This window comes from Microbacterium sufflavum, from assembly GCF_023091155.1.
Classification (GTDB): Bacteria; Actinomycetota; Actinomycetes; order Actinomycetales; family Microbacteriaceae; genus Microbacterium; species Microbacterium sufflavum.
Map to the genome: position 1 here is coordinate 1 of NZ_JAHWXK010000004.1, position 46,479 is coordinate 46,479.

At 66.4% G+C, this 46,479-nt stretch carries 43 protein-coding genes and 1 pseudogene; 19 read left to right on the forward strand and 25 right to left on the reverse strand.

All coding sequences use genetic code 11. From position 1 onward, the window contains the following. From KZC56_RS17245 to KZC56_RS17285, 9 genes are all read right to left on the reverse strand, one after another. On the reverse strand, positions 1–652 hold a 652-nt coding region (locus KZC56_RS17245; protein WP_247639114.1), incomplete at its 3' end, for a DUF8175 domain-containg protein. 26 nt (positions 653–678) lie between these two features. Further along, entirely contained in the window at positions 679–951 is a 273-nt protein-coding gene (locus KZC56_RS17250; protein ID WP_247639115.1) for a hypothetical protein, read from the reverse strand. After that, positions 948–1,529: a DUF6668 family protein gene (locus KZC56_RS17255; protein ID WP_247639116.1), complete on the reverse strand. Its 582-nt coding sequence runs from the start codon at positions 1,527–1,529 to the stop codon at positions 948–950. The genes KZC56_RS17250 and KZC56_RS17255 overlap by 4 nt, the downstream gene beginning before the upstream one ends. Beyond that, positions 1,526–2,953: a MinD/ParA family ATP-binding protein gene (locus tag KZC56_RS17260; protein ID WP_247639117.1), complete on the reverse strand. Its 1,428-nt coding sequence runs from the start codon at positions 2,951–2,953 to the stop codon at positions 1,526–1,528. Before KZC56_RS17260 ends, KZC56_RS17255 begins: the two co-directional genes overlap by 4 nt. Next, positions 2,953–4,245: an outer membrane protein assembly factor BamB family protein gene (locus KZC56_RS17265; RefSeq protein ID WP_247639118.1), complete on the reverse strand. Its 1,293-nt coding sequence runs from the start codon at positions 4,243–4,245 to the stop codon at positions 2,953–2,955. Before KZC56_RS17265 ends, KZC56_RS17260 begins: the two co-directional genes overlap by 1 nt. Positions 4,246–4,824: 579 nt before the next feature. Continuing rightward, positions 4,825–5,835, reverse strand: a complete 1,011-nt coding sequence (locus KZC56_RS17270; protein WP_247639119.1) for an alpha/beta hydrolase family protein — start codon at positions 5,833–5,835, stop codon at positions 4,825–4,827. Between the two features lie 83 nt (positions 5,836–5,918). Next, positions 5,919–6,854, reverse strand: coding sequence for a hypothetical protein (locus KZC56_RS17275; RefSeq protein WP_247639120.1), 936 nt, complete (start codon positions 6,852–6,854; stop codon positions 5,919–5,921). Further along, positions 6,854–7,372, reverse strand: a complete 519-nt coding sequence (locus tag KZC56_RS17280; RefSeq protein WP_247639121.1) for a hypothetical protein — start codon at positions 7,370–7,372, stop codon at positions 6,854–6,856. The genes KZC56_RS17275 and KZC56_RS17280 overlap by 1 nt, the downstream gene beginning before the upstream one ends. 27 nt (positions 7,373–7,399) lie before the next feature. Next, positions 7,400–8,089: a helix-turn-helix domain-containing protein gene (locus KZC56_RS17285; protein ID WP_308194381.1), complete on the reverse strand. Its 690-nt coding sequence runs from the start codon at positions 8,087–8,089 to the stop codon at positions 7,400–7,402. 164 nt (positions 8,090–8,253) lie between these two features. On the opposite strand from KZC56_RS17285, the gene KZC56_RS17290 reads away from it, so the two are divergent. Both KZC56_RS17290 and KZC56_RS17295 read left to right on the forward strand, forming a co-directional pair. Next, positions 8,254–8,499 (forward strand): hypothetical protein, encoded by a 246-nt coding sequence (locus KZC56_RS17290; RefSeq protein ID WP_247639123.1) that lies wholly within the window; start codon positions 8,254–8,256, stop codon positions 8,497–8,499. Between the two features lie 961 nt (positions 8,500–9,460). Next, entirely contained in the window at positions 9,461–9,877 is a 417-nt protein-coding gene (locus KZC56_RS17295) for a hypothetical protein (RefSeq protein ID WP_247639124.1), read from the forward strand. Between the two features lie 7 nt (positions 9,878–9,884). Here the strand turns inward: KZC56_RS17295 and KZC56_RS17300 are convergent, their stop codons facing one another. Next, positions 9,885–10,745, reverse strand: a complete 861-nt coding sequence (locus KZC56_RS17300) for a CPBP family intramembrane glutamic endopeptidase (protein ID WP_247639125.1) — start codon at positions 10,743–10,745, stop codon at positions 9,885–9,887. Between the two features lie 435 nt (positions 10,746–11,180). Between KZC56_RS17300 and KZC56_RS17305 the strand changes: the two genes are divergently transcribed. The 9 genes from KZC56_RS17305 (at position 11,181) to KZC56_RS17345 (ending at position 16,763) form a co-directional block, all read left to right on the forward strand. Continuing rightward, positions 11,181–11,543, forward strand: a complete 363-nt coding sequence (locus KZC56_RS17305) for a ParB N-terminal domain-containing protein (RefSeq protein WP_247639126.1) — start codon at positions 11,181–11,183, stop codon at positions 11,541–11,543. A gap of 78 nt (positions 11,544–11,621) precedes the next feature. Next, positions 11,622–12,542: an ArdC-like ssDNA-binding domain-containing protein gene (locus tag KZC56_RS17310; protein WP_247639127.1), complete on the forward strand. Its 921-nt coding sequence runs from the start codon at positions 11,622–11,624 to the stop codon at positions 12,540–12,542. Between the two features lie 632 nt (positions 12,543–13,174). After that, the gene (locus KZC56_RS17315; protein WP_247639128.1) at positions 13,175–13,420 is read left to right on the forward strand and encodes a glutaredoxin family protein; all 246 of its coding nucleotides are present in this window, start codon (positions 13,175–13,177) and stop codon (positions 13,418–13,420) included. A 17-nt stretch (positions 13,421–13,437) separates the two neighbouring features. Next, positions 13,438–13,674, forward strand: coding sequence for a hypothetical protein (locus KZC56_RS17320; protein WP_247639129.1), 237 nt, complete (start codon positions 13,438–13,440; stop codon positions 13,672–13,674). 89 nt (positions 13,675–13,763) lie between these two features. After that, positions 13,764–14,219, forward strand: coding sequence for a single-stranded DNA-binding protein (locus KZC56_RS17325; RefSeq protein WP_247639130.1), 456 nt, complete (start codon positions 13,764–13,766; stop codon positions 14,217–14,219). A gap of 67 nt (positions 14,220–14,286) precedes the next feature. Next, positions 14,287–15,075 carry a ParA family protein gene (locus KZC56_RS17330; protein WP_247639131.1) on the forward strand — a complete coding sequence of 263 codons (789 nt, stop codon included), beginning with the start codon at positions 14,287–14,289 and terminating at the stop codon, positions 15,073–15,075. A 41-nt stretch (positions 15,076–15,116) separates the two neighbouring features. Further along, positions 15,117–15,728, forward strand: coding sequence for a hypothetical protein (locus KZC56_RS17335; protein ID WP_247639132.1), 612 nt, complete (start codon positions 15,117–15,119; stop codon positions 15,726–15,728). A 14-nt stretch (positions 15,729–15,742) separates the two neighbouring features. Beyond that, positions 15,743–16,249 carry a thermonuclease family protein gene (locus KZC56_RS17340; protein ID WP_247639133.1) on the forward strand — a complete coding sequence of 169 codons (507 nt, stop codon included), beginning with the start codon at positions 15,743–15,745 and terminating at the stop codon, positions 16,247–16,249. A gap of 16 nt (positions 16,250–16,265) precedes the next feature. Further along, positions 16,266–16,763, forward strand: a complete 498-nt coding sequence (locus tag KZC56_RS17345) for a hypothetical protein (RefSeq protein WP_247639134.1) — start codon at positions 16,266–16,268, stop codon at positions 16,761–16,763. Positions 16,764–16,771: 8 nt separating this feature from the next. On the opposite strand, the gene KZC56_RS17350 is transcribed toward KZC56_RS17345, so the two are convergent. Together KZC56_RS17350 and KZC56_RS17355 are read right to left on the reverse strand one after the other, a co-directional pair. After that, on the reverse strand, positions 16,772–17,071 hold the full coding sequence (locus KZC56_RS17350; protein ID WP_247639135.1) for a hypothetical protein: 300 nt from the start codon (positions 17,069–17,071) through the stop codon (positions 16,772–16,774). A 30-nt stretch (positions 17,072–17,101) separates the two neighbouring features. Next, positions 17,102–17,353, reverse strand: coding sequence for a hypothetical protein (locus KZC56_RS17355; protein ID WP_247639136.1), 252 nt, complete (start codon positions 17,351–17,353; stop codon positions 17,102–17,104). A gap of 305 nt (positions 17,354–17,658) precedes the next feature. Here KZC56_RS17355 and mobF point away from each other — a divergent pair, with 305 nt between their 5' ends. Further along, the gene (mobF, locus tag KZC56_RS17360) at positions 17,659–20,547 is read left to right on the forward strand and encodes a MobF family relaxase (RefSeq protein WP_247639137.1); all 2,889 of its coding nucleotides are present in this window, start codon (positions 17,659–17,661) and stop codon (positions 20,545–20,547) included. Between the two features lie 43 nt (positions 20,548–20,590). Beyond that, positions 20,591–20,923, forward strand: coding sequence for a hypothetical protein (locus KZC56_RS17365; protein ID WP_247639138.1), 333 nt, complete (start codon positions 20,591–20,593; stop codon positions 20,921–20,923). Positions 20,924–21,539: 616 nt separating this feature from the next. On the opposite strand, the gene KZC56_RS17370 is transcribed toward KZC56_RS17365, so the two are convergent. Together KZC56_RS17370 and KZC56_RS17830 are read right to left on the reverse strand one after the other, a co-directional pair. Further along, positions 21,540–22,085 (reverse strand): hypothetical protein, encoded by a 546-nt coding sequence (locus tag KZC56_RS17370; RefSeq protein WP_247639139.1) that lies wholly within the window; start codon positions 22,083–22,085, stop codon positions 21,540–21,542. Positions 22,086–22,388: 303 nt separating this feature from the next. Continuing rightward, complete coding sequence (locus tag KZC56_RS17830) at positions 22,389–28,589, reverse strand: CLIPPER-2 domain-containing protein (protein ID WP_247639140.1); 6,201 nt, start codon at positions 28,587–28,589, stop codon at positions 22,389–22,391. A gap of 298 nt (positions 28,590–28,887) precedes the next feature. Between KZC56_RS17830 and KZC56_RS17835 the strand changes: the two genes are divergently transcribed. The 3 genes from KZC56_RS17835 (at position 28,888) to KZC56_RS17390 (ending at position 32,519) form a co-directional block, all read left to right on the forward strand. Continuing rightward, positions 28,888–30,528 carry a helix-turn-helix transcriptional regulator gene (locus KZC56_RS17835; protein ID WP_247639141.1) on the forward strand — a complete coding sequence of 547 codons (1,641 nt, stop codon included), beginning with the start codon at positions 28,888–28,890 and terminating at the stop codon, positions 30,526–30,528. Positions 30,529–30,962: 434 nt separating this feature from the next. Next, entirely contained in the window at positions 30,963–31,949 is a 987-nt protein-coding gene (locus KZC56_RS17385; RefSeq protein WP_247639142.1) for a hypothetical protein, read from the forward strand. Positions 31,950–32,075: 126 nt separating this feature from the next. Continuing rightward, complete coding sequence (locus tag KZC56_RS17390; RefSeq protein WP_247639143.1) at positions 32,076–32,519, forward strand: hypothetical protein; 444 nt, start codon at positions 32,076–32,078, stop codon at positions 32,517–32,519. A 223-nt stretch (positions 32,520–32,742) separates the two neighbouring features. Here the strand turns inward: KZC56_RS17390 and KZC56_RS17395 are convergent, their stop codons facing one another. Beyond that, positions 32,743–33,834: a hypothetical protein gene (locus KZC56_RS17395; RefSeq protein WP_247639144.1), complete on the reverse strand. Its 1,092-nt coding sequence runs from the start codon at positions 33,832–33,834 to the stop codon at positions 32,743–32,745. A 147-nt stretch (positions 33,835–33,981) separates the two neighbouring features. On the opposite strand from KZC56_RS17395, the gene KZC56_RS17400 reads away from it, so the two are divergent. Both KZC56_RS17400 and KZC56_RS17405 read left to right on the forward strand, forming a co-directional pair. Then, the gene (locus tag KZC56_RS17400; RefSeq protein WP_247639145.1) at positions 33,982–34,335 is read left to right on the forward strand and encodes a helix-turn-helix domain-containing protein; all 354 of its coding nucleotides are present in this window, start codon (positions 33,982–33,984) and stop codon (positions 34,333–34,335) included. Then, positions 34,332–34,889 carry an RES family NAD+ phosphorylase gene (locus KZC56_RS17405; RefSeq protein WP_247639146.1) on the forward strand — a complete coding sequence of 186 codons (558 nt, stop codon included), beginning with the start codon at positions 34,332–34,334 and terminating at the stop codon, positions 34,887–34,889. The genes KZC56_RS17400 and KZC56_RS17405 overlap by 4 nt, the downstream gene beginning before the upstream one ends. 71 nt (positions 34,890–34,960) lie before the next feature. On the opposite strand, the gene KZC56_RS17410 is transcribed toward KZC56_RS17405, so the two are convergent. Further along, entirely contained in the window at positions 34,961–35,470 is a 510-nt protein-coding gene (locus KZC56_RS17410) for a hypothetical protein (RefSeq protein ID WP_247639147.1), read from the reverse strand. A 963-nt stretch (positions 35,471–36,433) separates the two neighbouring features. On the opposite strand from KZC56_RS17410, the pseudogene KZC56_RS17415 reads away from it, so the two are divergent. After that, a pseudogene (locus KZC56_RS17415) lies at positions 36,434–37,315 on the forward strand (zeta toxin family protein); the annotation flags it as partial. A gap of 149 nt (positions 37,316–37,464) precedes the next feature. On the opposite strand, the gene KZC56_RS17420 reads toward KZC56_RS17415, so the two are convergent. The 9 genes from KZC56_RS17420 to KZC56_RS17460 form a co-directional block, all read right to left on the reverse strand. Next, positions 37,465–37,743: a helix-turn-helix domain-containing protein gene (locus KZC56_RS17420; protein ID WP_247639149.1), complete on the reverse strand. Its 279-nt coding sequence runs from the start codon at positions 37,741–37,743 to the stop codon at positions 37,465–37,467. A 17-nt stretch (positions 37,744–37,760) separates the two neighbouring features. Beyond that, positions 37,761–38,246, reverse strand: a complete 486-nt coding sequence (locus tag KZC56_RS17425) for a hypothetical protein (protein ID WP_247639150.1) — start codon at positions 38,244–38,246, stop codon at positions 37,761–37,763. Positions 38,247–38,254: 8 nt separating this feature from the next. Next, positions 38,255–39,301: a M23 family metallopeptidase gene (locus KZC56_RS17430; protein ID WP_247639151.1), complete on the reverse strand. Its 1,047-nt coding sequence runs from the start codon at positions 39,299–39,301 to the stop codon at positions 38,255–38,257. A gap of 3 nt (positions 39,302–39,304) precedes the next feature. Then, a complete protein-coding gene (locus KZC56_RS17435) occupies positions 39,305–39,994 on the reverse strand; it encodes a DUF4913 domain-containing protein (protein WP_247639152.1) in 690 nt (229 codons plus the stop codon). Next, the gene (locus KZC56_RS17440) at positions 39,991–41,697 is read right to left on the reverse strand and encodes a type IV secretory system conjugative DNA transfer family protein (RefSeq protein ID WP_247639153.1); all 1,707 of its coding nucleotides are present in this window, start codon (positions 41,695–41,697) and stop codon (positions 39,991–39,993) included. The genes KZC56_RS17435 and KZC56_RS17440 overlap by 4 nt, the downstream gene beginning before the upstream one ends. Continuing rightward, positions 41,697–43,298: a putative type IV secretion/conjugal transfer ATPase gene (locus tag KZC56_RS17445; RefSeq protein WP_247639154.1), complete on the reverse strand. Its 1,602-nt coding sequence runs from the start codon at positions 43,296–43,298 to the stop codon at positions 41,697–41,699. Before KZC56_RS17445 ends, KZC56_RS17440 begins: the two co-directional genes overlap by 1 nt. An 11-nt stretch (positions 43,299–43,309) precedes the next feature. Further along, complete coding sequence (locus KZC56_RS17450) at positions 43,310–44,830, reverse strand: SCO6880 family protein (protein ID WP_247639155.1); 1,521 nt, start codon at positions 44,828–44,830, stop codon at positions 43,310–43,312. Then, positions 44,827–46,182, reverse strand: a complete 1,356-nt coding sequence (locus tag KZC56_RS17455; protein ID WP_247639156.1) for a hypothetical protein — start codon at positions 46,180–46,182, stop codon at positions 44,827–44,829. The genes KZC56_RS17450 and KZC56_RS17455 overlap by 4 nt, the downstream gene beginning before the upstream one ends. Before the next feature lies 1 nt (position 46,183). Beyond that, the coding region (locus KZC56_RS17460; protein ID WP_504919224.1) for a DUF8175 domain-containg protein at positions 46,184–46,479 on the reverse strand (296 nt) is incomplete at its 5' end.

The window sequence follows — 46,479 nt, forward strand, 5'->3', positions numbered from 1 at the left end:
CGACCACGGCAGAATCTCCGTCGAACGCGACGATGCGGTAGCCCAAGAACTGGATTTTCGCCAGATCCGAGTCGGGGGTACGGACTTTTGCGCCGTTCTCCACCGCCTCAACATGCTGGAGGGTCTCATCCTTCAGCGGGCCGTCCAACAGCGCATAGTCAAGCAGACCGCGCGTGCCCTTCCCCGGGGCGTCAATGTTCCCGTGCACCACGTAGTGGTAGGTGGCCAGGAGAGCGCCGGTCTGGGTGTGGGCGAAGCCCACGCGATATCCGTCGCGCTCGGTGCAGGGACCGGCGCCGTCGACGACCGGGAGAGGCGCCCAGCGCTCGATGACCCACTGAGTGGCCTCCGGCGGGGTGGTGCTGATGTCTCGGTCTGTGTTGTCGAGGGTGCACGTCCCATCCGGGACGGTCGGGGTCGTCGTCTCGACCGGGGCCGACGAGTTGGAGGGCTGCGGCGCCGGCTCGGCCGTCTGGGACGGCTCGACCCAGAACACCCGCAGTGCCCACACGCCCACGGCCACAATGACGATCAGCGCGAGGAACGCGAGCAAGACCCACGGGGCACGCTTCGCCTGCTCCGGGCTCTGCTCCTCCGGGCGCGCGATCCGGTTTGCGTTGCGGCTCCACCAGCCGGGGTTTTCCTTCGCCATGTCTCGCTCCGTCCTGTCGTGTGCCGTTAGGCGATTGCGTTCCAGATCGTTCCCGATGCCCCGAGGATGATCGCGAGGACCAGGGGCCACACCGGCGCCGAGGCGTCGGCCTGGCCTCCGCGGTTGCGGGCCTGCGCGGCCTGCACGAGGCCAACGATGAAGTAGATGAACAGGACCGCTCCAACGCCCCAGAGAGCCCACGTAACGATCGTGTTGATGTTCTCGACGCCGGGAGGAGCCTCGCCGCCGGACGGCGGGACGTAACCGGTGAGTGCAGTGAATGCCGCGAGGATCTTCATGATTTCTTCCTTTTCTTGGGTGCCAGAGCAGCCAGGACCAGCTGCACACGGACGTTCTTAGGGATCTCGACGGCTCCGGGCTCCCGCCACGCGGGTACGAACGGAACCGTCATCGTGCGCGGGTACACGCCCGCCACCTGCTTCGCGAGCTGCACGGTCGCCCGCGACAGCTTGGGTCGGTCATGCACGAGGATGAGGCCGCGAATGTCGTAGTCGACATCTCCTCGCGCGTTTGCGCGTGCGAGGACGGCCGCCGCTTCCAGCCCTGCGGGGTGGGTGGCTGCGACCACGAACGCGGGAGCCTGCCATGCCGGCGCGTGCACTCCCCCGTCGACGACGGCTTCCCCGGCCAGGCGGGCGAGCGTGCTCACGCCGACTCCGCCGGACGCTCCCACGAGCCACACCGTGTCTGCGGTGATCGTTGGGGCCTGCACCGCGGGCGCCGCCGGGGCGACGTCGCGCGCGAGACGAGGGGCGTCAAGCCCGGTCTGCTCGGCGGCGTTGCCCAGGATCGGATCGGTCTCGATCTCCTCGGGAACCTCGACCGGGGTCGCAGCGGGCAGGAATGGGTTGCTCATAGTCCCCGCCCCACAGCGGCCGCAGCTGCGAGCCATGCGCGTTGCGTGTTCGGCTGCATCGCGTCGAACCGGATGCGGCCGGCCTTCAACGCGTTGTCGAAGGGAACGATGACGACGAAGCGCACCAGAGGCTCGAACAGACCGGCGATGCGCTGCGCCTCAACCATGTCGGCCGGCTTCCAGCAGCTCACCACGACGACGGCGTTCTCCGCCAGGCGCGCCCCGTGCTCATCACGTTCCGCGATAGTCTGCAGGGTGCGTGATCCCAGCTCCGCGCGGTCCTCGCCGGTCGTGGTGGCGATCACGAGCTGGTTCGTCAGCTCGATCATCGCCTTCCAGTTCGCAGCGCGAGCGGTGTTCCCCGAATCCATGACGAGCATGCGGTAGTACCTCGACGCCACGGCGTGGGCTCGGCGCACCTCCTCGGCCTGGATCTCGTGATCTCCGAAGTCGTTCTGATCCGACCAGAGGACGTCGTAGCGATCGGCCGACTGGTGGTGCACGTACCCCGCGATGAGCCCGTGGCTCTGGCCGTCTCGGAGGCGGTCCTCGTCGCGCAGCAGATCGAGGACACTTGCCCCGTGCGGCTCCTGCTCGGTCCTGATGGGGAGCGTGCCCGAGTTCTCGTTGTTGTCCCAGGCGAGAACACCGCCGCCGCCGTAACGGCCGAACACGGCGGAGAGGCCGGCGACGACCGGGGTCTTCGCGCTGCCGCCCTTACGATTCACGACAGCGATCGTGCGCGTGCCTGGCCAGTGCCGAGACACGACAGCGATATCGTCGCGCTCGGCCAGCTCGGCCGCGGACGGCTCCTGCTTGATTCCGATACGAGTCAGGAGCCCGCGGAAGCCTTTCGCCGCGGGATCGTGGCGGGAGTCGTCGACGAGGAACGTCGTGTCGCGAAGGCTGCGCCGAGTGACGGGCCCCTGATCAGCCGGGGGCGCCGTGGTCACGGCCGGCTCCACGGGGTAGTCCGTTCGGTGCTCTTCGACCGGGGTCGAGGGAAGATCCGGCCGCGGGGGCACCGCGAGGTGCGGCGTCGACGACGGGGCGGCCGGTGCAGCTGTGAGCAGAGACGCACCCGTGGGAACGTCCTCGATCAGCGCAGGCTCCGGCGCCGCGGGAGCAGGAGCAGGAGTCGGCGGGGCCACGTCCTGCAGCTCGGCGGCATCGGCCGGGCTCGGGTCTGCAAGCGGGACCAGCGACCCGTCCGGGTGCGCCGCGAACACGTGACGACGCCCGTTGTCGGTGATTTCCAGTCGGCAGACCTCCCCACGCTCGCGCACCGCGTCTTTCGCGGACGCGAGTACCGCGTCTCGAGCAGCTTTCAGATCAGCTCCCGGTGCAGTGAGCTGCACCGACTCTCCACCAGCGCGCACGGTCGCTTTGCCGTCGCGCGTCACCACACCCTCAATGAGTTCCATCACTCTCCCTTTCCGTCAGTCGGGCTCGGTTCGGGGGTGGCAGTCGGGGTCGGCTGCTGCACCTCCAGCACGTAGTAGGCGTTTCCATCAGAGCCGTGAGCTGCGCGCACCACGGCGCGGCCGTCCGGCAAGATCACATCGGGGATCACGGCACCGCTGCGCATCGGCAGCATCGTGCCGTCGGGCGAGATCCGCACACGATCGTCGCCGCCGTGCTCGGTCCAGCCGAACCCGGCGCGGGCGGTCACCGTTCCCCGCTCCGCCTCCGTCACCGTTCCGGTGCCGAGGTCGAGCAGGAGAGATCCGATGCCGACCAGACCGGCGGATGCGTCGACGGTCGCTGTACCCGACGATCGCCCCGTCGCGTCGAACGCGCTCTCACGGGTCAGACGTCCGTCCTCGTCGACGGCATCGACCGTGTAGGTCTTGGGGCCGAACCGATCAGCCCAGGCAAGGATCAACCGGCCGTCGACGAACGCCACGATGCGCGACAGCGACAGCCCCTCAGCCGGCGCCCCCAGCGCCACCGCTTCGGGCAGAACCGGGCTGTCGGAGGTCGTGACCCACAAGCTCGACTGCTCCACGCTCACGCTGACCAGCCCCTCGCCCACGGTCCCGATTGGGACCGACGTCGCCGGCACCTGCCGACGCTCCCACGAGCGATCGACCAGCACCGCCCCGGCCTGCCCAGGAAGCTCAGCGAACGGGACATCACCAAGAACGATGTTCCGCGCCGACGTCTCCCCGTTGGTGAGTACCTTCCCCGTCGAGCGATCGATCACGCTCACTCCCGTGTTGGAGCGGGCGGCGTAGATCACGTCGGAGTCGGCCGGCGCATAAAGCGCGGTGACGTTTCCCGCCGTCCCAGAGCGCCACAGCTGGCGCCCGGTCTTCGCGTCCACCGCGATCACGTCTGCGCCGTCCGCGAGAACCAGCACGTCACGGCCGGCAAGGATCGCGGCCGCGCCCGGCTTCTCCGCCTCGATCACCCAGCGGGCGTACGTGTCCCAGCCGGTTGGGGCCGACACCGGCAGCTGGCCAGGGTCAGGCGCCGGCGCTTCGTCGACGGCGGCCGGCTTGTCGACCACTGGCGTCGGGAGCATCCCGCGCGGGACAACGACCACGGCGATCGCCACGGCTGCGACGACGCCGACGCCGATCACGAGCCACCACTGACGAGGCACTGTGGACAGGCGGCCGCGGAAGAAGCTGGAGCCTCGGGGGGCCTGCTTCTCCGCTCCCCCGGTCTCCAGCTCCTCCAAGGTTTCCTCTTCGGCGTCGACGACCATCATCCACGTGTCGCCGTCAGGTGTGATCCCCTGAACCCGGCAACGGGGGACGTTGAGCCGTCGAGCTGCCGCCGCCGCAGCGGCACCCGCCGCCGTCGCGAGATCCGGGTACGCGGCGACACGGATCGGTTCTCCCACGCCCGCGGCATCCGCGACGGCCATGTCACCGTCGAACGTCAGGCCGATGACGGGCCATGCCGGTACTGCGTTCTTCCTACTCACGCCGCTTCCCCCCGAGGTCTGGGATGCCCGGGCGTCGCGCCCGATACGCATACACGTGAGACGACCTTCCGGCACCCGCCGAAGCCGTCCCCTATTTGGGGGACACGCCCCGTACCGCCGAAGCTCCGGCGACATGATCCCCTGGCTGCTGAGCGGCCGAGAGCTCGGGGGGATCGGGTGGCGGCGTCCCGTGGGGCGAGAACGCCACCACCCGGGCTGAACGGCGCGAGCGCGCCGAAGTCACGGTGTATGGCTTCTTCGAGCCGAGAGTTACGCAGAGTGTCCACGCGAATGCCCCACATTCACAGTCGAATATGGGGCTAACGCTACTTGCCAGATAGCGAGACGTCAAGGACAGTTCTAGTTAATTAACAAGTCTCGCAGTTTCGTGCGGGCCTCGACGTCGGGCACAGTCAGCTCGAAGCCGTGCGGGCACGCGGCTGTCTTCACGAGCGTGACCCTCTGCGCGTTGTTCGCGACGAGTTTCGTGGTGCTGTTCCACGGGACCACTTCGTCATCCTCTGAATGGATCACGAGAGTTCGCACGGGCAGTGACCCGGAGCCGGTCCAGTCCAGCTTCCGCACGTCAACGGGAGCGGGCAGGCCGAGCAGTTTGGCTCCAAGCCGGGACCGGAGGATGAGCCCGGCGAGCAGCGCGGACTGGCGGGGCAACCCTGCCTTGACCGCGCCGTACTCGATTGTGGCCGGCCAGCTCGACACCGGGCACATCAGCACCAGGTCGTCGACGGCGCTCGGCTCCCGTTTCAGCAGCTCGAAGACGAGACCGGCTCCCATGGACCAGGCAACGACTGTCACGCGCTGAGCGCCGTTCTCGCGGGCGTACCTGATCGCGTCGCGCAGCTCGGACCATTCCTGCGAGCCCAGCATCGCGGCTTTGCTCTTCGGGCCGTCTCCGGAGCCGCGGTACGTGATCGTGAGCGACGTTGCACCCGCCTCTCGCGCGGCCGCCACGGTACGAAGGGTGACGCCGCGCGATGTCCTGATCCCCTGGACGTGGATCACCCAGTGATCCGGGTTCCCCGGGAACAGCCAGGCGTCTCGATGCTCACCGCTCGCGAGCGGAACCTCGACGCTCCGGAATTCGCCGACCTCGTCCGGCGAGGCGAACCCGTGCGCGCTCCAGTATCCGGTTGCAATCCCTGTGCGATCTCCTCCGTCGTCAATCAGCTGGCGGTGCACCGTCCCATCGTCGGCGCGCAGCACCTCGCCCACGCGAACGACGGCCGCGTCGTCACCGGTTAGATGCAGGAGGTACTCCCCCGCCGCCATTGTCTTGTCGCTCTTCGGGAGAGCCACTTCAGAAGCGGAGAACTCCACCTGCAGCAGCTTCGGCTGTGCTTCGGCGTTCACTACACGCTTCGCGAGGATGAGGCCGACCCCACCCACCGCGGCGGTCAGAGCAACCGCGCCAGCGGCTCCGATGACTACGCCGATCACTGCGCTGCCGCCGGAGTCGCACTCATCCGGATCACGTGCGGTGCGGGCACCTGCAGGTTGAGCAGGTGCGTCGCAAACCGCAGGGACCACTGCTCGGCACGCGTGAGCTCAACGGCGTTGCCGATGTCGGCGAGTTGCACCGCCAGCCGGTAGGTGCCGTGCGTGATCGTCTCGGCCGAGTGATGCTCGGGGTCGTCGACGAGGGCCGGGTGGGCGGCACTCGCACGCCGCAACATTGCGTTGGCGATCGCCAACGCAATGTGACGGGCACGCCTGGCCAACGGGAACCACGCCAAGCCGAGCGCGATCAGGAGAATGCCGCTGTAGAAAAGCGGGTTGAAGAGATCCCCCACCCACTCAGGGCGGGCGCCGACCACACGGGCCGTGAGGTACACAATCTCGACGATGCTCGCCACACCCATCAGGACCGCCCCTACACGGACGACCGTGTAGGGGCGCGGTTCCCGCTTCCCCAGAGCGAGGAAGATCTGGACCATCAGATACGCGACATAGGCCATGTAGATCGAGGCGTACAGCCACAGCCAGCCGTCAGCGGCGGAGGACCGAATGAACGAGTCGTCCGTCGGGCCTCTGTCCATGATGATGAACGGGATCGTGAAAGCAACGATGACGATGCTCAGCTCCCACACCGCACGACGAGCCGGCCACGACCCGGTCGCCATGTTCGTCGCCGTCATCGTCATGAACCAGATCGCGAGCGTGGCCAACACGTTCTGCAACAGATTCACGACGTTCGTTCCACCGAACCAACTGTCAACGGTCTGCAGCGGCACGACGGTGCCCACCATGAAAAGCGCACCAGCACCCGTCAGCAACGCCAGCTCGCTGAGCGAGCCAGCACCCCCGCGACCGATCGCGGGAAGGCGCAACACTGCGAGCAGCGCCAGGGCGATGAACGCTGCGAATTCCATCAGCCCAACACCGCCTCATCCTCTGGGTGCTTGGGTCCGAGCATCACTTCCGCGATTGCCTGTGACAGTTTCTCCGCCTCGGCCTCCCGGACGGACTCGGGGTCAGAGAAGTCGATATCGGTCTCAAAGTCGGCTTGCCCCGAGCTTCGCGCCAGCAGGGTCTGCCCGGGCCGCGGCGTCACTCCCGTGCGTCGTCCCGACGGCAGCGAGGCGCATCCGGTGTGTTCAAGAACCAGGTGCGACAGCTCGTGAAGGACGCTGTGGAACTGATACCAGCGGGGGTCGGGCTTCCGGATCAGGACTCGTGCCTCGCCTTCGCTCAACACCACCAGCCCGGTCACGGTCTCCCACTCACGCCCGCCGACAGGATCGATCTCGATGCGCCGGCCTGTAACCGTCGCCACGACCGTCAGCAGCGCTTCCAGCGAGGAACCGGGCACGAGTCCCAGGCGCGCAAACGCGGCCGCTGTCCGCTGACGCAGCTCGTCAGCGTTGCGCGAAAGACTCGACTTCGTCATCGTTCCAATCCCCCCCCGGATCGTCTCTCAATCGGATGAGCCCCTATGGGCCGCCCTCAGTGATGCCGCGATCGCTCGAAGGCCGGCGGGGCTTACATCGCCCACAGACCGTGCGAGCACGCTCTCTCCGCCGACCTCGCGGATTGCGCTTCGTAGCTCGAGCTGTGCCTCCGTCGCCTCCGCCAGTCCCTTGTCGTCCAGATCCGTCAGGTAGCCGACGGCCACGCCTGTGTACTCAGCCACGGCGTAGAGAACTCGAACGGGCACCTCTGCGCCTCCAGCGCCCGAGAGCAACTGCGACCACTCCTCGACAGTCAGATCGATCTCTCGCTCCGCCGCGAGGTCGATCAGCACGGCGGCATCGAACTGCGGCCCGGCGGTTCGCGGTGATGACTCCAGCAGCCGGAGACGTCGTCCCAGCTCCACTGGATCCGTACCGATGGTGGGTTCAAGCCCCTCGTCGTCGGCGGCCGCGTACTTGGATGCCAGTCGAGCAATTTCGAGCGGGTGAACGCCGAGGGCCCGGGCGAGGTAGTCCCAGTCGTTGATGTTGAACGGCGCGCTGCCGTTCAAGCGTCCGTACAGGTAGCTCGGATCCTTGTCGATCCGGTCTGCAAGCTGTTGCACGGTCAATCCCGCGCGCCCGCGAAGCTCGGATACCGCACGCGCAACAGCGCGCGCCCACGCCGATGCTTCACCCATCCCACGAACGCCCATACGGCTATCGTACGTTCTCGTCAATTAACGAGAATGCCGCTCCCCTGTCGACGCAAGATCCGCGAAATTTCGGGATTGTTGAGGCTCCCCAACCTTCAAGCCGAGATTGATCCTCGGCGTGTCCCTGCGGATTGAAACTCAAGCTTCGGTTTACTGTCGGGACTATGGCTAGGTCAGAGCGTCCCTATCGGCGTCGGAAGGAACCCCTTCTCGACCCCCAGCAGCTCGGCTACACCGTCAACGGCAAGAGCAAACGAGGCTGGGAAGACCTGGCCGAGTTCCTGAAGGTATCGCCTTCTGAGCTGTTCGACATCATGGTGCAGAACCTGCCACTGGACGACTACGGCCGTCCCACGTGGCTTCCTGAGCCGCCGACCGAGGACGGAGTGCTGCAGATGCCAGCCGCTTAACGAGATGAGGCCCGCCTAGGGCGGGCCTCGAAACTCTAGTGCCTGATCTGAAGAAGTTTGGCGACAGAACCAGATCTAGGCGATGTGAGGAAGAACCGGCCGCGGGCCGGACCTTCGTTGTACCCACTCCCCGAAGGAAGTTGGTGTCTACATGGTAGCTTGTGCTGCCCAAAATTCAAGCGATATCCCCAGGGTTATCGGCGTGTCCCCCTTCCAGGGGACAGCACCCGGCGCCGGCCGGCCGCCGCAGCGGACCGATAGTCGACGCCCGGCACGCGCGACTCGTCGACGGGGTGGGCTGGTGCTCCAGCCCGAGCCTGGTGCCTACGCATGTGTGACGGTCGCGCCCCCGTCCGACTGGCTCACGGCCGCGGAACACGTCATCGGGATGCCCTCCTCCGAGGCCCTGAGACGCCGTCTGCGCGTCGCAGGCGTCTCCACGGTGCTCCGGGCCTGCCGCGAGTGGGCGGCGGCCGCAGACCACCGCACAGGGCGCGGCGTGGCCATTTCGCACCAGACGGTCGCTGAGCGCATCGGATACGCCCCTGCGACCGTGAAGCGCATCATGCGGTTCCTGAGCCGTCTGGGGCTCATCGTGGAGGTCGTACGGGGCGCGAACCGGCTCACCCTGGAGCAGCTGGCCGAGGCCCGCGAGCTCGGCGGGATCTCGCAGCGGTCGGTGGCGTCCACGCGGGCCCTCACGATCCCTCGTTCTGTGGACGGCACCCCCCTACCTTCTCCGCGACCAGTTCACGAAGAATCACCGGTTAAGAGATCCCTGCCAAGGCGCGCAAGCGCGCACACGGCCGGCGCTCCGCGCCGTCGAGCTATGAATGAAGTGTTCGATTTGGACGGTTCCCTGCCTAGCTGGCGGCCCGGAGTCCAAGACTTCGCTGCGGAGCTGGTTCGCCGGCTCCCCCGGCTCCTCTGGACGTCACGCAGCGCACCTCGGCGGGTGCGCGTGCAGCTGCCCGACGGGCGCACGGACCTCCAGTGGGTCGGCGGCCGCCACATCGGCCAGGTGTGCAGCGTGATCGCTCGGGAACGGCTCGTCGAGCGCGGCTGGACCGTCGCCCAGGTGCTCCAGCTCGTCGACGAACACCGCAAGACGCTGCGCGTCGACGTCGACCCCGCCGAGCAACGCGACCCGCTCGCCTGGCTCGTCTGGCTCATCCGCCGCACGATCGGGCAGGATCAACTCTCCCCGAGCCTCCAGGCGCAGCGCGACCGCGACCAGGCCCGCGCGGAGAACGAGAGCCGCCGGGCAGAGGCCGCGCAGCGGCGCCAGGAAATCGAGGCCCAGCGCCCCGAAATCGACCGGATCATCGCAGACATGCACCGCCGATTCCCGAGGCGACCCCGGCCCCGGCGCAGCTGACGGATGCTCAGAGGATGAACACCAGCGCGTTGAACAGCGCGTGAGCGACGATCGCCGCCCACAGACTCCGGGTGGCGATCGCCACGACGCCGAAGATCGCACCGGTCACGCCCGCCGACACCGCGTTCAGCAGCGACCAGTCCAGATGCACGAGACCAAACACCCAGCTCGTGTCGACGAGCGCGGCCGCGGTGACGATCCCGCGAACCCACTGGTTCGACGTCGACGCCCCGACCACGGCGACGGCCACCAGGAGCGCGCCCCGATGGGCGATCTCTTCCGGTGCCGCAGCGTAAGTCGCGAAGAAGACCGCCGGCACCCACGCCGGCGCTCCACCCATCGCCTCGACTCGAGCATCCGTCGCCGGCACGCTCCCCGCGAGCACGGGCACCAGACCAAGCAGGTAGCCGGCCCCGAACGCCGCAAACGCGGCGATGACGCCCAGGCCGACCGCGACGGCCAGACGGCGGCCGCTGATGAACGCGAGGCCGAACACATCACGGAGTAGCCGACGAAACAGCGCCCACGCGCGGGACAGCACCCGCCGAGCGCGGCGCCGCAATGGCGGCTCCCAGACCACCAGATTCAGCATCACCACCGCGATAGCGGCCATGCTCATCCCCAAGACGCCGATCCGCACGAGCACGCTCGGCGACTCGAATGGCGTCACACCGGGTAGTGCATTGGCGATCGCGCCGCACACCGCGGCCGACACCATCCAGAGCGCCGCCCACAGGAGCAGCATCATCATCGCATTCTGTGCTCGGCCCAGCAGCAGCATGCTCCTCCGCGACCGCATCCCCGCGATGAGACCGGGCGCCGGCGCCGAGGGCTCCGGCAAAGATGCAGTGACGTCGGCGGAACTCATGGCAAGCATCCTCCCACCGCCCTTCGACACGAACACGCTGCCCAGACCCCAATGTGCACAGCCAGCTACCGCCCGGCTGCCTGCACACAGTGGGGACGGCCTCGCATGTCACGACCCAGCCGGTGCCGGCTTTTTTGCTGATGACGAGGGGGTTGATCAGGAAAGTGCAACGTCACGAGCCCCAGAACGTCCCAGCCGCGCGGCCGACGTTCGCCCCGAGCCGCCTACCGACGTCGAGCGCGGGAGAGATCCCGAGGTTGTCGCGCTGCGCCACGGGGATACCCAGCTCTACCGAACACCCAGCGGCCCCGGCGCGTACGTTCCCGAGAAAACACGATCAGAACACTAGACAGGATTGACCAACTAGACTAGACTGATAGTAACAACACGGCAGACCACCGGGACTAACCAACCCATATCGACAAGGAGCACAGCATGACTACTGCAACAACATCCGCCGGAGTCCTTGAACTCATCGACCCGCAGACCCTTGACGTGGCGACCAACGTTCGCACGGCGGCGGAGGCGAGCCTCGACAAGGAATTCCTTGACAGTGTGAGCGCGAACGGCGTTCTTGTTCCTATCGTGGCAACCCGCGATGAGAGCGGCGTGCACGTCCGATACGGACAGCGCCGCACTCTGGCCGCTCAGCATGTCGCCCTCGCGAGCGTGCCGGTCTACATCGTTGAGGCCGACGACGCCGACGACGCCCAGCGCATCGTGGAGCAGCTGGTGGAGAACGATCGAGCGCGTCGAGTTCGAAGAAGAATAATCCGAACCCACACTAGACATGATTGACCAACTAGACTAGACTGAGAGTAACAACACGGCAGACCACCGGGACTAACCACCCCACATCGACAAGGAGCACACACCATGACTGCGAAGCGCCAGACCAACCGCAAGGGCCGCACTCCCGAGCAGAAGCGCGCGGAGATGGAGCAGCTGCACAACACGCTCACGGCCGCCGTCGAGCAGCTGCGCGACTCCGAGGCCTGGACCGCCTACCTGCGGTTCGCGCGGTCGTTCCACCGCTACAGCTTCTCGAACCTCCTGTTGATCTGGGCGCAGAACCCGGAGGCCACCCAGGTCGCCGGATACCGGGCATGGCAGGCGAAAGGCCGCCAGGTTCGCAAGGGCGAGCGCGGCATCCGGATTTACGGCACGGGAACGGTCAAGGTCGCAGCTGACGACGAGGACAACGGCGAAGAGGTCGAGAACGGCCGCCGCCGCGTGTTCTTCCCCGTGAGCGTCTTCGACATCGCACAGACCGAGGTCATGGAGGGGCACGAAGATGTCTCCGAGCTTGCCCACCCGCTGACCGGCGAGGATGAGGGCGGCATCCTCGCCCGGGTCGTCGACCATCTGACCGCATCAGGCGCCGTGGTCGAGATCTCGCCACTGGCGACCGCCAACGGCTACACCGAGCCGGCCCCGGAGGGCACGGGAGGGCCGGTGCGCGTGGTGATCGCTGACCATCTCTCCCCCGCTCACCAGGCCAAGACCGCCCTTCACGAGGCCGCGCACATCACCCTGGGACACGTCGAGGACCTGGCCGAGTACGTCGAGCACCGCGGCCGCTTCGAGGTCGAGGCGGAGAGCGTCGCCTACGTACTCGCCGGAATGCTCGGGATCGACAGCGCTGCCTACAGCGTCGGCTACGTCGCCGGATGGGCCGAACGTGCCGAGGCCGACGTCATCCGCGACAGCGCAGCCCGAGTCCTCGCCGCGGTGCATTCCCTGGCCGACGCGCTGCACATCGACGCCGAGCCCGACACGGAGCGAGAGGCCGCCTAAGACAAGTCGGGTCCGGCCTCCCGAGGGAGAGCCGGACCCGACTACAACACGGCAGCCGGTTACCACACCGGCAGCACCCCACCAGGATAGCGCCCATACGACGACCCAAGGAAGCCGCAGCCTGACCATATTGACCACCTAGACGAGACTGCGAGCAACGACATGGGCGACCAGCGGGACTAACCGCCCCAAAGACGGGGCGCCGGGGCGCGGGGCGGGGGCATCGAGCCCCGCGCCGCGCCAGGCTCCGCCCGGTGTACGCCGGCGAGCGGGGGAGAGGGCCGCGAGCTGCGCCACCCGCCCCAGCCGGTGCCGGGCAACATCGCTGATGACGAGGGGGTGGGCATCGAGGGGGGGGGGAGAGGTGCTGAGGCCCGTCCGGGTAGCAAGAGCGCGAGAAGCGTCCGCACCGAGCCGCCTACCGGGGATCGAGGATGCGGGGGAGTGGGCGAGGTTGTCACGCTGCGCCACGGGGATACCCAGCCCTTCCGAACCCCCAGCAGCTCCAGCGCGTACGTTCCCGAGAAAAACAGAAAGAAACACTAGACAGTATTGACCAACTAGACTAGACTGAGAGTATCAACAAACCAGACCACCGAGGACGTGGGACGGCGACCAGGAGGGATAGGGACATGGAGCCTGTGACGGTCTACACGACGGGTCCGAGCTGCGTGAAGTGCACCATGACCAAGCGGATGCTCGACGGGTCCGGCATTCCGTTCGTCGAGGTGAACGTCAGGGAGAACCCCGCCGCCTACGCCTACATCACGGAGGAACTGGGCTACAGCATGGCACCGGTCGTCGTCGTCGACGAGCAGGATCACTGGTGCGATGTTCGGCCGGACCAGATCGACCGCATCGCCGCACATCTGAGCTAGAAGCGGGGGAGGACGACATGAGCGATGCAAGCGAGGAAGAGCCCCGGTACTACTCGCAGGCGACAGCCGCAGCGATGGACCGTGAACTCACCGAGGCACGTGTTCGAATCCGGCAGCTCGAAACCCTGGTCGGCATCTTGAACCGAGAGGCCGAGGAGCAGGCCGAGAGGGTGGCGGAGCTGCGGGAGGACGTCTCGCGCTGGCAGGGCCGCTACGTGCAGGCTCGCGCAGCTGAGATCCCAAACGAGAAATAGCACGCCCGCATTACTAGACAGCATTGACCAACTAGGCTAGACTGATATCAACAACACGGCAGACCAACACCACCAAACAAGGAGTCATCATGGCAACCACCTCTTTCGCCGGCAACCTGGCAGCTGACCCGGAGCTGCGCTACGCGCAGAGCGGTAAGCCCGTTGCCCACTTCACCGTCATCGAGAACCGCCGGCGCCGTACGGCCAACGGCTGGGAGGACGCAGAGCCCAACGTGTTCCGCGTCGAGGTCTGGGATCAGCAGGCCGAGAACGTGGCCGCGTCGCTGCACAAGGGGGAGCGGGCTCACGTCGAGGGTCGAATCGTCACCGATCGATGGGACGACAAGGACAGCGGGGCCCCTCGCACGGCGCAGCACGTCGCCGCCGAGGAGGTGTCGTTCAGTCTCCGCTTCCACACGGTCCAGGCCACCAAGAACTCGGGCAAGACGTCGGCCGAGGACGACGCACAGATCCCGTCTTGGGACGACGCACAGATCCCGTCTTGGGACGTCGCGCAGATCCCCGGCGAAGACACCCCGTACTGACCAGCGAGGGCCGGGGAGCGACACGCCCCCGGCCCCGCTCCACGACATCCGCGATCAAGGAGAAATGATGACCGTTTACACCGTCGCCCTCAGCAAGGGCGGCTCGAGCAAGACCACCACCGCGGCCGAGCTCGTCGCAGCTCTTGCAGCATCCGGCCGCCGGGTGCTGGCGATCGACCTCGATCAGCAGGGCAACCTCACGACTCGGCTGGGCGTGACGGACGACACCGAGGTCGCGGCCGTCGCGGCCGACGTCCTCACCGGTGACGCCTCAGCGATTGAGGCAGCCGTGCCGGCACCGTCCGTGCCCGGCGCCGGCGTTCTCGCCGGCACTCACGATCTCGCCACCCTCGACACACGACCCGAAGTGATCACCTCGCTGCGCGACCACCTGCCCGAGGTCGCGGGGGAGTGGGACGACGTCGTGATCGACACACCGCCGGCTCTGGGCTTGGTCACCCTCGCCGCCCTCGCGGCCGCCGACGTCGTGGTCGGCCCGGTCGAGTGCGCGACCGAGGCATACGACCAGCTGCGGCGCCTCGACGAGGTGATCGCGCAGCGCATCGCCCCGCGCATGCACCCGGGGCAGCGCCTGCACTGGATCGTGCCCACGAAGTACAAGCACGGGCGACTGATCGATCGCGAAGTCGTGGAGCTGCTCAACGAGCAGTACCCCGGCCGCGTCACCAGCCCCATCCGTGAGGCCGTGGCAGCGAAAGATGCGTACACCGACGGCAAGCCTGTGAGCGTCTATGCGCCCCGGCATCCGGTCGCCGAGGACTACGCCGACGCGCTCGCGCCGATCATCGGGCAGCCGGCGCCGACGCGCAAGACGCCGGCGCCCGTACCAGCCTGACCAGCAGCACACGGCAGACCAACCAGACTAAGGAGCACATCATGGCCCGCAAGAGCCTCCGCGACCGGAACACGGCCGCGATCGCCAACGAGGTGACGCCGAGTACCGACGAGCCGCGCCAGGACATCGAGGTTCGGCAGGAACACTTCGAGGCCGCCGAGCGCCTGGAGCAGGAGGAGGCCGCCGAGGCCCCCGCGCGCAAGGCCGAGCGGCAGAGCAAGGCGCGCGTCAAGTCCGGCGCCGAGGACACAGCACGTCTCGGTATCTACCTGACGCCGGTCGAGTTCGACGACGCCCGGGCGTCGTACCTGGCCGACTGGGCCAATGGGGGAGACGCGGACACTTTCGCGCGGTGGATCGCCGGCGCCCTGGACCGTCACGCAGCGCGCACCCCGAAGCAGCGCGCGGCGCGCGACCGCCTGCGCGGCCGCTCCGACGCGCGCACCGGCTCCACCAGGTCGTTCAGCATCCCGACGAGCACGATGCAGCGCATGCGGGCTGCGATCACCGCAGACCAGCAGGCCGGCCGGTGGCCCTCCGACAGCGCATGGTGCGCCGAGGCGATCGCCCTTGCGGTCGACGACGCCCGCAAGGCGAATGGCGGCACTCTGCCGACGCCTCCCGTGCGTCTCCCGAATCGCCTGGTGCGCTGACAGCGCAGGACGCCATGACCGCGCGCAGCTGCACACTGACGCTCGCGGCCGCAGCTGTCGCGCTCGCGCTCACCAGCTGCACACCCGCGGAGATCTCGACCACGCCCGCAGCCACGACGACGGCCACGGTCGTCGCCGTCGTCGACGGCGACACGATCGACGTTCAGACATCGACGGGGGAGGAGCGCGTGCGTCTGATCGGGATTGACACCCCCGAGATCTCTCGCGACGGCGGCGCCGACGACTGCTACGCGCAGGAAGCTCGCACGTACCTCGACCAGCTCGTACATGGTCACGACGTCGAGCTAGTCAGCGATCCCACCCAGGCCGACACCGACCAATACGGTCGGCTGCTGCGCCACGTGCTCATCGAGGGGCAGAGCGCAGCGCAGCTCGCGATCGAGGCAGGCGCCGGCACCGAGTACACCTACGACACCCCGTACGACCGACGCAGCGACTACCTCGCTGCGCAGGACCGCGCACAGGACGCCAGCGCCGGCCTGTGGTCCGCGTGTCCGTAGCAACGAGGAGTGGGCCATGCCCGAGGACAGAGCCGCCGACGTGGAGCGTCTGTGGAAGCACGTCGTGAAAGGCCCGGACCCCGACGACTGCTGGATCTGGACTGGTTCCGTTGGGGACGACGGATACGGGCGATTCTGGACGGCCGGCGATGGCATCCAACAACGCACCATGCGCCCTCAGAGGTTCCTCTATCGCCACCTCACTGGGATTGACCTCCCCCCGTCGACGATGCTGCTGCACCGCTGCGACGTCGCCCTCTGCGTGCACGTCGACGTCGACCCGGCCGTGTCGCATCTGCGGATCGGGGGAGCTGCTGAGAACCAGCGCGACGCCGCGCGCGCGGGACGTCAGCGCAACCGGTTCACGATCGAGAAGTACGCAAGTCTTCCGCGCGCCGACCGCGTGGCACGGTCACGCCGGCTGCGCGACACCGTGCGGGATCACGGGTGGGACCCGCAGCTGATTGCGCGCGCTCTCAGCGACGCCGGCACCGAGCACCCGACGCTCTGGTAACGACGCGCTCAGCGAACCTCCGCGTAGGGCTCGCCCATGACATGCACCCTCAGCTCAGGAGTGGTGACGGCGGCACCAAAGGAGCTGCGGCTGACGCCGATAACGCGCCCGGGCTTACCGGTCGCTTCGGACGCTGCGCGGTTGATTGAATCCACCGCATCCGCGAGAGGCACGGCCGCATCCTCGGCGGTCAGTGTCGGCCAGATGTCGCTCAGTCGCTCCGCGGTCGGTGCGTCTCGTTTCAGAGAGAGGTGCGCGAGTACTTCCATCTGCTCTTCGGTGACATTGAGTCGCTGCCAGTCGCTCATAAGCTCATCCCCCCGGATTCCTAACGCCTGCTACTCCGCGCTCTGCGTGCGCGGCTTGCGGGAACGGGTGGGGCGAGCGTTGGCGAGGCCGAGGCGCTTTAGCTCGGTCTCGGTCCAGCCCGCGGTCATCGCGTCGCGGCGCGCGGCGGCGACGTTCTTCTGTGCGGCGTCGAGCGCGGCGGCGGCTTCCTCGGCCGCGCTGATCGCGTGGGCGAGTGCTTCACCCTTCTCGATCTTCTCGGCTACCTGAGCTTCTACGACTTCACGAATGTTGAGCGCCATGCGCACAGCATAACCCGCGGTCGGCTCGGGAGGGGAGTGGGGAGGAGGCGCGGTCACGCATCGGGGTGCGTACAACTGGGAATGCCGCGTACGAACGGCGCGGCTTGTGGACTGCATCTCGCCTTCTCGAATCTCACTCAGCCTCTCTGAGAGACAGCGAGATTCGAACTATGCACAGTCTCAGAGTCCATCCGTTCCAGAGTGCATCTACGTGCATCCGATTTCTTCTCTCTTTCTCTCTCAGAGGGACCGATGAAATCGGATGCACGTATGCTACGGGCTTCGCCCATAGGTATGATCAGTACATGCGCGGGGGAGTGGTGTTCTATCGAGGAGCTGGTGCTGCTGCGCGCGCCTACCTCGAATCTGACCACTCACACGCCGATGAGTATTACCTCGAGAACGGGGATGCCGTCGCGCAGTGGACGGCCCTCGACAGCGCTGGAGCCGTTCGCTCGGAGGTGCAACTCGACGGCGAGACGTACCAGGCATGGGTCGACTGGCGTGACCCGGTTACGGGGGAGCAGCGAGGCGTTCCGCGCGACGAGGTACGCGTGTCGACGAACGGTGAGGTCGTCACCCGCCCGGCGTCACCGCGCTTCGCGGAGATGACGGTCAACTGTGACAAGTCGCTGTCGGTAGCGGCCGCTCTCGTGCCCGAGGTGTCGGCCGCGCTCAACGCCGCCCAGGCGGACGCTGCCGCCGCGATGGGCGCCTACCTTGCGCAGAACTCCGTGACCCGTGTTGGCCCGCGCGGAGCGCAGGAGTTCGTGCCCGTCGAGCGATTCGAGCAGGTGTCCGTGGTTCACCGCACTTCGCGCGCCGGTGACCCGCACCGCCACATTCACGTGCAGTGGAACACCCGCGTGTTCGCGGACGGGAAGTGGAGAGGGCTGCACACGGGAGCAACCTTGAAGCAACAGGGAGCGCTTCGCGGTGTGGCGGAGGCTGTCATCCACTCACACCCTGAACTGCGTGCCGCGCTGCGCACCGCTGGCCTCACGTTCGACGCATCAACAGGCAAGGTCGTCGAGCTTGCCAAGCACGCCGAACTCATGTCGAAGCGTGCCCTGCAGGTGCAGCAGAACGTGACGAAGCTGGAGCGCGAGTGGCGCGAGCTGCACCCGGGGGAGCAGCCGTCACAGGCGCTCGTGCGCGAGTGGGATCAGCAGGCATGGGCGATCGACCGGCCACACAAGACTCACGACACGGGCCGCGCAGAAGACCGTTGGATGGGTGAGTTGCACGACGCCGGACTGAGAACGTCGGGTTTCTCCGGGGGCAGGGGAGAGGGACACCTGTCGCTCGTCGACGTCGACCGCGCTGACATCGCACAGGTCGCGATCGCGCAGCTCGAGGAATCGAAGTCTGCCTGGTCTGTCGCTGACCTCGAAGGGGAGATCGGCGTCGTCCTCGGGCAGTCCGGTGTGATCGCTTCCCGTGAAGAGGTCGAGGCGTGGGTGACCGAGACCGCGGACGCCGCGGCGAGCACCCTTCTGCGTCTGGACATCGACTACCAGGGTGACGTGCCGAGCTGGGTCCGCTGGATCACATCGGAGCGCGTCGTCGCCGTCGAAGACGACCTACGACAGGCGTTCATCACACGCGGGCTGGACTCGGCACTGGTGATGAATGAACCCGTACTCGGAAGCCTCACTCAGGCGCAGTCGGACGCTGCGCGTGCTCTCGGCAGCGCCGCGCCCCTTGTCGTCGTCGAGGGAGCAGCGGGCGCCGGCAAGACCACCATGTTGAAGACGGCCGCGGAGTTGGCCGAGAGTCAGGGACGCCGGTTCGTCGTCGTCGCCCCGACGCTGCGGGCGGCACAGGAGGCCGGCGCCGCGCTCGGTACGGCTGCATCGTCGGCACACAAGCTCGCGCATGAACACGGGTTCCGCCGTGACGCCTACGGACGATGGACGCGGCTGTCGGTAGGGGAGCTGGACCCGTCGACCTGGCTCGAGTATCGCGGGCCGGCTGACGGCTTCCGCGTCGACGCGAACACCCGCATCATCGTCGACGAGGCCGGCATGATCGATCAGGACATCGCGCACGCGCTCGTCCAGATTGCGAACGAGAACGGCGCAGCTCTCGCGCTCGTCGGTGACCGCGCGCAACTGCCGGCAGTCGGCCGAGGCGGCGTGCTCGACATGGCCGTCGACGCCCACCCGACGCCGCTGGATCTCATCGACCTTCACCGGTTCGTCACGCCCGAGGGTGGCCTCGACACCGAGTACGCCAGCCTCACCCTGCAGATGCGATCCAGGGAAGCGCCGGCTGAGCTGTTCGACCAGCTTTATGACCGCGGGAACCTCGTCATTCACGAGACCATGGATGAGGCCCGGGCGGCAATCACCGACGACGCGATCGCCAGGGCACGTGCCGGCTCATCGGTCGCGATCGCCACGGCGACGAACGAGGAGGCCGCTGCTCTCAACGCTCTCATTCAGCAGGCGCACGCGCAGGCCGGTCACACCACCGCGGCGCGCGTGGATATCTCCGGAAGTGACCTGCTGACGATCCGTAACGGCGATCGGCTCATGACGCGCAAGAACGATCGTGAGCTCGGAGTCGCCAACCGCGACGTGTGGGCCGTGCAGCGTGTCCACCGCAGCGGCGAGGCCACCGTGAGCGATGGGAAGCGGGTCGTCACGCTGCCGGCGTCGTACGTGAAGGAGCACACGCACCTGGCGTACGCCTCCACCGAGTTCGGCGTGCAGGGCGCCACCGTGCAGGCCGGACACGGCATCATCACCGACTCGTCGAGCGCATCGGCCGTGTATGTGTCTGCCACCCGCGGCCGTGAGTCCAACACCCTTCACGTCGTCGCGGAAACTCGACTGCAGGCACGGGAGCTGTTCGTCGACGCGATGACGCGCGAGGCCGGCGATCGCGGCGTCGAGGCAAAGCGCGCCGGTGCCGACCGAGACCTGCAGGGCATGGCAGGGAGCCGCACTCACACTGAGAGCCAGCGTGCGCAGGCCGCGTGGTGGGGTGTCGACGTCGACAAGCCCACCGCCCGGGCTGCCGCATCGGGCAGGACCTCGACGCGCGAGACCGAGACTGCCCGGAAGCGGCAGAGCACGCGAGCTGCAGAAGCGACGACGCGCACCGTCCGCGACACCGAAGCCACCCGGGTTGCCCGCGACGCGGCCAAGGCGCGTCAGAGGACACGCGATCGCGGGCTGGACCGGTAGGGCCGGGCCCCGGAACGTCCGCTGCTGACGCCACGATGTAGCGGTGGGAATGAACAAGCGCTATCCGCATCTGCCGGCGCAGAGGGGTGAGCAGCGAGAGTTGCGTGAGGCGCGCAAGCGCGGCCCGTTGCGGACTCTCGACGCGCTACAGCTGCGGTTGCACGTGCAGCCCCTCACGATCGTTCCCGAGCAGACGCGCCTCTGGGGTCACGCCTGGCTCCAGTTCGGAGATACGAACGTGCGCTCCCTCGTTCAGGTGAAGCGCTGGACCGCGGATGCCGTGGGCGTCGAGGTGACGATCGACGACGAGACGCTGCGGTGCTGGATATGGCAGGGAGCGTGCCAGCGCATCTCTGCGCCGACCGACGTCTGGTGACTCTGCTCCGCGTGTGACTGAACCCACTCGGCGGGGAACCCGGCTGGTACGGCACCTGTGGGCTCCCCGCCTCGTTTGCGTTCAAACCAAACCAGGCCTAGAATTAAAAACCACCACAGTTTTATCTTCTAGGCGTCCTGGCTCAGTTCGAGTCGGGGCGCTTCTTCTTTGCGAAGAAGCGGTCCACGACGAGCCACCCGAGCGAGATCACTCGTGAGATGTCGCCGAGGAGAGAGAAGATGTTGATTACCCAGTCATCCATCTGGGAGGGCTCACCCCCTGTCGCCCCATGCGGGGGCGAGCGAAGGTGCCCGGGTGCCGGCGGGCTTCGTGTTCCTGTGCTCATCTCTCCAGTATACACGAGTGTGTGACACCGCACGATCAGTATACGCTACGTTAGCGCGTATTGTCAAGAAGAAAATTCGACGTGACACTCTGTGAATCCTGGCGGACTTTCGATGTGTACCCGCGCAGGTCGTTCCCACCGTCTGGTGACGTGGATCACCGGGAGGGCTCGACCTCCGCGACGGGGATCTCCGGCCGAGCGCGGACGAACCGCGCGACCTGGCGGAAGGACTGGCCCGTCATCGCCACGCCCTCGCCAGGGGCTAGCGATCTACAAAGGAACGTCCGCGCCCCGCTGGCCTAGGAGGTCGACGGCGTTGGAGAACGCTGTCGGATTTCGGGACGGCCAACTACCGGGGAAGAGGACGTACATCGTCGCCGCTCCGATTGTTGAGCGGTTGAACGTCTCCGCGATGAGCCTTCGCACCCTGTCGCCGCGCGACAGCAGAAGTCCCGTCGTCGGCGTCAACGCCACCGTGATGCGCTCAGCAGCCATGAGGCCCACTTGCCACCCGTACTGACGCTGGTCGTGCGTACGGTCCGGGTCGAGCCGGGAAGGGCACACCAGCATGTCGCCAAGGAGCAGTGACGGCTCCTCGTAGCGAACGACGTTCCAAGTGAACTCATCCAGGACGCGTCGGTACTCGGCCCACCGAGCCTTCACTTCCTCGTGAAGCTCGGGCATGAACTTCGCGTCCAGGTCCGCAGTGAACGTCGCGGCTTGCGCGAGAAACGCCCGACGGGCCGCATCAATCCCTGGCACGTGCGCGTAGCTCTCAAACTCCGGCGCTGTGCCGTCGTAGACGTGCTTCATCATCCCGAGCAGTTTTTCCGCGGCTGCCGGCTAGCTATCGGTAGAGGTAGCGATGACTGATCGTTTTGGCATAACACGCGGCAGGGGAGCAGCTAGCGGATCTATCAAGTGGCAAGACACTGTGCCCCGTCTCACGGAGACGGGGCACAGTGTGATGAGCGCTAGTGAGGAGCTAGCTCTCCATACCGCCAGCCGTTGGGGAGGGACCGGCACGACGGTCGTTTTCGGTTAGGCGCATCTGCGGATGGACCGGTCTCTCCGTCGCCCCACCGCCTGTGAGTGGCAGGGCGACGGAGATGCGAGCGATCACTCGGCGTCGACGACTCGGCGGCGGCGCGTATAGAGGAGCACTCCGCCCGCCACCAGCAGCAGCAGGGCTGCGCTGATGGTTCCGAGGGCGATGGTGCCACCGGTGGTTGCGAGCGGCGGAGGCACGTCCTCCGGCCACTCGGGAACGTCGCAGGCCGAGGCGTCAGCGATCAGATCGTTGTGATCGACCCCTGCTGTGTTCGCGAACCCGCCGCGATCGGTCGAGCCGGGTGCGGGGCAGGTCAGCGTGGTGCCGTCTGCCGCATCGGTGTCGAGTCGCGCCTCGACCGTGACCCGGTAGAGGTGGCTCGCACCGGCTGCCAGTGACACGTCCGTGGCGACGACGTTCTCTGCAGCGCCCGTCTCGCCCTGACCGGTCCACGTCGCCGCAGGGGTGACGCCTTCCGGAGCAGAGACGATGGTCGCGTCGAGAATTTCGATGCCGGCACCGTAGCGGAGCTGGTCGGTGAGGGTGTAGTCACCGGCCACTGCCCCGTCGTTGAGCACCGTGATCGTGTAGTTCACCGTCCACTGGCCGTTCGTGCCCTTGAGGGGTGCGCCGTCCATCGTCTTGGTGATCTTCGTCGAAGGCAGACCGGCGCAGTCGGTGTCGACGATCGTCCCGCCGGTCTCATCGGTCAGAGTGGCTGCGTTGTTCAGCCCCTGCTCGATGAAGTTGCCGCCAGGAGCAACCGTGCACGCCGGCGATCCTGCCCCGTCGTCACCGACGTCAGCGGGATCGAACGTCAGCGGGACGTTGGCGATCACGGTGACCCGGTAGACGTGCGGCGCGTACCCGTCGTCATCGAGGCCGGCGATGTCAACATCCGTCGCGATGCGCTGATCGCTGTCCCCGTTGAAACCGTTGTTGATGATGATCCCCTCGGGGCCGGTGACGGAGACGGAGGCCACGGCGACCTGCTTGGCGAACAGAAGTTCGTCGTCCAGGTCGTACGTTGTTGCCTCGTCGCCGGTGTTACCGACGGTGAGGTCGTAAACGACTTCCCACTGACCGTTGCCGATTGGCTTCGCCGAGATGATCGCCTTGTCGAGGGTCGGCTTGCCGGGGACGATGCACTCGGCGTCGTCATCATCCAGGCCGTTCCATCCGACAGTCGCGGTGTTGTTGAGCGTGCCCGGAAGCGACTCACCGTTCTCCGCGAGACAGGTGTCTCCGGCCGGAACCTCGATGCCCGCCAGGTTCACCGAGTACCGCACGGTCACCGAGTAGGTGTGCACGACCGGTGCACCCTCCGCGGCGCCCGCGATGGGCTGTCCGGTGACGATCCGCAGATCGTCGATGCCGTCGAATCCGCCGTTGATGGCAACCGGGTTCGGTGCGTCGGTGGTGACGTCCTGGATGCCAACCACGGTCACACCTTCACCCGGTGCGAGACGGTCGTCGAGGTCGTAGACCCCGGCGCCCGGACCGCTGTTGGTGACGGTGAGCTCATAGGTCGCGTCATACACGCCGTCCTGCCCGTCGACCGGCGTCACCGCACCCGAGAGCGACTTGGTGATTTCGATCAGCGGAGGAGTGACGCAGGCATCGGCATCCTGGTCCTCGCCGTTGTGCGTGAGACCGGCGGTGTTCGAGAACCCGCCCGGCTCGTTCGACCCCGGAGTGGGGCAGACGAGGTCACCCGGCGTGACGATCTCACGGTCCATCGATGCGACGACCCGCACCCGGTAGGTGTGCGCCTCACCGGCGTCGAGATCGACATCGGTGGAGATGACGTTCTCGGCTGCGTCGACCGCGCCCTGACCGGTCCAGTCGGGGTTGGTGGTGACACCGTCGGGACCGCTCACGACCGTGGCGGACTCGATCTCAATGCCGTTTCCGTACCGCAGCCGGTCGGTCATGTCGTACTGACCGGTCGCCTGGCCGGTGTTGGTGGCGGTGACGTCGTACTCGATGGTCCACGTGCCGTCGCCGTTGGCGATGGGGCTGCCGTCGACGACCGTCTTGTTCAGCACGATCTTCGGAAGCGACGGGCACACGTCATCCCGACCGGTGATGCCGTTGCTGGTTAGCGTCGTCGAGTTGCCCAGGCCGCCCGACTCACCCGATCCCGCCGGAGCGCAGACGAGCTCGCCCGGATCGATCGTGGCCTCGTCCATCTGCACGGTCACTTCCACCTGGTAGGTGTGGGATCCGCCGACCGAGAGGGTGACGTCTTCCGCGATCACGTTCTCGGTGCCGGTGTCGGCGCTGCCCAGACCGGTCCAGTCGGGGTTGACGTCGATGCCGTCCAGCGAGCGCACCTCGTGGTCGACGATCTCGATGCCCTCACCGAAGTGCAGGCGGTCGGTCACGTCGTAGTCGGCATCGGCGGCGCCCACGTGGGTAGCAACGATGTCGTACACGACGGTCCAGGTGCCGTCCCCGTTCGGGGTCGGGCCGGAGGAGACGGTCTTGTCGACCGTGACGATCCCGATCGTGATGCACGCGGTCGCGTCGTCGGTGAGATCGTTGTGCTCGATCTCGGCCGAGTTCGACAGGCCACCCGGACCACCCGGCTGCTCCTCAGAGCAGTCGGTGATGATCGGGGCACCCTCCGTGCCTTCGGCGATGCCGATCACGACCTCCACCTGGTAGGTGTGCACACCGCCCGCGGGCAGCGTCACCCCAGTGGCGATGTCGTTCTCGGGCGCACCTTCGGCCCCCAGGCCGGTCCAGGTCGGCGAGGTGGTCACGCCATCGGGCGCCGAGGTGACCGCGCCGGAGATGACCTCGAGGTCACCGTCGGCCGTCATGCGGTCGCGCACGTCGTAGACGCCCCCTTCGGCACCGGTGTTGGTGGCGACGATGTCGTAGGTCACCGTCCAGGTGCCGTCCCCGTTCGGGGTCGGACCCGACGACACACCCTTGGTGATGTCGATCGACGGGATCTCGGCACAGGCCTGGTCGTCTTCGGTCGCGCCCTCGGGGTCGGTCAACTGCGAGGTGTTATTGAACGCACGGTCCGCGTCGTCGCCGGCGGCCCCGCACTGCGTCGGGTCGTCCGCACCGGAACCGGCGCCTTCGAGCTGCAGCGGCACCGTGGCGATCACGGTCACCTCGTAGCGGTGCGCGGTGTAGCCGACGTCGTCGGTGCCGAGCAACGGCACGTCACTGGCTATCAGCGTCTCTCCCTGACCATCCCATGCGGGGTCGGCGAGAGTGACGCCCGCGGGCGAGGTCGTGACCTCGGCCGAGACGATCGTCGCCTGGTCGGTGAAATGCAGCGTGTCCGCCAGGTCGTAGCTCGTCGGGTGCGTCGACTCGTTGGTCACGTCGATGCCGTACACCAGCTCCCAGCGGCCCTCACCGATCGCGGTGGCCGAGACAAGCTCCTTCGTGTGGGTCGGGTCTCCATCCACCTCCATACCGGCGGGGTCACAGTTGATCGTGGGCGGCACCTGTGAGTCACCAGGGATCGCGGCCGTCGCGCAGGCGGTGTTCACGACTGTGTCCAGGCCTCCCTCGGTGAGGGTCATCTCGAATTCGTGGGCTTCCTCGGCCCCTGGCGCCAGCTCATCGACGGTGAACGAACCGTCGGGGAACAGGTCGTCGGTGATCTCGAGGTCGGTCAGGGTTCCTTGACCGGTGTTCACGATCACGATTCGGTACGGGACCTTGTCGCCGACCCGGTAGGTCGGATAGTCCTCGACCGTGTTGGCGTCATGCCACTCTCCGTCTGCGCCCATGACGTACTTTTTGAGCGAGGCGGAGTAGTAGTTCGCGACGGTGATCGGCGCAGAAGTGCGCATCACCAGTTCGGTGTGCTCGGAACGCGCCTGCGCCCGGTTGACGAGCACGTCGCCGCCCTCGACACCGTCTGTGGCGATGTTCACTGTGAACTGCTGGGTGCCACCGGCAGCCAGCTCGGGGCCCACTACGCGCACAGCGGTCGCGCTGGCGGTGAAGGTCGTGGTCCATCCGACAGTGTTGCCCGACGGATCGCCCGCTGCACCGTTGGAAGCATCCGCAGGGTCGTCCGACAGGGTGGCCGGGTCGGCCGTCGTGTAGTAAACGGTTGCACCAGCCGGAGCATCCACACCGGTCAGCTCGTAGTCACCGGTGAAGTCCGTGCCACGGTCGTCACCGGCGAACGGCAGGATGTCGATCGTGTCGGTGAAATCCTGCGGCAACGGGTCGAACGAGCGGAGCGTAACCGTCCACGAGCCCTCTCCGGTGCCGTCACCATTCAGGTTGGGGATATACGGGACGTCAGCCGTCTTACCGATGGACGTGTACCCGTTCGACGCAATCGTGATCTGCGCCGTTGCCGGGCGAGACGTCGCCCCGGAGACCGAGGCGACAGCGGAGTTCGTCAGCACGGTTCCCGGAGCGATGTTCGCCGCCGCGACAGCCTGATATGTGATCGCCTGCTGCACATTCGTCGGGACACCGTCAAGGACCCAGGTGAGCACCTGCTGGCCGGAACCGTTCGTGGTCACCGTCGGAGCCGGATCGGCGGATCCCTCGATGTAGGTCACCCCAACGGGGAGCGTGTCGACGATCGTGTAGTCGTCGACCGAGGTCGGTAGATTGCTCGCGACATTCGCCGAGTAGTTCAGCGAGAACGTGGTGGGCTGTCCTGGGTTCACCGCAGAGCGGTCCGCCGACTTCTCGATGAACGGGGTCGTCGAGACGATGCGGACGAGGTCGCGCCCGGCGCTGACAGTGCAGGGGTAGCGCAGACCCGGCGTCGGTGTCGCGCAGGTCGTGGGGGCGGACCACCCGGCACCCGCCTGGTTGTACATGAAGTTCCAGATGTCCTGGCCAGTGGCCACGTTCTGCTTCACGACCGATTCGACCACATATGCGGCGTGATTGTTCGGCAAGTTCGCCGCCTCGGCCTGTCCCTGCGTGAACGTGACTCGAACAGCCTTCACCGTGCTGAGGTCTGCAGGCTTGGTGGTGGTCCACCCGGCGGACCCACCACAATCAGGGAAAGCCTGCGGGTTGTAGCCGGCGCTGGTGGACGTGACCGTTGGGTGTGTGCCGACGTAATACTGCATCACCGAGCCGGGCACATCGTTCGTCGGGCGGAAATCGGCGAAGGTCAGGAACCGCGTGTCCAGCGGTGCACACATCCCGACCTGCAGGTTATCTGCCCGGTCAAATCCGGGAAGACCCGTGATCAGCCCTTGCTGGACGCGTGTGCCGGGAGAGACAACATACGTCGCGTCAAACGGCGAGCCACCTGAGCCTGTGTATCCGCGGCTCCAGGGGGACGTGAAGGCACCGGGGAACGTCCACGTCTTGCTCACCGTGTTGTTCGCGGCGTCGTCCTGCGCCGTCGAGGTGCCTGCCGCAGACGTGTACGTCGGCGCCGAGGACACCAGGTTCACGGAACCGCTCCCTGTGACGGCAAGACGCAGCCAGATCGTCCCACTCGTGAGCGTTATCTGGTCGGCCGGGAGGCCGGCGCCCGTCGAGTCCTTCGTGGGCGGGTTCGTCGGGTTGTAGTCGATCCCGGTCAAAGTGAGACGGAAGGTGTTCGGGCCGAGCTGCTGAATCGTGCAGGTGTCAACTGTGTCAGCCATCTGATCGGCGGGGTGAGAGCCGCCTGACCACGGGTGCCCGTTGGCGGCGAACTCGGTGAACGCGGTGCATCTGTTGGGCCCGACCGCGATACTCGTCGCGGCAGCAGACGAGATCTGCAGGTCGTAGCTCACCGTCTGGGGGCCGGCTTCGCTGCGCTTGTCCTTGCTCAGCGTCCACTGCAGCCCCAGGTCGACGATCGGGTTGGCGGTCCCGGCACCGCTGATCTGCGCCGGTCCGGTCGCGACAGCCCACCGAATGTCCATGCCGAAGTCGTTGACGATGTTAACCGGCGTCAGGTCGGCCGTCGTCCCGTCGATCGTGCCCGAACCGGTGAGCTGCGACCCCGTCTCGCCATCAGCGCGGATCGGGGTCTGGACCACGTGAGAAGTTCCCTCGTCCTTGGTCCCGATGTTGCAGATCATGGTCTTACCATCCGCGGAGATGCTCGAGACCGGGTCCACGCCACTTGTCAGACAGGAACTCGGCAGCTCCTCGAACGTGCCACTCTCGATCGTCAGCGTGAAGTTGACATTGTCGACGGGGTCATTTGCGGGGGCCTCGGCATCGTCGTTGACGTTGACGCGCCACTCAGCGGTGAGGACATCGCCGCTCTTCACGGTCGTCGCGGATCCTTCCGCCCACTGTGCGGTGATCTCATACACGGTGGCAGCCGATGCAGGCAGCGCCACGGCTGTCGTGAGACCAGTCATCGCGAACGTCGCCGCGATGGTGCCCGCGACGAGTCGCCGAACACGTTGCCGCGCCTCCCGGCGGCGCCGACGCAAGCCTACCTCTGAGCGCTGTTGAGTCCTGAGCATCAGATCCCTCCCCGATCGCGCACGGGAGACCCCGCACGGTATGCCTCTGCTACATACGAGTGGAAACCTGAGCGTTTGTTGAGACGTTGCGCAAAATTTCATCAATAAGTTCATCAATTCCGGGCTCAAGCCCAGAACGGACGTGGCCAAGATAGTTAAGGTGCTTAGCGACCTGAATCACCCCCTGATCGACGAGCGCATTCGCCATGCGCTCGTCACCGGAAACGTCGACCAGGTGGAAGAGGCGTACGATCTCCTCTGGTACGAGCTGCCGTCACGATTCGCTTCCGAGATCCTCGAAGCGACCGCGGCGTTCGACCCAGGCACCTATCTGCATAGGCCCCGCCTGATGCACCTGACGCTTCTCGCGCACCACAAGAACGACTACGTGGGTGAGGATCCGGACCTCGGACGGGTCCTCCAGATGTTCAGAATGCATGGTCGGAGATATGCGACGCGGCTCACCGAGTTTGTACGCCCCAGCGATCTGCTCACGGCCGGGACCATTGCGGTGATCGCTGCACGACTTGACGGTTCGTTCCGCCGCTCCGAACAACTAGGGCAATGGCTGGACGACCGCTTGGCCATGACGACCACCGCAACGCAGCTGCCGTGGTCAGAACACTATGTCGGAGCGAAGCCCGGATGGTTATCGACGCAGCGTGGTCTCACGGCGACCCTCAGAGGTGACTACGACTATGCCACCCGCCTATACACGCGAGGGTATACGGAGGCAGGGCTTGCGCCCCGGGGGCACTTCGCCGGCGCGAACTCCGCCGCGAACCTCGCCCTCATGTTCGCCCTACGCGGCCACTTCGATCTCGCGCGTCTGTGGATCGAGCGCATGAACCACCTCGGACCGCTGCTGGATTGGATCGAACACCTCACCACACTCGGAGCGAAGATCGCCGCTGCGCTCATTGCCCTGGAGGAAGGCGACCCCGACCTCGCTCGCCAGCACATCGACCACATGGGCCCCGCCACCCAACACGTCGAACTCTGGCCCTTCATCCTCTACGTCCGTGGCACCTACCACGCGTGTTACGGCGACCCCTACGAAGGGCTTGCCGAACTGGAAGGAGCTCGCCTCACACATGGTGCAAGCACGATCGACGCCGGCGCGGCCCGCCAGCTCCTACTCCGCACCGAAGCCAAGCTGCTCCTCCGCACACCGAATGCCGCACGGGTGCTGCACCTCGCTCGAGTCGCACCAGAAGATGTCCCTCCACACCTGGTCGCCTGGGCGTACGTGTACTCCGGCCACCCTCACGACGCTCTCCGGGTCGCCGCCCGTGCGCTTCGCCAGCACTCGGAAAGGGTGCCCCTCAGCGATATCATCGAGCTTCATCTCGCGGCAGGCGTCGCCCATCTGAGAAATGGGAACAACGCCCGCGCAACCCAGTCATTCAAGACCGCGACCCGTTTACGGTCAAACCCCGCACACATTCGGCCCTTCCTCCTTGCGCCGCCCGAGGACATCGCGACCCTTGCACAGCTCTGCGGAGAACCAAACCCTCTGGACAGCGTCCACGGAAAGACCCGCCTGAACAAGGTGCACTCCATCACCCTTGTAGACCTAACACCACGCGAGCTCGCAGTACTTCACACCCTCGAGCAAGGGATCACCGCCGTGGCCGCGGCGAAGACATTTGGAGTATCTCCCGCGACCGTGCGCAGCCAAACAGCCAGCATCTACCGCAAACTCGGCGTCTCGAACCGCAAAGCCGCGCTCTCCAGGGCACACGACCTCGGCCTTCTCGAACGCAACTATGAGGCCCTCTGACTGCAAACGCTCCCAGCGAGGACGATCTCCACGCCCCCGCGCGTCAAGTCGGCGTGACATCTAACTGAGATCGTCCGCCTGCTTCTCGAAGGGGAACAGGGGTGCTCGATCAAGGTGGCCGGTCGCCACCCCATTCGGTGACTCGGGCGCGAGTTAGCGTTCCTCGAACCTCGAGAATGGGCGGGGAGCGACGGATCTCGACGTGCATCGTGGGCCGGGCTCCGGAGCTCGCGTCGCCAGTGGAGGAGAGCGCAGCCAATGCCCACCAGAACATTCGCCCATGACTGGAAATCTACATGCCTCGGGAGGCGCCTGAGGCACACGTGCTCTGCGCAATGTCGTCGTCGGAGTGGCGAGAATCATCGAGCCGTGGCAGGTAACCCCCGGGCGTATGAATATTACCCCCGGTCGTAATATGCTGTACGATGGACGGCATGAGAGAGGAACCGGCCGCGTCAGAACTGCTCGATCGCCTTGTGCGTTCCGTTGCGGCGACACCGGACCCCATCAAGCGGGCACGTGAGTGTGTTGCCGTGGGGGAGGAGCTTCGAACAGTCCAGAGTCGCCTAGCGAATGTCCGCCGTCAGGCGATCTATGAGGCCACTCTGCGCCCGGGAGCAACGGGGAGAAGTGTGGCCGATGAGCTAGGTGTGTCTGCTAAAACGGTGTCTTTGGCATCGTCAGAGTTCCGGAGACAAGATCTCGACCTCTTGCGTGACCTGGTAGAGGCGACGGAATCCGTCGCTCCAGACTCCCCAGAGCTCCTGCCGGCCAAGGCTGTGATCGCGAGTTCCTCGAGCGTAGGAGTGGTGTCGCATATTGTGGCGGCGCTCGACCTCGTCTGGCTCCGGGCGGCTTCCACCGATGGTGACGCCGATACTTGGGAGAAGACTTACCAAGGTTTTAAGCGAGTGGAGTACCTCAGCAAACTTGCCCGGGCCCAACAGCCTCTGCCGCCTAGGGCGGATGCCCCTGCGCAGTTCCGCACTCCCGCGCGGTTGCAGTGGCTGGAGGCCGTACTCAACGCCATGCCTGGCGTTGCAGGGTGGGCCTCGGTGGATGCGCAGAGTGATGACCAGGAATGGGGATTGTGGTGGTCGATTGAATCAGCGGACCCGAACCTCGAAGCGGGGGACGTGGGTCCATCGTCCAAGGGTTGGCTGGTATCTGAGTGGCTTGTTTGGCTTGTGCGGGACTACCGTGTCGCCGGGAAGCGGATTCAATCATCGGTGACAGCCCCGCCACCGATGATCAACGAACCCGGCGCGATGATGACCTTCTACATCACTGCTTCGCTGGACGACCCTGACTCCGTCGATCCTGACGAGTTCGCTCAGTCGATCATCGACGTCTGGGACGGTCAACTCGGCGTCCCAGGAACCGGCTACTTCGACGTCAACTGGCCGGTGAAGCACCCGTGACAGAAACACGACCGGCCCCTCTGCGCGCATGGGTAGATGAGTCCATCCAGGTAAGCGCGAACCTTTACCTCCTAGCCGCCGCTGTGACCCGAGGACCTCGACTCAACCCGCCACCGACTGCGAGCCATGTCGAGGCGCACCCGCGGACGAACCCACTGGAACAGCGAGGAGGAACGCGACAGGCTCCGCATCTCTAGACTCATCGGGGATCTGCCCCTCACGAATATCGTCGTCACCGCCACGCGAATCGACCCCCGACGGCAAGAGCGCGCTCGTCGAAAGTGCATGCAGCAGCTGCTTCACAAGCTTGCGTCAGAGGGCGTCACACAGGTCTGGTTCGAGTCGCGAGACGAGATCGGCAACAGAAGAGACCTCGCCATGGTCGCCAACCTCCGCACAACCGACGCGCTTCCTCCGACGTTGCGAGTCGAACACGCCCGCCCCCTGGAAGAACCTCTTCTATGGATCCCTGACGCGGTAGCCGGCGCAGTCGCTGCAGCTCACGACGGCCGCACCCTCTACCGCGCCTGCTTCGAGCACAAGCTGGAAGAGATCATGTTCGAAATCTAGGTACGCGAAAGCCGGGTCCCGTCCTGCGGCGGGGGTCCCGGCTTCACTTCCTCGCACCCCTCAGGGGGAGGCTCACCTCAATTCTACAAGCGATTCGCGGACCGTGGCTACCCGCAAACCTGCTGCCCAGCAGGGCTGCTTTAGTTACTAAGCATTAACCGATAATAGATATTATGTCAACTCTTGTTGACAGGATCCGACGTACGGCCACCTGAAGCTTCGGCTACGCAGCTGCTTCGCGTTCTTCTCGGATGCCTTCGAGAAGGCTGGACAACGTGCGAGTTTTCAGGGCGGGCTGCCCTTCTTCGCGGTACTTATCGTTGACGAGATTTCGCAGCTCCAGCGCCCGGGTAAGTCGGTCGGTCTCGATCTTGGCGCGCCACTGTGCAGGCTTGCTCTCCAAAGCCTCCATCTCGGCAGCCCTAGCGTGTAGGTAGTGGACCTTGCTGTCGTTCAGTGGGCCCTTCAATGCGGTGGCGCAACCGTCGATGCGGCACCCGATCCTGGTTCGGATATCGCTGTGATCCAACAGGGCCTCACCTACTCGGCGACTTACCGTCACAGCGAGACCTGGGAGGTAGATTCCCTCCCAGGATCCGCCGCCGATGGTCTTGCCGTTCTCGTCACGCTTTTTCTTCGGTGGATTCACCTGGCGCCGGAGGGTGCCCTTGAAGTCCACATGCTCGTTCTGGCCGATACCCACGGAGTAGCTGGAGGCATGGCCGAGCGCGACTGCGACCTGCCCGATGTTGCCTGAGTGTCCCAGGGTGATGGTCAAGCCGGCGTCCCTGAACCGGTCAACCGTCGCGAAGGTCTGCCGGATTTTTCGGATGCTGTCGTTCTCGCCCGAGAAGGGCGAGACGCGGAGGTCGACTTGAGTTATGCCTGCGGCGACGAGCTCGCTGGCTAGTGTGAGCTGGTTGGTGATGGAAAGTCGGCTGCTGAGGAACAGGACTGGACGCACTGGTGAGGTCGTCGCCAGGCGGGTGGCTTCGGCGAGGTCGACCGCGAGGCGCGCCGTCCGCTCTGAATCGATGAAGAATGCCGGCGGAGTCATGATCGTTGCCTGTGCCGGATGGGCGTTCAGAACGCGGTCCACGAGTTCGTGACGCAGCTGACTGCTTGATGCGAGCGAGTGGATGTCCAGCTGTGTTCCGCCATACGCGCTGAGTCCGGTGAGCTGCCCGTCGGGGTCGAGATCTGCCATGCGCTCTGTGCGCGGGTCGTACAGAACATTGATCCCTGACTCACGCGCGGCCTCAGCGGCAGCGACCTGATGCCGCGCTGACTTCGCGTGAAGAGTGATGGAGTCCACCCCGACTGCTCCACGCGCGAGGAAATCCTCAACCTTGTGCTGGTCGGTGTACCCCAGATGAAATCCGACACCCATTTGCCACTCCCGTCTTCTCCGACTTGGTGACATACTATTAGACATACCCGACGACAAAGGAGGCGACACGCGATGAGTTTGCCCGCTGGGATGCCAGTTCTCGCATCCAAGGTCTCCAGCATCATCGACAACCTCGGGCTCAGCCAAGAGGAAGTCGGAGACATCATCGATGCATCTCCACGCACGATCTCGCGTTGGATCACGGGGACCGTCGCCCCCCAACGGCTGAATAAGCAGCGTCTTATCGAGCTGGCTTACGTGGCTGAAGCAGTCACCGAGGTGCTACCTCGCGACCAAGCCAATGTGTGGATGCTCTCACCCAACCGGCTACTTGACCACGAGTCCCCGGCTGATCGGGTTCACGCTGGGCGGTATAAAGACGTACTGGATCTGATCGAGGGCCTTGCCGAAGGCATCGTCGTTTGAACCGCCCGATTGACGAGAGGCTGGTCGCGCGGATCGATCGTCAGGGGTCGACCGTATGGTCCGGGGTCACCTTTCGGCACGCCGCTCCCCGACGGGATCCTCTAAGCGGCGCTGGTGCCCGTCTCTTCGGGGGTAGATGGAACCCGAAGGATCTCTTCGCTGCGCTGTATCTCGCCACGCCCGTCGAAGCGTGCATGGGTGAACTCGTTCGCATGGCTCAAAGCCAAGGAGTTCCGATCGATGTTCTCCTGCAGGTGCCGCGCGTTCTTCACGAGATCGAAGTTTCCGAGGCCCGCGTGTTGGATCTCACGACCCCTGCAGCTCGCACTGCTATCGGGCTCGAAGATTCCGACATCGCCGACAGCGACTGGACCATCTGCCAACAGGTCGGCCACGCTGCATGGTTCCTGGGACTTCAAGGGGTCATCGCACCCTCAGCGAGTGGCCACGGGCTCGTATTAACTCTGTTTGAAGGCCGACTCGACCCTGGTCAAGTGTCGGTGACAGCAAGCCGTGGCCTCACCTGGGAGCTCTTTCAGCAGCTACGTGGATAGAGCGAGGTATGACGGTTCCACGCGCCTCGATGCTCGAGAGCTGTCCCCCTTCTGCGAGGGGAAAGAGGTGCCTACCCCTTCTCCGATTTTCGCGCGCTGGCTTTGAAGAATGCTAGGAGCTCCTCAAAGGTGGGTTGCTCCGGCATCGACGGAGGGGGCGGCTCCGTAGCGCCCAGAACGCGATAGTCGGCGACGACGGTGTAAACGCTGCGCTGGAATCGCCTGTAGCCGGCATGCCCGCTGCGATCGATGGACTGCAGCTCATGCGTTACTACGCCATGCTCGACGAGCTCTTTCAGCCCCTTCTTCCGCGTAGAGTCCCCCAGCCCGTACTCCTCGCTGAACCTGCTGGGAGAGATCCAGAATGATGGCTCGTTTCCCCAACCTCCTCGCGACATCGCGATGAGGTACATCGCGATACCGGCCCCGCTGAGCTTCGCACATAGCCCGGATGACCAGAAGGACTCGGGCACTCGAAAGTAACGGGTTCCTCCTGCGGACCCTTCTTCGATCGCTTGAAGGAACGGAAGTTTGTAGTCAGTTCCGCGGAGGGTTTCGTCCCGCAGGATGATCTCCGGCACCTTTCCGGGTCCGCGTTCCTCGGTGCGAATGAACCCGCGACGCTCGATCTCCAGGAGCGTGCTGCGGATGGCGCGAGAGCCGGCGCGGTCGGGGTCCTCGAGCTGAAGCAGGTCCGCCCAGTACCGGGCGGGTCGGATAGTTGTATGCGGGCTCTTAGCGAGCTGCCAAAGCAGGGTCAGAACGAGCGCGACTCGTAGGCGACCCCCTCGTCCTCCTCCCCCGCGGCTGGCATTAGCTCCACTGAGCAACAGACTGAGAGGTGAAGGGCTATCTCCTTCCTTTTCAATAAATCCTCGCCGTACCGGGGCCCCAGCCCCCTTGCGACTGCCGAAGACCTTGGAAGTTTCGACATCTGCAAATCGAGGAAGCGATCGCTCTTGAAGCTCCTGGCGTGTGGTATATTCTGGCATCTGAGGAGATCTCCTAGGAGGTTGCGCTAGCGTAGATACGCGGGCTTCGCTGGGTGCTATACGCAGGGTGCGCTAAGAAGCACAGTTAGATTCTACCGCCGTTTCTTTCGTTTCGGTGGACTTTCCTACGCTAGGGTTGATCACGCAAGGACAAGTTCTCGGCCTTTGGCATCAACGAGGACAGCCTCCGTCGATGGTGGGTCGCCATGTATGTGGTCCCCAGCAGAGACGGGAAAGCATTTCCGTCACACGGTAAGTGGTTGGTGTTTCACCGCCTCTGCTACGTCCCGGATGCACCCTTGCCAAGAGGCCGGCCCTTCGGGTGTCCGGCCTCTTGCCATCTGTGGCGGCCGAAGACTGCTTCCTCCGTGCGGGCGACGACGACACGGGCCTCCTTTGGATACATGAGCTGTCTCAACGAAGGTGCCAAGTGGTCCAGGACGACCAGGACCGATCCGCTGAGGGACAAAGTTGGACCGCTTGTCGATAAACAGCCCTCAGATGCCTCGAGGTGAGCCAGACCGTCGGGGATGACCTCCGCGCAGGTTCCACCCGGACTACCGGGATCTGATGCGCACCGATCCGCTCGCGATGCCGCACGTCACCGCGCACGCGTCCGGGCCGTGGGTCGGCATGGCCGCCGACCATCTCCGCGCCGAGCGGCGCAGCGTCATCATGGAGACGACGATGCGACAGCTCCCGGTGGTCGAGTCCACCGCGGCCGCGTTCCGCGCGCAGGGCTACCGGGTCGAGGCGCACGTGCTCGCCGTCCCCGGCGCCGTCTCTGCGCTCGGAACGGTGACCCGCTACCTCGGGCAGGCTGCCGGCAACGATCAGAATCGATGGACGCCCTCAGCGGCGCACGAAGCCGCCTACGAGGCCATGCCCATCACCGTGGAGCAGCTGGTCGCCCGTGGCCTCGTCGACCGGATCACGGTCGCCACACGTGTCCAAGGAGTCCTCTACGACCGCGCTGTGACTGCCGACGTCGCCCAGACCGCGGCCGCCGACGCGCGACGGGCGATTGAGGCCGGCCGCGCCGCTTCCGCGATGACGAGCAGTGAAGGACGAGCGTGGGTACGTGAGTTCGTCGTGGCGGCCGCCAGAGTCTCGCACCTCCCCCAGGTGTCCGAAGATCTCCACGAGACAATGCGGCGCCTCTCCGCCGCATCGGGCGAGATCATCCGGCACACCTACGAACCGGCCCTGCGCGCCGCAGGCCGCGAGAGCGTGGTGGCCGCGGAGATCCCCGCCGCATCGCCGGATCGATCGACGAGCAAGGATCACGCCCGCTGGTGGGGCGTCGACGTCGACCACGGCCCCACTCGCACACCGAGCGAGATCGCGGCCCGCAGCGCGAGGGACACCGAGGCCACGACCATCGCGCACGACGCCGCCAAGAATCGCGATCGCGAGCGTGGCATCGACCGCTGATCCCGCCTGTTCGCATCCTACAAACCCCAGTGCCTTTGAGCTCGGCCGAGTCGTCGTCGGAAGGCGACAGAGGTGCACCTGGTCGACGTCGACTGCTGCGCCGCCGGCGCCGTGGTGCTGTGTGAATCCTCCAATCCGCTTTTTGCGGATCAGCGGAGGACGAATTGCTCCACGGCGGCGTCGATTTCGTCGAACTCGGGGCGCTCCTCGGGCGGTTCCGCTGGCCCGGACGCGGCCCGGTGGACGAACGTGCGTGACAGGCCGAGCAGTTCGCCGGCCTCTCGCGTCGAGTACCCCTCATCGAGGAGTTCATGCAGGGCGAGCGCGTGGAGGCGCTGCCGCTCCCCCGTCTGATGCAACCGCAGCTGCGCCAGGCGCTCACGGACGATCCGAGCGCGGGTGATGACGTCGTGGTCGTAGACAGACACCGGTGTCCTCTCCTGGATCAGTTCGAGGGCTGGAAGCGGGTCACGCCCCACTCAGCGGAGGGATCGTCGCGGCGCAGCTCGATCGTGTACTCCCCAACCGATGTGGGGACGTACACGACCGCGTAGACGTCCGTCGACGTCGGCGCGGCCTCTGCATCATCCTGAATCGTCATCGCCGGGATACGGGACGGCTGCACCGTGCTGTACGCCTCAATCGCAGTGGAGTGCAGGTGCGGCTTCAACTGCTCGAACCATGTCGGGTAGTCGAGATCCCGTTGGGCGTACGCCTTAAGCGCGTCGACCGCGGCCGTGGCGGCCGCTTCAAGGTCCGGCGTCGAGGTCGGAGAGGGCACGATCACGTCGTGGTCTCCGTGGTCGTGGTCCCCGTGGCTTGCGGTGGTCGTCGGGGCCGGGTCCGATGTCGGCCCCGGCGCGCAGCCGCTCAGAGCGATCGTGGCCGCGACGAGAACTGCGGCTGCCTGTGTTCGAGTGGTCATGGTCATTCCCTTCGTCACTTTCTGCAGGCGTTCAACGATTTGGAGCCTGTCGGAGTCGCGAGCGTGCAGTAGTCGACGCCGCGCGCTTGCAGGAACGGGAGCGGGTCAACGTACTCTCCATCGACCAGGACCTCGAGATGCAGGTGCGCACCGTACGATCTCCCGGTGTTTCCGACCTCCCCGATGAGCTGTCCAGCCGAGACCTTGTCGCCGGCATTCACGAGGACCTTGCTCAGGTGCAGGTACTGCGTTTCGATCCCGTCGCTGTGCTCGATCCGCACGTACATGCCCATCGCAGAGGCATCAACCTTGGACAGGCTCTTGACCGTCCCGCTGGATGCCGCGAGGAGCGGTGTACCTTCTGACGCCGCCAGGTCGATACCGTTGTGCATGCGCGTCGCGGTCCGCATGCCGTACACGTCGGATAGATCGACGTCGGCCTTGTTGTCGAACGAGGACGTCCACTGCCCGTCACCGACGCAGCCGGCGCCCGGCTTCGCGCCGCCGATCGCGGTCAGGATCTCGCCTGCTCCGGCTTCGTACTTCGCGTAGTGGTACGGGTCGCTGTTGCCCTGCACGCGGTTGATCGCCAGCGTCGGCTCCATCGTCTCCCAGCCCGAGATCCCGGCGAGACGGTCGAAGAACGCACCAGCCGCGTACACGGGGTCCATCACCTGCTCCCGCGTCCCCCACCCCAAGCACCACTGCTGCTGGAACAACCCGAGCGAGCACGTGGGCGTGCCGTCGGGGTTGGTGACGCCGTTGATGTCGTCGCCGTAGCCGACGTTGACCAGAGACGACTCCCCCATAGAGGTCATGATGCCGATGAGCTGCGCACGGGCGGGGAGCCCTCGATCAGCGGCGACCTTCGCGATGATCGCCGCATTCACCAGCTGCTCGTGCCCGTACCCGCTCACCGGTCCCTCGGGAACCGACGTCGGGTCGACGACCGATGCGGACGGGTTGCATGCCTGCTGATTCCCGAAGGAGTCGAACATCAGCACCACGACGATAAGCCCTGCGATCAGGAGGACGCCGGCGCTGCTGAGAACCTTGGACATCGCTCACGCCCTCCGAGCGAACCGGAATGTCCGGTCGGGGTCGTGAGTGGTCTCGCACGCCTGGAAGATCCCCGTTCGGCCGAACAGGAACGGCGCGTGCCGATCGAAGTGGTTCACCCACCAGCTCGACATCGTGTCGTCCTGGAAGGAGATCTCGAACTCCCGATGCAGGGCGGTGAACCGCCACACCGCCTCGGGGTGCTCCTGCCACTGCGGGCACCACACCGAGTCGTCGCGTTCCTGGCTTTCCAGGTAGAGGGTCAGCTTCTCGACCCACGCCACGACCTCGGGCGGGGCGCCCGGGGGCATGCCGGCGTCGTCGGGGATCGGCTGGGCCGGCGTGACGCGCGCTTGAGCCAGCTCGGCGCGCGCCTCGGTCAGCATCTCCCACGCGGCGGCCACCTTCTCGGCGGTTGCCGCGTGGCGCGCCTGCGCCCGCGCGTGAGCTCGCTTCTTCTTGGCCAGGTCTGCCTCCGCGGCCGCGACCTGCCACGGCAGCTTTGTGTCCTCTCCGCGGAAGTCGTCGAATTTCGTCTCCGCGACCGAGACGGCGTCGGCCGCGTCCGCGAGGACGTCGGCGGCGGCGGTCGCCTTGGCCTCCGCGTTGACGACGGCGCGCGTGGCGGCCGCCACGGCAGCCTCCGCGCGCTCGATCCCCCGAGGATCGGGTGCGGGAGTGGTCTGATCGCTCATGCGCTCGCTCCGATCTGATCTCCGGCGCGCATGACCTCCGCGAACGCCGGATCGTTGAACACGGGCACCGTCTCCACAACGACCGAGACACCGTTGCTGGTACGCACGATCGCCCGCCACTCAGGCAGGTTGGCCAGATCGGCAACGCTCGCGCGCGCCTCCTTCTGCGTCGACTCCGATCGCGACCGCGACCCCTGGCTTGTGGCCGTCGAGACCATCGTCTTGTCGTACGTGCCGATCAGATCCGACAGCTGACGCAGCCACGGTTCGTTATCGATGCCGCCGCCGTAGACGCGGGCGCCGGCCGCGTCCCACAGCTGCGCGAAGCCGACCTTGCCGTGCACGTTCTCACCCTGCGCGGGCGACTGGTAGTAGGCATTGATGATGACGCCCTTGGAGCCCACGTAGGTGAACCAGTCGGGCAGGTCGGGCAGCGTGACGCTGTTCCCGCACTCGTCGAGATCCATCAGCATCGGCACAGGAAGCCTCTCTGAATGGTGCTTCCCAGCCTCCGCAAGAGCGGCGTTCACGGTTTGCGTGACGAGGCTCGACACGTACGCAGCGAGCGGGCCAGCCTTGTCGTGCGTGAGCAGGATCAGCGTGTCGGTCGACGTGGCGAACCGTTCCGGGTCGAACACGGGAACACCGGGCGTCGGAGTCACCCACGCCATGAGGTGATCGTGCACCATCGCGGACGCCATGCGCTGCGCGGTCGCAAAGACGCTCCCGCGGGTGCGCTCCGGCTGCTTGCCGAGACCACGCAGGGCAGCGACCGGGCCGACAAAGCCCGCGTCGACCAGGCGCTCCGCCGGGTCGCTAGTGTTGCCCTCGGTGACCCAGAGGTGCACCTGTCGCAACGTCTTGCCGGAGACCGCGGCCGCCAGCATGCACCACGCCAGAAACTCCCGCCCCTGCGGGTCGAACTGTGCATCGCCGCCCGTCTGAGCCGCCGTCGGGGCCGACTTCTCGAACAGGCTGGCCAGCTTCTCGGCTGACTTCGTGTCCTTCACCGCGTCCAGCAGCTCGACGGTGAACGCGGGCCGCTCGCCGCGCCGGAAGATGCGGTCAGGGTCGAACATCCAGACCCGCCCGGCCGGGTGGCGCAGCGCCCGCGCCGCGAGAACGTACTTCACGCCGTCGGTCTTGTTCGACGTCATCACGTACGCGCCCGGCGCGTAGTACGAATGGCGAACCACCTGCGTGAGCGTCTTGCCGCGACCAGGCCCCCAGATGTGCGCCGAGCACTGCCGATAGGACTGGAGCACCCAACCGCGGCCGCGGTCGAGCGCCCGCCCGAGCTGCACACCAACCTCCGAGATCTCGGCGTCCGGGTGCAGGTGCTTCATCTCCGCGCGACGCTCGCGCTCCTGGATGCGGCCGGTGTTCTGGTTCGCGTTCACGCGACGCTCGAACTCCGTCATCCGGCGCGGCCCTCTCCCGGCCGTCGTCTTCCCGCCGCGGTTCCACAGCACCACCAACACCACCACGAGGAGCGCGGCGGCGACCAGAAGCAGCACCGTGGCGCCGGGAGGCCATGCGCTCTCCCCCGTGACCAGCTGGATCGCGGCCGCGAGCGGGTTCCACGACAGCGTGCCGCCGTCGGCCGGCCACATCAGCTGCCCCAGATAGATCGCCGCGTAGATCACCGCGGCGACCGCCACGGTGATCACGTACGGCCCGACCGGATACCTGCGCCCGTGCATCAGTTGTCCCCGTGCGCGCCGATCGCGGCAGCCCACGCGGCGTTCGTATCGTGGATCCGCTTCTCATGGGCCGTCAGGCCGCGCCCCGTACTAAACGGGACTCCCGCCATGTCGCCGGTCTTCATCAGGAACTTCCCGCGACCTGGAGGCGCCGTCGGCTTGCCGGTCACGGGGTTGATCGACCCCTCAGCGGACCACGCGACCAGCAGCTCTTGCTCCTTCTTGGAGAAGGGCCGCACGCTCAGCAGGTCGGGCATCTCGTTGCGAGCAAGCCCGCCAAGGTAAAGCATCGACGAGCGCTCGACGAACCCGCGCGCGATCTTCGTCCGCTCCGGAGTCGACAGCTCCAGATCCTTCATAGAGTGCGTGATCATGATCTGCCCCAGACCCTCGGTGCGGTTCACGCGAGTAATCGCGTTGATCCGGTACACCGAGCCGTCCCAGGCCTCGAGGATCTGCCACAGCTCGTCCATCACCATGAAATGGTGACGCTCGGGCTCCAGACCCTCCTCCGCGAGGATCTTCGCGCACTCGGAGACCGACTGCCCGTACGACCAGCACGCGAGCTGTGCGGCCGCACGCAGCTGCGCGTCCGTCGACGGGATGCTCGACACGTCGAAGCACAGCGCCCGATCGATCGGCACCTTCTCCGTCGTCTGCCGGCAGAACACGTCCCCGAACGGACCGTGCGGACCCAGGCCATTCAGCCCGGTCCGCAGGTTCGACGTGAGCTTGTCGTAGTCCTCGTCGCTCACGGGCAGAATGTTCTCCCGCACCCGCGGGTGTCGTTCGGTGATGACGCGCAGCACATCGGCCGGCAGCGGCTGCTCACCGCGCGCGGCCGCCTCCTCAGCGGCGATCTCCACGGCCACCGACAGCACCGTGACCTCTGACCGCTTCTCGCTCAGCTCCTCACGCAGCACCATCTCCACGAGGCCGCGCAGGGCGTTCAGGCGGCGGCCGTGCACGCGCCCCACAACCTCCTTGTACCGCTTGGCGAGCTGCGCGTACTCCAGCTCGTCCAGGCCCTCACGCCGGGACGGGTCTAGCCGGGGCAGATGCTCCGCCCATGGCCCCGCGTCCAGGACGTTAATGCCGCCCATGCCACGCCCGAGAGAGAACTCAAATCCGCCGATCTCCCGGTTGAAGCCCACGTAGTCGGGTTTCAGATCCCCGAGGATCATCGGGAGATCTCCACCGTCGGTAATGCCGAGCAGCATCCGCACCACGAACGACGACTTTCCTCGCCCGTTGAGGGCGAGGACGAACCCGGACGGCGAGGAGATGATGCCGCGCTTGAACAGCGTCATCGGATCGCCGCAGACGGGTCCGCCGTTGAAGAAGTGCTTGCCGAGGACCGCACCGACCAGCGGGGTCGACGCCCCGACGCTAAACGGCCAGAACCCGCACACCTGCATGCTCGACGCCTCGAACTCGGGCGGCGCCTCCACAAACACGTGCGCGCCGAGCGTCGGCCCCTCCACGCCCTTTGCGGTCAGTCCCGGGAACGGGACATCGACCGCTGTTGGCGCCGGCTGACGGCCCAGCAGCCGATTCGTCTTGCTGACCGCCTTGTCGAATACATCATCGAGAACACCCATGTCATCGCCTCCTAGAGCGCCTGTCGCAGCTGCGGTGATACCGAAGCCCACTTCGCCGGGACGATGCCGAGACCCAGCCCGATCGCGAACGCTGCATCCTCGTTGCCCGTCGACGGGCGCACGCTCAGCTGCACACCGGTCTGAGCCGCGTTGCGGACCATCGCCGGCACCCGCCGCAGCGCGGCCGGGTCCATCACCGTCACGGTGATGATGAACGAGAACCGGATCAGCGACGCACCCCGCGCGGACACCTCCGCCTCGGTCTGCTTCACCCGCGCGGCCGACGCGAGCTGCGCGCCCGTCGCCTTGCGGCCCTTCTGGTTCGTCTCGTAGTCGGCATCCGCCACCGCAGTCTGCACGCGCTTCTGGCTCTGCTCCGCCGACAGCGGCCGGTAGAGGATCGTGACCCGCTTCTGCTCACTGACGTCATCCGCCTTCAACAACGCCATGAGCGAGCTTTCCCGGAACACCCCGGCCGGCGCCCTCCACACCTGGAACGACAGCGAGATCCCGCCGCCGTGCTCGTAACGGTCGACCTCGTTCACCGCGTGAACAGGGCCAACCTCCTCCCAGGTGAGACCAGTGCCGACACCCGACAACCGCGCCTGCTCGACCGCGACCGCGGCCTCCGGGTTGTACGCCACGTACGTGGTGTCGATGATCTCCTGCGCGGCGAGGTAGGACACCACACCACCGCCGGACAGCTCCAGCTGCTCGATCATCGCCGGCAGGTGCACCATGACCTCGCCCATCAGGTCTTCACGGCTGCGCGCGTCCAAGCCCTCGTCCGGGTTCGGAGCGCCGGAGAACGTGACCGCAATCCGGGCATCGATGCGCCCGACCCCCGCGTTCACGTCCGCGACGATCTCGTCGACCGCTTCACGCGCGAAGGTCGACACCGCGGAGGCATCCACACGCGCCCGCTGCTCCTGCACCGCGGAGGGCAGCCGCTCGCCCGTGTCTCGCATGCTCGTCACCGTCACCGATACCTGCTCCAGAGCGGCCAGCGTGCCCGCCTGGTGCAGATACCCACCCCACCCCGAGACCAGGAAGTCGATCGTCTCCTGATCCTGGAGATCGAGCCCGGACGCCGACGCGGTGAAGAACACCGTGCCCGTCTTCTTCACTCGATCCCACAGGAAAGCGAAGGGCCGGCCGAGGTGGTCGGTCCCTTCAAACATCTCCGTCGACGCCAGCAGTCCCGGCGCGCGGTGCGAGCCGTCAGGCATCCGCGACGTCGGGCCGCTCAGATACGTCGACGCGCCCTTCTTCTTCGACTTGCGGAACATGTGTGCACCTACCGCCCTCTCCAGGCGCGTACGCCCCTGCTTCCTACCCGTCTCCAAGAACCACACGCCGGCGATCGCGACCAACAGCGCGATCGCCGCGAAGTGGATCGGCACAGCGAAGAACTGCATCAGGAAGAACGTCGACACTCCTCCCGCGATCACCAGCGCGACAGAGGCCATTGAGAGGCCCATCGTGCGCGCGTAACGCGGCTCCTGCACGTTCCCGTAAAGCTGTTCAGTCATCGCTCATCCCCCGCTTCCACTGCCTGCTCCATTGCGCCGATCTGCGCCTGCGTCTGGTACGCGCCGTTCGCCGCCCAGCGCTTCGCCCACTGCGACCCGCGAGTCGCGGGAGCACCACCCGAGGGGCCCGCACCCGACGGCGCCGCCCCTCCACCGCCGCCGCCACCAGCGGAACCACCGCCACCAGATGCGCCGCCGCCACCGGACGAGCTGCCACCGTCAGAGCCAGCGCCCGACGGGCCGCTGCCAGATCCCGAGCCGGCGCCCGACGGGCCGCTAGATGCGCCACCCTTCGTCCCGGCTGTCGACGATGCACCGCTCGGGGCCGGCGCGTCCGAAGTCGCGGCCTTCCCTGCGCCTGCGGCGACACCGGCTCCACGGGCTCCGGCGGCCGCCACTGCCGCAGCTCCACCCGTGACGGCTCCAGCGGCGACCATCCCCGCGCCGATCAGCAAGCCAGCTCCACCGCCCTGAGTGCCCGCCGCGATCGCCGGCGCGACGATACGCGCGATCGCCGGCAAGGCGATCCCGGCAGCGCACAGCAGCACCGTCCCATAAATCGACTGGAGGACGATCTGCCCGGCGTCCTCGACCCCGCCCGTGATCATCCGGCCGCTGGCGATACCCACGCCGTAGATCACCGCCGCAACCGGCTTAAAGAGCAAGATCGCAGCAGTCCACGCGAGCACACGATTGAAGCCGTTCCGGCCCCGCTCGGACATCGCGGCCGCCGCGAGCACCGGAAGGAGACCGGCGACGACGGGGAGCACGCCCCAGTTGAACATCACCATGAACAGGTTGAGGATGCCGCCGAGCACGCCGAAAACGAGAGAGACGAGCATCAGCACCAGAGTGCCGACACCCATGCTCGACGCGGCGGCCGCGTCGACACCCACGAGCGTTCCCGACCCGTCCTCGAACGTCCCGCCACCAATGTTGTTGATCAGCCAGGGCGACGCCTGGTCGAAGAACTTCGCCAGCAGAGAGATCGTCGGGATACCCGCGCCCGTCACGAGGATCACCCGGAAGAAGCCCATGAAGACGTCGACCGCAGAATCGGCATCCTTCCGACGCGCCACCATGATCAGCGCGAACGCCATACCGATCATGCCGCCGATGATCACCGCCCAGTCCGTGTAGGCCTGCACGCGCTCCGCCGGGGAGTAACCCGCGCCCTCGCCCTCGAGCACCGGCGCCGGTAGGTACAGGAAGTACGTCGACACCCACTTCACAGCCTCAGAGACGCCCTGGATCAGCGCAGACACCGTGTTCCTCAGCGCATCGGTGAACCAGTCACCGATGCCGTCGAGAATGTCGTCAAAGCCCCAGGCGGGGCGGATTCCCTGCGGCATGTCACTGACCGTCCGAGAGCGAGGACCACGGCACAAAGCCCTGTGCAGCGACGTTGCGATCGCTCGACACCCAGTCAGACCCGGAGGCCGGATCGATCCGCCAGTCGCCGTCCTTCCAGACGAGCTTCACCGTCAACGAGCCAGGAGCGCTCTGTGGAACTCCCGCGCGCAGCTCGACCACGGCAGAATCTCCGTCGAACGCGACGATGCGGTAGCCCAAGAACTGGATTTTCGCCAGATCCGAGTCGGGGGTACGGACTTTTGCGCCGTTCTCCACCGCCTCAACATGCTGGAGGG

Excerpts from the sequence above, each read along its gene's own strand:
- KZC56_RS17325 (WP_247639130.1), top strand. The coding sequence starts at position 13,764 with ATGGCAACCACCTCTTTCGCCGGCAACCTGGCAGCTGACCCGGAGCTG.
- KZC56_RS17385 (WP_247639142.1), top strand. The coding sequence starts at position 30,963 with ATGAGAGAGGAACCGGCCGCGTCAGAACTGCTCGATCGCCTTGTGCGT.
- KZC56_RS17390 (WP_247639143.1), top strand. The coding sequence starts at position 32,076 with ATGTCGAGGCGCACCCGCGGACGAACCCACTGGAACAGCGAGGAGGAA.
- KZC56_RS17305 (WP_247639126.1), top strand. The coding sequence starts at position 11,181 with ATGACTACTGCAACAACATCCGCCGGAGTCCTTGAACTCATCGACCCG.
- KZC56_RS17315 (WP_247639128.1), top strand. The coding sequence starts at position 13,175 with ATGGAGCCTGTGACGGTCTACACGACGGGTCCGAGCTGCGTGAAGTGC.
- KZC56_RS17440 (WP_247639153.1), bottom strand. The coding sequence starts at position 41,697 with ATGCACGGGCGCAGGTATCCGGTCGGGCCGTACGTGATCACCGTGGCG.
- KZC56_RS17455 (WP_247639156.1), bottom strand. The coding sequence starts at position 46,182 with ATGCCGCAGGGAATCCGCCCCGCCTGGGGCTTTGACGACATTCTCGAC.
- KZC56_RS17450 (WP_247639155.1), bottom strand. The coding sequence starts at position 44,830 with ATGACTGAACAGCTTTACGGGAACGTGCAGGAGCCGCGTTACGCGCGC.
- KZC56_RS17345 (WP_247639134.1), top strand. The coding sequence starts at position 16,266 with ATGCCCGAGGACAGAGCCGCCGACGTGGAGCGTCTGTGGAAGCACGTC.
- KZC56_RS17340 (WP_247639133.1), top strand. The coding sequence starts at position 15,743 with ATGACCGCGCGCAGCTGCACACTGACGCTCGCGGCCGCAGCTGTCGCG.
- KZC56_RS17285 (WP_308194381.1), bottom strand. The coding sequence starts at position 8,089 with ATGGGCGTTCGTGGGATGGGTGAAGCATCGGCGTGGGCGCGCGCTGTT.
- KZC56_RS17335 (WP_247639132.1), top strand. The coding sequence starts at position 15,117 with ATGGCCCGCAAGAGCCTCCGCGACCGGAACACGGCCGCGATCGCCAAC.
- KZC56_RS17350 (WP_247639135.1), bottom strand. The coding sequence starts at position 17,071 with ATGAGCGACTGGCAGCGACTCAATGTCACCGAAGAGCAGATGGAAGTA.
- KZC56_RS17355 (WP_247639136.1), bottom strand. The coding sequence starts at position 17,353 with ATGGCGCTCAACATTCGTGAAGTCGTAGAAGCTCAGGTAGCCGAGAAG.
- KZC56_RS17290 (WP_247639123.1), top strand. The coding sequence starts at position 8,254 with ATGGCTAGGTCAGAGCGTCCCTATCGGCGTCGGAAGGAACCCCTTCTC.
- mobF (WP_247639137.1), top strand. The coding sequence starts at position 17,659 with ATGCGCGGGGGAGTGGTGTTCTATCGAGGAGCTGGTGCTGCTGCGCGC.
- KZC56_RS17310 (WP_247639127.1), top strand. The coding sequence starts at position 11,622 with ATGACTGCGAAGCGCCAGACCAACCGCAAGGGCCGCACTCCCGAGCAG.
- KZC56_RS17255 (WP_247639116.1), bottom strand. The coding sequence starts at position 1,529 with ATGAGCAACCCATTCCTGCCCGCTGCGACCCCGGTCGAGGTTCCCGAG.
- KZC56_RS17430 (WP_247639151.1), bottom strand. The coding sequence starts at position 39,301 with ATGTCCAAGGTTCTCAGCAGCGCCGGCGTCCTCCTGATCGCAGGGCTT.
- KZC56_RS17280 (WP_247639121.1), bottom strand. The coding sequence starts at position 7,372 with ATGACGAAGTCGAGTCTTTCGCGCAACGCTGACGAGCTGCGTCAGCGG.
- KZC56_RS17260 (WP_247639117.1), bottom strand. The coding sequence starts at position 2,953 with ATGGAACTCATTGAGGGTGTGGTGACGCGCGACGGCAAAGCGACCGTG.
- KZC56_RS17425 (WP_247639150.1), bottom strand. The coding sequence starts at position 38,246 with ATGACCATGACCACTCGAACACAGGCAGCCGCAGTTCTCGTCGCGGCC.
- KZC56_RS17275 (WP_247639120.1), bottom strand. The coding sequence starts at position 6,854 with ATGGAATTCGCAGCGTTCATCGCCCTGGCGCTGCTCGCAGTGTTGCGC.
- KZC56_RS17400 (WP_247639145.1), top strand. The coding sequence starts at position 33,982 with ATGAGTTTGCCCGCTGGGATGCCAGTTCTCGCATCCAAGGTCTCCAGC.
- KZC56_RS17250 (WP_247639115.1), bottom strand. The coding sequence starts at position 951 with ATGAAGATCCTCGCGGCATTCACTGCACTCACCGGTTACGTCCCGCCG.
- KZC56_RS17370 (WP_247639139.1), bottom strand. The coding sequence starts at position 22,085 with ATGATGAAGCACGTCTACGACGGCACAGCGCCGGAGTTTGAGAGCTAC.
- KZC56_RS17435 (WP_247639152.1), bottom strand. The coding sequence starts at position 39,994 with ATGAGCGATCAGACCACTCCCGCACCCGATCCTCGGGGGATCGAGCGC.
- KZC56_RS17320 (WP_247639129.1), top strand. The coding sequence starts at position 13,438 with ATGAGCGATGCAAGCGAGGAAGAGCCCCGGTACTACTCGCAGGCGACA.
- KZC56_RS17330 (WP_247639131.1), top strand. The coding sequence starts at position 14,287 with ATGACCGTTTACACCGTCGCCCTCAGCAAGGGCGGCTCGAGCAAGACC.
- KZC56_RS17265 (WP_247639118.1), bottom strand. The coding sequence starts at position 4,245 with ATGATGGTCGTCGACGCCGAAGAGGAAACCTTGGAGGAGCTGGAGACC.
- KZC56_RS17445 (WP_247639154.1), bottom strand. The coding sequence starts at position 43,298 with ATGGGTGTTCTCGATGATGTATTCGACAAGGCGGTCAGCAAGACGAAT.
- KZC56_RS17300 (WP_247639125.1), bottom strand. The coding sequence starts at position 10,745 with ATGAGTTCCGCCGACGTCACTGCATCTTTGCCGGAGCCCTCGGCGCCG.